Source organism: Desulfovibrio fairfieldensis, assembly GCF_001553605.1.
GTDB lineage: Bacteria > Desulfobacterota > Desulfovibrionia > Desulfovibrionales > Desulfovibrionaceae > Desulfovibrio > Desulfovibrio fairfieldensis.
The window spans coordinates 277,074-334,744 of sequence record NZ_CP014229.1 but is presented as its reverse complement, the minus strand read 5'-3'; the positions used below and the strand labels follow the sequence as shown (position 1 = coordinate 334,744).

Genomic DNA, 57,671 nt, shown 5'->3' with positions numbered 1-57,671 from the left:
GGCCTATCCCGGCAGCGGCATCGACTATGTGCTGGACGCCATTGACGCCATTTACGAGGCGCGCGAGGGCGGCGGCAATATCCGCCGGGTCAATGTCAATCTCGCCCCGCTTTCGGTGGAGGACTTCCGCCGTCTCAAGGAACGGCATATCGGAACCTTCCAGCTTTTCCAGGAGACCTATCACCGGCCCACCTACGAAAGCGTGCACCTGGCGGGCCCCAAGCGCGACCTGGACTGGCGGGCCTCTTCCTTTGACCGCGCCATGCTGGCGGGCATCGACGACGTGGGCATGGGGCTGCTCTACGGTCTCTATGACTGGCGTTACGAAACCCTGGCTCTGATGATGCACATCGCCCATCTGGAAGAGCGCTTCGGTGTGGGCTGCCATACCATCAGCGTGCCGCGCATCGAGCCCGCCGTCGGTTCCGACCTTGCGTCCCGGCCGCCGCATGCCGTCAGCGATGAGGATTTCCTGAAGCTGGTGGCGATTCTGCGCCTGGCGGTTCCCTATACGGGCCTGATCATGTCCACGCGCGAAAATGCCGCCATACGCGGCCTCACCTTGGAACTCGGCGTTTCGCAGATCTCGGCGGGCAGCCGCACCAATCCCGGCGGCTACAAGGAAGACAGTCAATTTGAGGCGGCCCAGTTTCAGCTCGGCGACCACAGAAGCCTGGCCGAGGTGGTGAAGGATCTCGGGGACCACGGTTTCATCCCCTCCTTCTGCACGGGCTGTTACCGCCTGGGGCGCACGGGCAAGGATTTCATGGATCTCGCCAAACCCGGCCTCATCAAGGCCAAGTGCGCGCCCAACGCCCTCTCCACCTTTGAGGAATATCTGCTGGACTACGCGGGGGAGGAAGAGCGCCTGGCCGGTGAATGCGCCATTGCCGCCTCTCTCGACGGCATGGAGGAGCGCACCCGCCGCGTCTCGGAAAAGCTGCTTTCCAAGGTGCGTTCCGGCCAGCGGGACGTCTACTGCTGAGCATGGACAAGGATGCGTCTGTGCGCCGCGAGGACATTCTCAAGCTCCTGTTTGCAACGCCCTATGCCGAATTGCGGCGCCGCGCCGCGCGGATAACGGCACGGGAAAAAGGCTCGCATGTTTTCGTGCGCGGACTTGTGGAGTTCTCCAACGTCTGCCGTCGCAATTGCCGCTACTGCGGCCTGCGGGCGGCCAACAGGCAACTCGTGCGCTATACGCTTTCCAAAGACGAAATAATGGAGACCGCAACCGAAGCCGTGACCGCGGGCGCGGACACCATTGTGCTGCAAGCGGGCGAATATGCGGTGCCGCCGCAATGGCTGGCCGGGGTGGTGGACGCCATACGCCGCGACCTGCGCGTGCCGGTGACCCTCAGCGTGGGGGAACAGCCCCGGACGGCCTGCGCCCTGTGGAAGGAAGCCGGTGCCGCGCGCTTTCTGCTCAAGCATGAGACCGCCGACCCACGGCTGTATGCGCGCCTGCATCCGGGCCACACGCTGGCGGAACGCCTCGCAAGCCTGCGTATGCTGCGGGAGCTGGGCTATGAAACGGGTTCGGGTTTCATGGTGGGCCTGCCGGGGCAAAAGCCCGAATCCCTGGCCGACGACATTCTGCTGGCGCGGAAGTTGCGCGTGTCCATGTGCGGGGTCGGGCCGTTCATCCCCCAGGCGGATACGCCTTTGGGCACCCGGCCCGGAGGCACGGCGGCACTGACCCTGCGGGTCATGGCCGTGCTGCGCATCGCGCTGCCCTGGGCCAACATTCCCGCCACCACGGCCCTGGCTACGGTGGATACGGTCGCGGGCCAGAAGGAAGGCCTGCTGGCCGGGGGCAATGTGCTCATGCCCGGCTTCACGCCGCCGGGATACCGTGAACACTACCGCATTTACGATAATAAAAACCGCGTGGATACGGCAGCCGCACGCATGGCCGTCGAGGCCGCCGGGCGCACGCATACGCTCGCATCGCCGCCGGAAAGCGAGGAACACCCGGCGGCCGCCGGAAGAAGCATGAACTGTTCATCGCCGCCCGTGCGGGCGCGACTGACGGATGGAGTCTGATTCACCTGTTACCGCCAGGAGGTTGGAATGCCGCGTATCGTCATGGAGCATATCCAGTATGAGCCCAATGTGCCGCCACAGGGGGCCGACGGCGACAAGATGTTTTTTGTGCAGATTGATGCGGAAAAATGCATCGGCTGCGACACCTGTCAGGAATATTGCCCCTCAGGGGCGATCTACGGGGAAACCGGCGCGGCGCACAAGGTCGCCTACCCCGAAGCCTGCATCAACTGCGGGCAGTGCCTGACCCATTGTCCGGAATTCGCCGTTTATGAAGTGCAGACCTGGGTGCCGGAACTGCAAAAGAAGCTTCAGGACAAGAGCGTCAAGTGCATTGCCATGCCCGCTCCGTCGGTGCGCTACGCCTTGGGCGAGGCTTTCGGGCTCGCGCCCGGCAGCGTGACCACCGGCAAGATGCTCTCGGCCCTCAAAGCCCTGGGATTCGCCCATTGCTGGGACACTGAATTCACCGCCGACGTGACCATCTGGGAAGAAGCCTCGGAATTTGTACAACGCCTGGGCGAAAAAAAACATCTGCCCCAATTCACCTCCTGCTGTCCGGGCTGGCAGAAGCATGCGGAAACCTTTCACCCCGACCTGCTGCCGCACTTTTCCTCCTGCAAATCGCCCGTGGGCATGAACGGCAGGCTGGCCAAAACCTACGGCGCGGAAAAGCTGAACTATGCTCCCGAACAGATCTACACCGTGTCCATCATGCCCTGCATTGCCAAAAAATATGAAGGCCTGCGTCCCGAGCTGGCCGCCGACGGCCTGCGCGACATCGACGCCACGCTGACCACCCGCGAACTGGCCTACATGATCCGGCAGGCGGGCATAGACTTCAGCAAGCTGCCTGAGGGGCAGCGCGACAGCCTGATGGGAGAATCCTCCGGCGGCGCTACTATTTTCGGGGTGTCCGGGGGCGTCATGGAAGCGGCTTTGCGCTTCGCCTACCAGGCGGTGACCGGCCAGCGTCCGGAATCCTGGGATTTTAAACAGGTGCGCGGCCTCAAGGGGATGAAGGAATACACGGTGACCATCAACGGCATTGAGCTGCGTCTGGCCGTTGTGCATGGGGCCAAACGCTTTGACGCGGTCTGTGAGGAAGTCCGCGCCGGGAAGTCCCCGTATCATTTCATCGAGTTCATGGCCTGTCCCGGCGGCTGCGTCTGCGGCGGCGGCCAGCCCTTGATGCCGACCCTGCTGGAATACGCGGAGCGCAAGGCCTCCAGCCTGTACGGCAGTCTCAAAAAACGCCTTGCCGATATGAACGCCAACGCCTAAGGGGGCCATATGTCCATACTGACGAGCACAAGACGGGGATTTTTAAAAGGCGCGTGCATTCTCTCCGGCGGCCTCTTGCTGGGCGTGCGCATGGTCAACAAGGCCTATGCGGGAGCCAGGGAAATCAAGGACTACATGCGCGACCGCGTCAACGCCGTGTACGGCGCCGACAAGACCTTTCCCAAGCGGGCCTCCCAGGACAACGCACAGGTCAAGGCCCTTTATGATTCCTGGCTCGGCAAGCCGCTGGGCCATAAATCGGAAGAACTGCTTCACACCAAATGGTTCGACAAATCGGAAGGCCTCAAGAAGCTTACGGCTTCAGGCGCGTATCCCAATCCTCGCCACAAGGATTTCGCGGGCAACGCCTATCCGTATGAATAAGCGCCGGGCTCTTCCGCCCAAGGGCTGATACGCACAGCCCCACCCAGACCCCGGCCGGCGCGGTTTTGCCCAATCGCGCCGGCCGTCCCGATTTTCCCGGTCGCTGCGCCGCCGCGCAACCGGCCCCTTTTCGCAAGGAGTCCACCCATGACCGAAGCGCCCAAGGGCCTTCGCCTGCACATCGCGCTTTTCGGACGCCGCAATGCGGGCAAGTCCTCATTGCTCAACGCACTGTCCGGGCAGCCGGTGTCCATTGTTTCGGATACGCCCGGCACAACGACAGACCCTGTTGAAAAAACGCTGGAAATGGCCCCGCTGGGGCCGGTGGTCTTTCTGGACACCGCCGGTCTGGACGACGACGGCGAATTGGGCAGATTGCGCGCGGAGCGCAGCCTGGAGATCATGCGCCGGACCGACGTGGCCCTGCTGGTGACGGACGGGCGGATCTGGGGGCGAACCGAGGCGGCTGCGGCCGCCCGGCTGCGTTCCCTGGAGATTCCCTTTGTGGTGGTGCGGAACAAGGCGGACGCCGATTCCGGCGCGAAGGAAACAACGGATGCCCCCGACAGGCCGGAAGGCCTGGACGCCGCCGTGCCCGTCATACGCGCCTCGGCCCGCAGCGGTCTCGGCCTGGGCGAGATACGCGCGGCCATCGAACGCATCGCGCCGGAAAGCGCCCTGCGCCAGCCCCCGCTGCTCAGCGATCTGCTGCCGGAACAGGGCGTTCTGCTGCTCGTCGTGCCGCTTGATACGGGCGCGCCTCGGGGGCGGCTCATTCTGCCCCAGGTGCAGGCCATTCGCGACAGCCTGGACGGACGCAAGATCTGCCTGGCGACGACGGACAAAGACCTGCCCGCAGCGCTGCGGCGCCTTAAAGAAGCCCCGGATCTTGTGGTCTGCGATTCCCAGGTGGTCCATACGGTGGACCGGGAGACGCCTTCGGACATCCCCATGACCACCTTTTCCGTGCTCATGGCCCGTTTCAAGGGGGATCTGCCCGCTCTGGCCCGTGGGGCCGCCGCACTCGGACGGCTTCACCCCGGTGACAGCGTGCTGATTCAGGAGGCCTGCTCCCACCATCCGCAGCACGACGATATAGGTCGCGTCAAGCTGCCGCGCCTGTTGCGCGGGCTGGCCGGGGGCGAGCTGCATTTCAGGATGGCCGCGGGCAAGGAATTTCCGGACTCCGCCGGAGACTGCGCGGCCGTCGTGCACTGCGGCGGCTGCGTCATCACGCGCGGGCAGATGCTGGCCCGGCTGCGCGCCGCGACCGAGGCGGGCTGCCCCATGACCAATTACGGCCTGGCCATTTCCCTGGCGCAAGGCGTGCTGGCCAGAGTGCTTTCCCCCTTTCCGGACGCCTTGCGCGCTTACCGGAAGGCCCGCGCGCAAGCCTGACTCAATCGTCGAAGCCGTGGGGATGCGCGCGATGCCATTCCCAGGCCGAGGCGATGATGCCCTCGATGTCCACCCTGGGCTCCCAGCCCAGTATCTCCCGCGCGCGCTGCGCCGAGGCCACCAGCCGGGCCGGATCGCCCGCCCGGCGCGCCCCCGCGCGCACCGGAACAGCGTGGCCCGTGACCCGCCGCGCGGCCTCAATCATCTCCCGCACGGAAAAGCCCCGGCCGTTGCCCAGATTGCAGATGACGCTCTCGCCGCCGCGCCGCAGGTAATCCAGGGCGCGCATATGGGCGTCGGCCAGGTCCATGACGTCCAGGTAGTCCCGAATGCAGGTGCCGTCGGGCGTGGGATAGTCCTCGCCGAACACCGTGATATGTTCGCGCAGGCCCAGGGGCACCTGGAGGATCAGGGGAATGAGATGGCTTTCCGGCCGGTGGTCCTCGCCGATGGCTCCGCCGGGCAGCGCCCCGGCCACATTGAAATAGCGCAGTATCACGGAGCGCATGCCGTGCGCCAACCCCACCCAGCGCATGATGTTTTCCATCATCAGCTTGCTTTCGCCGTAGGGGTTGGCGGGCCGGGTGGGGTCGCTCTCCTCGATGGGCACGCGCCGCGGCTCGCCGTAGACCGCCGCCGTGGAGGAAAAGACGATCTTGTCCACGCCATGCCGCCGCATGGCTTCCAGCAGCATCTGCATGCCGTGGACATTGTTGTTGAAATAGGCCAGCGGCTTTTCCATGCTCTCGCCCACCAGAGAACTGGCCGCGAAGTGGAGCACCGCGTCGATGCGGTTTTCGCTGAAGACCCTGTCCAGAGCCTCGGGATCGCGAATGTCGCCTTCATGAAGGCGCACGCCCGCAGGCACGGCCCGGCGATGGCCGGTCAGGAAATTGTCGATGACCACGGCTTCCTCGCCGCGGGCCAGCAGGGCGCGTACATTATGCGAACCGATGTACCCGGCTCCGCCGCAGACCAGAATCGCCATGCTTCTTCTCCCTCTTTATCAGGCTCGCGTCAGTTGCCGCGCGCTGTCGTCAAACAATCCACCCCATAAAAATCCCGCTGAAGGCCGCTGCGGGCCCTCGCTCATGCGCGCGTCCGCCGCGCCGTGCGGGACCCGCTGCAATTTTGGCCCGTAACGTCGTCTTTGGCAAGACGGAGCGTGAGATGGAACACGGCGTGTCGAAACAAGGGGGGCGGCCCACAGTGTAAACGCCGCTATCGGCGTGACCACAGGCCGCGTCAAAGACAGGCGGATATGACGCCAATGAAAAATCCGCTGTGTTTTTGGGATGGCAGGCAACCGGAATCCGCGCCCCTGTAGCACCGTCCGGCCCTATGCTTCGGAGACGTCCCCGCCGTTTTCAACATCCGGCGCGGCGTCGATATTCGTATTGACCACGCTGGCTCCGGCCGGAGGCGGCAGCGCGCCCGCCTCGCGCATCTCCGCATAGAAGACGCAGCCGTTTTTGCCCATATGCTTGGCCTGGTAGGTGGCCTCGTCGGCATGCTGGTAGAGCTCCGCAAAGCTGCGTCCGTCGCAGGGGGCGCAGGCCACGCCCATGCTGGCGGTCAGCACGCAACGGCTTTCGCCCTCGCCCCATTCCGTGTGCAGCTCGCCGCCCAGTTTGGCGGCCCGCTCACGGATCCGGAGCATGCTCAGCCGCTCGGTACAGAAGACCAGAAATTCGTCGCCGCCGATGCGCCCCACAATATCCGCGGAGCGGAAATTCTGGCGGATGATCCGGGCCATGGCGCAGATGGCCTGATCGCCCACGGCGTGGCCCAGACGGTCGTTGATGTTCTTAAAGTTGTCGAAATCGATCATGAACAGCGCATAGCCGCCCGCCCCGTCCAGGTTGTGCCGGTCAAGGAAACGGGCGATGGCCTGTTCCGTCGCCAGCTTGTTGTACATGCCGGTGGCGCTGTCGCGCGCGGCCTGATTGCGCAGGGTGAGCTCCAGGTTCTTCTGGTTGTCGATGTCCGTGATGATTCCGATGACATAGATGGGCCAGCCGCTGTCGTCCATGATGTTGGAGGCTTCGATCCTGTACCAGCGGTACAGGCCGTCCACATCGCACAGGCGCATTTCCGCCACGCGCTTTGTCTGCTGCAGGGCGTCCTGAAAGTCCCGCAGCGCGTCCCGGTCGTCCGGATGCACCGGAATCTGGCTGCCGTCCGGGTCCGGTTCCAGAATATTGAAGGCCGAGCCGAACAACTGCATCCAACGCGTGCTGCAATAAAAATCGCCGTTGAGCAGGTCCTGTTCAAAAATAATGATATCGTGCTGCTCAAGAATGAAATGGTAGCGTTCATCGGAAATGCGCTGGGCCTGCTGCATTTCCTTGCTGTGTGTGATGTCGAAGACAATGCTTGCGATATAGGGCTGCCGCCGTTCGTCGTAGGTCAGGGTGCCCTTGTTGTAGAGCCAGACCAGATTGCCGTTTTTGGCCCGGGTGCGGTATTCCACATCAATGGCTTTGCTCTTTTCCAGTTGCCGGGAAATGGTCAGCAGAACCTCGTCGCGGTCTTCCTCGTAAATGGTGTTGGCAAAAGTGTTTTCGTAAATGCGCTCGAACTCTTCCCGGCTGTACCCCAGCAGATCCAGATAATTCTGGCTGAGAAACAGAAAGCTGCCGTCCACACCGCTGAACTTCTGTATTCCGCCGGAGATATTGGCGATAATGGCGCTGTATTCTTCCTGCTGGCTGCGTATCTTGCGGTGGGAGCGGCGCTGGCTGTACAAAAGATAGAGCAGCAGCAAAACGGTGATGACCGTCACGCGCAGCATCAGCGTGCGGGTAACGGCATTCTGCTGGTCGATACGTTCATTCAGAACGCTTTGCGGCAGAATGGAAACCAGTTGCCAGTCGTTTTGCGTCAGAGGCACGCGGTTCATGTAAAAGGAATAGCCGGCACCTTTGAAGTGCAGCACCTTGTCGCCGCTCTGACGCATGCCCTTGAAAAAATCCCGCACCTGGGAGGCCGTATGCGGCGGTTGCGTCTGCTTGAAGTGCCTGATCAGGACGTCCAGATCCCGCCCTTGCGGCAACGCGCCGAAAAGCACGCGATCCTGGCTGTCGAAAACCAGGTTGGAGGTCCGGCCGTCAAAGGCCCTGGTTTCTATGCTGGCCCGCAAGGCGTCAATATTGATGCCCGCCACCAGCACGGCCAGGACCTTGTCCTCGCGCGTTACAGGCACGGCCAGGGCAAGCACCCGGCTGTGGTCGTCAGTGGAAACAATGCCGGAGGAGATGCTCGCCTCGCCGCGCAGGGCACGCTGGAAATAGGCGTCCGCGCTGAGGTCGAGCTCTTTGCCCAAGGCGGAAAATCCTCTGCCGTCCGGCGACAGAATGCCGAAATTACGGATGCTCGGCTCCAGCATCAGGCCGAAATTCCTGGCATTTTCCTGGGTGACAGGATTTTCGCGGGAAGAAAGCAGACGGGCCGTTCCCTCCAGATCGCGGAAGCGTTCCCTGAGCTGGCGCTGAAAGTTCTCCGCCGCGTAGTGTGTGGATTCCTGCAGGCGCTGGGTCAGATTGGAGGTAATGTCCTGTTTGGTGCTGGCGTTGTAGTCCCGGATGGAATAAAGCAAGCCCCCGAGCAGCGCGGCGAGGAAGAGCGCGGAAACTATGGCGGTGGACAATTTGGACATGTGATCATCCGTTGCAGACATTGCCATCCGGTAATCTTCCGCTGCGGTGCGGCACCCGCAAACGACGTGCCGGTCTTCCCGGACGCGGCCGGCATTCCCGCCCTTACAACAGGAGGGCTCCGGCACGGGCATTTTTGCGGGCAGGCTGAGATTGTGGCCGAAAGCATAGACGCATTATTATCAAAAGGGAAGCTGCCGGAACCGGGGTAAATATAAAAAAAGTGCCCCATGCGGGGCACTTACGACATACGGTCAGAACGCGGCCGGAATTCAGCTCAATTTGGAGAGCAGGGTCTCCTTGATGGAGTCGATGCTGCCTTCGCCGTTGAGTTCAATGTATTTGGTCTTGCCCTCGTCGGCCAGCTTCTTGAAGAAGTAGGCGGCGGCCAGGGTGCCGTCGGTGGTATTGTAATAAATGTCGTGGCGCTTGTTGATGGCGTTCTCGTCCTGGTCGTCGCTGCGCGCGGAAAGTTCGGCCCCGCAGACGCGGCATTTGTCGCCGTCGGGCTTGATGGCGTCAATGAAGATATTGTTGGGGTGATTGTTGTTTTCCTTGCAGAGGCGGCGGCCCATGATCCGGTTTTTCGCCACTTCGCGCGGCAGCAGAATTTCCACCACGTAGTCGAGCTTGAGGCCTTCTTTCCGCAGGGCTTCCCAGAGCTTCTGGGCCTGGACCATATTGCGGGGGAAGCCGTCCAGCAGCCAGCCGTCCTTGCCCTTGGTCTTCAGGGTTTCCAGCACCATGGGAATGGTGATGTCGTCGGGCACCAGGTCGCCGCGGTCAATATAGGCCTTGGCTTTTTTGCCCAGTTCCGTGCCGCCGCCGATATGTTCGCGGAAGATGGCGCCGGATTCGATGTGGGCAAGATTGTACTTTTGTTTGATCAGATTGCCCTGGGTGCCCTTGCCGCTGCCGTTGGGTCCGAAAATCAGGATATTCACCGTTGCTCTCCTTGACGGAACCGGATGTTGATTTGTGCAAAAAAGAACACGCTCTTTGCGGTTCTAGCCTGGAAAAACCACTCTGTCAACGGGGGCGGCGAAGAACAGGCGGCTCGTGGGAGCGGCGGGAAAGAGAGACGCGCCGGTGCGGGCACGGCCAAAGGCGGATCATACCGTACTTTCCGTTTTTTTACGCAGGGTCGCCATAAGGCCCCGCAGCGCGGGGATGTTCCGGGGCAGATTGCCGCCCCAGACCGCTTCCGGGAGGATGTTATGGAAAGCTCCTTGCCCACGTTCCGGCTGTGCAGGCCAGCAGCTTATGCAAGGAAGGATACGGCCAAGGCGTTTCCTGTAGAAATAGGCAAAAAGATGCGAGTATCATAGCTGGTTCAGGAGCATGGGCACGCGTATTGTCCAGCCATAGATTTTGAACCACAAGAAATGCGGATGCGCATCAGGACGTTGCTCAGAGGTGGCGTGTCTCAAAAGAATATTGGCATGATGATTCGCGCGAATCCGGCCATGCTTATTGGGATTATAAGCGGCAAGATGAAAACTTGCAGGTAAAAGGAGAATTATAATGAGCGATACAAAGGAAAAGCCGGTTCAGGAAATAAGCCGCCGTGGAATCTTGCAGGCCGCCGCGGTATTGGTTGCCGCCCCTGTTTTGATGGGAGGATTTTCGGGCGTGGGTATGGCTGCGGAAAGAAGTTCCATGATTTCTCGCGCATCTGGAAGGAAAAGTTCCCTTGATCTGCCGCTGTTGACGAAAAAGCGCACTCTTGGGAACGGGAAGTTCAGCATGGAAGTGTCCGCTCTGGGGTTCGGCGTGATGGGCGCGAACTACAATCGCGGCACTTCCCCCGACAGAAAGAAGGTGATTGAGGTGATACGCCAGGCCGCCGAGCACGGCGTCACCCTTTTTGATACCGCTCAGGTCTACGGGCCGCTGACCAATGAGGAACTCGCCGGAGAGGCCCTGGCCCCATACAGGGACAAGGTCGCCGTCACGACCAAGTTCGGTCACAGCATCGTCAATGGAGTCTATCAGACCGGCAAGTTGAACAGCCGTCCGGAAAATATTCGCAGGGTCGCGGAAGGATCGCTGAAGAGACTGAAGGTCGATGCCATCGAACTTTTCTATCAGCATCGTTTTGACCCCGAAGTGCCCATCGAAGATGTGGCCGGAACCGTCAAGGAGCTCATTCGTGAAGGCAAGGTGAAACGCTTCGGCCTGTGCGAAGTGGGGCCGGAAACCATCCGCCGCGCTCACGCCGAGCAACCCGTCACCGCCGTCCAGAGCGAATACCACCTGATGTGGCGCGAACCGGAAAAGGATATTTTCCCTGTACTTGAGGAACTCGGCATCGGCTTTGTGCCCTACAGCCCGCTCAATCGGGGCTTCCTTGGCGGGGACATGACCGCATACACCCGATTCGATTCCGGCAACGACAATCGCAACACCTTGCCCCGGTTCGCGCCTGAAGCTCTGGGAAAAAATCTGATGTTTGTGGAAGTTCTCAACCGCTTTGGCCGTCCCAGAGGCATCACCGGCGCGCAGGCCGCTTTAGGCTGGATGTTGCAGAAGGGAGACGGGATCGTTCCCATTCCGGGCACGACCAAACTGTCCCACCTGGAAGAAAATATCCGGGCGGCCAATCTGGCGGTGAGCCCGGAAGAATGGAAGGAACTTGAAGATGCGCTTTCCAGGGTGGAGATCGTGGGCGACCGCTACCCGGCGGAACAGCAAAGACAGGTTCAAAAAAGTTAGTAACGTTCGCCGATTCCGGCGGACACACAATAATGAGCAGGGGTGTGTCCGCCGGGCGAATTCCGAGCCATGGAAAAGGATAATCGACATGAAACAGGAAATGATGAAAGCTGGAGTGCTGACCGGGCCGCAGCGGATTGAAATCAGGCGGGTGCCCGTTCCGGAAATGGCTCCGGGCATGTTGAAGATACGGATTTCCGCCTGCGGGGTGTGCGGCAGCGACATCCACATGTGGAAGGCCGGAAAAGGCTGGAGCCCGGAACCCCTCGACAATTTCCATATGGGACATGAATTTTGCGGCGTGGTGGTCGATCCCGGCGACAGCGGTTTTCAAATCGGCGACCGCGTGACGTTCTGGGCCAACCTGTACTGTGGCAAATGCGATATGTGCCGGGCGGGCAAGGAACATCTTTGCCGGGATGTGCACGGCACGAATTACATCGGTTTCGTATGCAACGGCGGCTATGCGGAATACTTTGTCGGCAAGGCCGGGAATGCCTACAAGCTGCCGGATACGGTGTCGGACGTCGCCGCCGGGCTGATTGACCCTCTGATGGTTGCTTATCATGCGGTCAGGCAGTCCAGTCTGAAACTGCACGACAAGGTGCTGGTGGTCGGCAGCGGCATTATCGCGCAGCTTATCGGCGGACTGGCCAAGAAGGCGGGAGCCTCCGCTCTGGCCATGTCCAGGATTGATGAGAGGCAAACGGGCAAGGCACGGGAAATAGGCGATTTCGACGCTTATTTTGACGGGAACGATCCCGATCGTGCCGCAAAGATGCAGGAGGCTTCCGAAGGCGGCTTCGATGTTGTTTTCGAGGCTGTCGGCGCGGGAGAATCCCTTGCCGCCTGCATGGACGGCGTGAAACCCGGCGGCGAAATAGTGATGATCGGCAACTCGATGACGCCTACGGTTCCTTTTGAACTGAACCGCGCCGTGCTGCATGAAGTCCGCCTGACCGGGAGCGTTTCCTGCACCCGAAAGGAATTTACGGAAACCATTGACCTCATCGCCAAAGGCATCATCGACGCTGAAAAGTATGTGACCGGCATTCTGCCGCTGGATCAGCTTCAGCACGCTTTCGAGAAACAGATTTCCCCGGCCGAATCCGTTTTGAAGACCGTCATCAGGCTGTAAAAGCCGCTGCTACGCTTGCGCATGAGGCCCTCGGCGTTGCGTTTTGAAATCGCTTTCGTCGGATGCGGGAACCACCTCCGCTTATTCACAGTGTGGAAACGACGCGGCGACGATTCAGATCCCTGAGCGGCGGTTCACCAAAAACTCTTTTATATTCCCGGTTGAATTGCGTCATGCTTTCGTAACCTACAGCGAAAGCCGCGCTGGAAGCGCGTTCGTTCTCCACCAACATGAGACGTTGAGCTTCATACAAGCGCAGTTGTTTCTGATATTGTAAGGGACTGAGTCCCGTAAGCAGCTTGAAATGCCGGTGCAGATTCGCCGTTGACATGCTGACCTGTCGTGCCAGCGATTCCACACGCATCGGAATTTTATAATTTTCTCGTATCCAGGTTATGGCTTGAGCAACCTGATTATTCTGCGTGCCCGGTGTGTTCAATTGCCGCAAGATGTTGCCATGCGGGCTTATAAGCAGGAGATAATGGAGTTCACGCAGCATCATCGGGGCACGAATCGATATTTGTTCAGGTTTTTCAAGAAGATCTACAAGGCGGAGAAACATTTCCAAAATATCTGAACCGGCATCGGCAATGGAAACACTGGTGCAATCTTCAGAAGTTTCTGGAAAATTGTGTTTCATCTCCAATGTCAAGGATGAAAGCAAATGTCTGTCTAAATAGAGATAGAGGAAGAGAAAGGGTGTCTCATGCGTGGGGTTGATAACATAGGAAGAGATAGGCATATCTATCCCGGCCACAATGCACTGGTTTTCCGTATAGACAAATTCCCGGCCGCCCATAAGGGAATGTTTGGTTCCCTGGACCACAAGCCCCACTAGCGGCTTTTCAAAACATTGCTCCGGCGTCCCCACATCCTCACGGCGAACCAGATTGAAACCTTCGATGGCAGTTGGATAGATGCAGGGGGAATCCAGATACCGCAACAGTTTTTGTTTCAGTTCCACATTCAATTGAGCTATCCGTTGCGAATCCTCTGCCATGACATTGCACCTTTTTTATTAAGAAGACTCTTTACATAATGGAAAAGGCAAAAATATAACTGTCTTATATTGTTAAATAAATTCAATATATTCTAAATAGACCTCGAAAGATGCTAAAACCATGTCAGTTATGTCAGATAAAAGGTAACGATTTTCCCCCTGCGTTGCTAAACCGCCAAACAGGGCATGTCGCGCCTGCAAATATCGCCTAACGGCGAAGTGAACTCGCCTTGCAAGGCGTCGCGATACGGATTTTCCGCGAAAGCCCACGCCGTGCGCCTGGATATTTTCAAGAGCAAACTACTCTAAAAAATTTTATCGGAACAACTTCCAGGTTCCCTCCACAATGCCGCCCAGCACGTCCACAAAGCCCGAGGTGATGCCGCCGATGGTGTTCAGGATCAGCTTGCCCGCGCCGATGGAAGTTTTGCTGTCGTGCAGGCTGCCGTAGAGGCGCAGGGGAAAATCGGGCAGATTTTTCATATTCACGGTAAAATTGCAGTCCAGGGTTTCCTTGTTGAGATCTATCCAGCCGCCGCCGTGAACCTTGAGTCCCGGTCCCTGCAGGCTGAAGTCGCCGCTGTGGACCACCCCGGACGCGATATCGCCCGAGGCCGAGGCCAGATCAAAACGCGTGGGCTTGCCCTTGAGTCGGCCGTCAGTGCCGCGTTTCTGGTAGGAACCGTCGCGCACGCTAAAACGCCAGAGGCCGTTCAGGGCGGCGGGCAGCTGGCCCGGTCCGGTCAGGGCGCCCCGGACCTCGGAACTGATGCTGCCCCGGCCTCCCAGGGCCGCGCTGCCGCCCCTGTCCCGGCTGGCGGCGGTCAGGTCGAAGTCCGTCACGGAGAGGGAACTCTCAAAACGCAGACCCTTTGTGAAGTCGATGGCGGCTTGGCTTTGCAGGGGCGCGCCGTAAAAACGGCCAGTGTTGGGCCCGCAGCTCAACCGCCCGTTTTCCAGGCTGAGCGGCAGCTTGAGATCCTGCACCTTGAAACGCCAGCCGGACAGTTCCTTGACGCGCAGTTCGCCTTTGGCGTTGAAGGCCCGCAGGAAGCGGAAGTCCCATTTGCCGCCCGCCGCCCTGGGCGCGGCCTTTTTGGCGGAAGCGTCCCTTTTGTCGTCCAGGTAGCGATTCAGGTCTAACTTGTCCACGCTGAGATTGAAATCCAGAACCGGCTGCGACTTGCGCATGGAGGCGCTCAGCGAGCCGCTGACCGTGCTCTGGTCCACGCGGGCGCGGATGTTGCTGAGAGAGAGCGTCTCCGAAGTGCCCTTGAAATCCGTCTCCAGAGAGAGCGTGTTCAGGTCGGGCGGCAGCTTGGCCGCCGTGCTGAAAGCCTGCCGCAGGGTACGGCCCAGGTCCCGGCTGAACGCGGAAACCGAGCCCTGCCAGGCAAGGCCGCCCTTGCCGCTGTTGACCTGGGCCTGGCCCCGCAGCTCCACGCCCAGCGCATTGGCATGGGCCTTGCCGACAGCGAGCTGGTTGCGCGCGCCCTGGCAGGAAAATTCGCCGCTCAAGTCCGCCTGCAGGCCCTCGGGCAGAGCGCTGAGCGCCGGACTCAGGCGCAGCGCCAGGCTGCCGGGCAGGTTCTGAAAGTCCAGATTGCCGTTGCCGCCGCCGTCGCCGCTGAACCAAAGTCGACCGTTCAGATCCGCCCGGCCGTTCAGGTCCACGCTGTCCAGCGCGCCGCTCCACTGGCCGTCCAGGCCCAGACGGCCCTTTTCCCAGGCGGCGGAACGGGCCTTGAGTTCCACATCCATGCCCGTGAAGGCCAGGCTTCCGGACGCGCCGGGCAGGCGCAGGGCCCCCTGCTCGCCGCGCGCGCTCACCGTACCCCGCAGTTTGCCCAGAAAGACGTCCAGTTCTCGGCCCTGACTCATGATGTCCACATCGGCCCGCAGGCGGCCGCTTTTGATGGGCAGCACGGGCATCGCCTTGCCCAGGGGAGCGCCGTTCACGTCGCGGAAGCGCATCTTGATGGCATAGGGAAGCTCGGGACCGCCGCCCAGAATGCACTCTCCGCGCACGCTGCCGCCGTAGAGCCGCCCCTCCGCCGTGAGCAGGGTGTCTTCCAGGCCGTTTTTGTCCATCTTGCCGGGGCTGATGACCACCTTGGCGTCCTCAATGAGCAGAGGGCCGTAATCCACTTTCGCGGCGGCCAGCCGGATGTCGTAGTCCACGCCGGTTTCGCCGGGTTTGAGAGGCTCGCCGGGCAGAGGCGTCAACGAATCGTGAAAAAAACGGGGCCCCAGGGGCGGCTTGCCCACGGACTCGGGAATCGCCAGTCCCAGGTTGAGGCGCTCGGCCCTGAGATCCAGAGCCACCTCCGGCTTGACCCAGCTGGCAACCCCGCCCGAACCGGTAAAACGCGCCCCGGCGCAGCGCACCGCAATGCGCGGCACCGTCAGGCCCAGGCCGTCCAGATGAAAATCCAGGCTGCCGTCGGTAAGGTTGTCCAGGGCCAGTTGCAGGCCGGGCGCGAGATTGCGGGCAAAGCCCAGCCACTGGGTCAGGCTCGCGCGGTGCAGCAGCAGGCGCCCGTCCAGGCTGAAGCCCTGTTCCTTGTTTTGCAGCGCGCCGGGCAGGCGCAAGGTCCCGCTGAGCTCCCCGCTGTCCGGCCCGAGCTCCAGCCGGAGTCGCTCCAGGTTGACAATCGGCTCGCTGCCGCGCATGGCCGCCGTGCCCGCCACGGAGAACGGCAGCGACTCCCGGTCCTTGGCCAGTTCCCCGCGCAGATCCGCGCGCGCCGTCCAGCCCGTGGCCCCGCCCTGCAGATCCAGGGCCATGTTGAAGCGCTCAAGAAAAGGCGGCCAGCGCAGCGAGCCGCTGAGCCGCAGCTTGGGCGTGGCCGTGAGCGGCGTCCGCAGGTCGCTTTCCCCCTCGGCCAGAAAATTGTCCAGACGGATCAGGGGCGCTCCCTGCCGCCGCAGCAGAACCGCGCCCAGATGCACCCTGCCGCTGACAGCGGCCGGGGCTTCCGTGTCCAGGCGGCATTGCAGGCCGCTCAATTGCAGGTGCGCGCCGTCTGTGCCGATGAGCTCGGCTTCTCCCTGGACAATGGTCATGCGGCAGCCGTCGGGCAAATCGGGCAGGCCGCCGCCGTTCCCGCGCAGGCGGGCCGCCAGCGCGTCCATGTCCCCCAGGGGCAGGGGCAGCGCGCCGCCCAGCTTGGGCCGCAGCAGGGAAATGTTGCGCGGCACGAATTCCCCGCGCAGCAGAGCCAGAAAATCAGGCCGCAGCGTGGCATAGGCCACGGAGAAATGCAGGTCCTTTCCCCGCACCGAGGCGTTGCTCACCGCGATGGAAGGCACGGGCAAAAGCACCACGTCCACGGCTTCCACACAGAAGATCAGGCCCGTGCGCGCGGAAATCCCGTCCAGATAGTGGCGGGTGAGAGCCTCGGGATTACGCTGCAAAAGATAGAAGGCCGTCGCCAGCAGAACCGACAGCACAAGCAGCAGCGCCAGGAAAATGCGCAGAAGAAGACGTAAGCGGCGGGCAGTCAAAAACATGGTTGTTATTCCACGCCTTGACGCCATGGGGCGTCGGGGCTAGTTAGGAAAACGCGGTTAATGGCCTTGTTGTTCCCATTAACCGGCGTTTCCTCAGGAAAAAGTATTTTATCTTGCCGTATTTGGCAACAGTCCGGCGGTCGCGCCGCCAGTCCGTTCCGGGGGGCTATGCAACGTCTGTTATGGATCGGCAGCCCTTTTTTCTGCCAGTCTCTGCGCTCCTGCGGCTGGCAGGATGTGGCCCTGCACAATTTTGAAGACGCCCGCGTATTCTGCTGGGAAGAACTGGTGCGCCTGGCCGGGTTCATCCCGGACGTATTGGTGGTGGCCGACAAAAGCCGCCCGCCCTTTGTGCTGGGCATGGAGAGCTTTCCCTGTTTGACGGTTTTTTACAGCGTGGATTCGCACATCCACAGCTGGCAGCCCCTGTACGCCCAGGGCTTCGACGCCTGCCTGGTTTCCCTGCGCGACGATCTGGAGCTTTTTTCCGGCCCCTTTCTGCCGCCCGAGCGCGTCTGGTGGTCGCCGCCCTTCGCACAGGACGACGACCAGCCCCGCCCCGGCACGCCCAAGCTCTGGGACTGCCTGTTCGTGGGCACGGTCAACGAAAACACGCCCCGGCGCGCCGCCTTTCTGCGGGAACTGGCGAGTCGCCTGCCGGGCCTGCGCCAGACGCGCGGCAACTACCGCGAGCTCTTTCCGCAGGGACGCGTGCTGCTCAACCATTGCGAGCACGGGGACCTGAATTTCCGGGTCTTTGAAGCCATGGGCTGCGGCGGCTGCCTGGTGACGCCGCGCGTGGGCCACGGCCTGGCCAAACTTTTCGTGGACGGCGAACATCTGGTGGGCTACACGCCGGACGATGCGGGAGACGCGCTGTTCCGCATCGAACTTCTGCTCAAGAATCCCGAGCTGGTGACCTATATCGGGGAAACCGCCCTGGCCGAGACTGACGCCAGGCACCGGGCCAGGCACCGGGCACAGGCCTTCACGGACCATCTCTGCGATCTCTGGATGCAGGATGCCGCCGCGCTGATCGCCGCGCGCCAAGCCAGAGCCGAGGCCATCCGCGAGGAATGCCTGAAAATGCCCTATCTGCTCTGGGCCGAGGAGCTGGCGGAACCTGATCTCAAGGCCGCCTATCTGGCCGCGGCCAGAGGAAATTACGGGCTGGCGGGATTAGAGCATTTTCACAATAAGCGAAAATCTCAAGCGTAATTTGTTCTGGCGGATCACATACATCCGGCGGAACGATTCAGCGGCGGCCCGCAGGGTCGGCGCCCGCGTCCGCAAGCGGATCAAAATGCAGGTCCAGGGCCGGATCAGGGGCGGGATTGCCCTCACGGCCGAACCGATCAGTCCGGGGGGCGGACGGGGCCGGGTCCTCAAAGCTCAGATGCAGCAGGGGATCGCGGGCCGGAAGGGTTTCGGCGGGCCGGGGTTCGGAACCGGCGCTGCCGTCCAAAGCGTCCAGGCGCGATTCCATGGCCCGTAACAGGACGCGCATCTGGGCGTGTTCGTCACGCAGAACCTGGCAGAGGCGTTCCTGGCTGCGCAGCATATAGAACAGCACGGCCAGCATGCCCAGAAAGCAGAGAAAGATGAACAACATGATGGAAAACATGGCGGGCCTCACAAAAGCGCTGTGCGCGCCGGGCGGGCCGGAAAAGCCCGTCCGCGTCGCGCCTTCCCGCTTATATACGTTAGCCCCGGCTTGGGCAAGGAGGATTTATGGCCGCTCCGCGTCTTGAGCCGCATCTGGTCATGGCCGACCAGAGCGGCAACATCTATGACGATCCGCAATTGCTGATGGTCTGTCGCCGGGGTGCCCAGTGGGGCCTGCCGCGTCCCGACGAACTCATGCCCCTGCCCGAGGAAAGCGAGCTTTTTCTTCTGCCGGGCCGCCGGGCCGTGGGCCTGAATCCGGAAAGCGGCGAAACCGAGGTTCTGGACCAGCTGGCAGTAGCCGCCTTTGCCGCGCCCGCGCACACCCTTTCGGCCCACCCGGCCTATGAAAGCGAAACCGACGCGCCCCTGCTGCCCCTCTTCGCTTACGGCGCGGTGGGCTTCGCGCACGGCCGCTTTTACGTCTGCGCCCGCAAGGTGGACCAAGACCCGCGCCAGCGGTTCCAGCGCATCCCGCGCGGCCGTATTGAGCAGAACGTGCGGCGCCTGTTGCGCGAGCACCCGGACAATCGCCTGATCCGCCATATTCTGGACAATTGCGTGCTGCGCTACGACTGTCCGGCGGCGCGCAACTTCGCTCTGGGCCGCTATGAAGCGCCGCTGCCCACCTCGCGCGCCTGCAACGCGCGTTGCGTGGGCTGCATCTCGGCCCAGGACAAGGATTCGCCCGTGGCCGTGACGCCCCAGTGCCGTCTGGCCTTCACTCCCGAAGCCGCCGAAATCGTGGAGGTCATGCGCCTGCACCAGAGCCGGGAGACGGCCACGCCCATCTATTCCTTCGGCCAGGGCTGTGAGGGCGACCCCCTGACCAATGCGGGCCTGCTGGTGGAAAGCGTGCGCCTGTTCCGCACCGGCGGCGGCCGGGGTACGGTCAACTGCAATACCAATGCCTCCAATCCCGGGGCTGTGGCCCGTCTGGCCGAGGCCGGGCTGACCAGTATGCGGGTGAGCTGCAACAGCGCCCGCGAGGCGCTCTACCAGCGTTACTACCGGCCCGCCGATTACAGCTTCGCCGACGTGCGCGCTTCCATCCGCGAGGCGCGGCAACGCGGCATCTTCGTCTCGCTCAACCTGCTGTTCTTCCCCGGCGTCACGGATACCGAAGAGGAACTGGAGGCCCTGGCCCGCCTGGCGGGCGAAAACGGCGTGAGCATGATCCAGTGGCGCAATCTGAACATCGACCCGGAATGGTATTTCCGGCTGATGAGCGGCCGGGAGGGAAGCACCTCCCCCGCGGTTCCGGACGCAGCGCTGGACACGGCGCCGAGCATGGGCCTGACCGTGTTCATGAAGCGGCTCAAAAAGCTCTGTCCCTGGCTGCGCTACGGCTACTTCAATCCCTATCTGGGCGACAGAGCGGAAATCACGGCCCCCCTGCCCGGCGCATGGCGCATGCCCGAGCCCGAGGCCAGGAGCGCCCTCGGCGCCGCGGGGGCCGAGGAATAGGCGCTCCGGCAGGGAAGCATGGCCTCTATCACATACCGATATACGGCTTCCGGCGAGGTTGAATTTGTGACTTCCCGGAATGCCGCGCAAAGGTATCCCTGGCATCTGCATGCGGCGCATTGGGTAAGCGGCGTCGTGCTGTCCGGCGGCCTTGTGCTGGAAACCCGCGCCGAGGCGCGTTACCTGCGGACCGGCGGTTATTTCAGGATTCCCCGACTGTGCGCCCACAGGCTGTTTCTCGAACCCGGAACAACTCTGCTGGCGGCCTGTCTGCCGACGAATTCCTCCATCCTCCCGTATGACGCCCGGCTTGCCGGGCTGGTACGCAAAGCCTGCGCGCCTCTCGCTCTGGGCGCGCGAGCAGAGCACCTGGCCCGACATCTCCTCCACGCGCAACCGCCGGAAGAAAGCACTGCGGAACCACCGATACAAACCGTATGCCGCCTGCTGCTGGACGACCCCGCCACGCCCTGGCCCCTCAAGCGGCTGGCCGCCCTGGCGGGTTACAGCCCCTGGCATTTTCTCCGTCGTTTCCGCCGGGAGACCGGCCTGACGCCCCACGCCTTTCATCTGCTCTGCCGCCTGCGCCTGGCGCGCGCCCTGTTGCGGGCGGATACGGCAGCGGCCGAGGCCGCCGTATCCGCCGGTTTTACGGACCAGAGCCATCTGCACAAGCTGTTCAAGCGGCAGCACGGCATGACGCCGGGGCAGTTCCGGCGGGCAAGCCTCAGGCTGGAAGCGTGATGAATTTGGCGAACAACCAGAGGCCGTTTTCGCCCGCGCGGACTTCATGCGGCGTCTTGGCGGGCAGGATCGCCATGCTGCCCGGCAGATAGGCGATCTCTCCCTCCGGCGTCAGGCACACGCCGCTTCCCCCGACAACTTCATGCAGTTCCAGGCTCGTGCCGTGGGCGTGCCTGCCGATCCCGCGCCGGGCTTCAATCCTGACCAGGTGGCAGCTCAGCAAGCCCTCCGTCAGCTCAGGCATGACCAGATTTTTCAGAAACACGCCGGGAAAATCCTTATGCTCCTTCCAGGGTTCCACCGCGAGCGCCGGTAGCCGACCGGCAACAGTCAAACGCCCCTTGGCAAAGCAGTCAAACAGCTCCTTTTGCATCTCATCCTCCTTGATTGGCTTTGCCCCTTCCATAGGACGAAACGCGGGCCTTTTATTGTAAAAATTTGCCGTACTCCGTGCTGCCCCCCCGGCAAGAGATGCGCAATTTCCACTTGACGAAACAGGGCTGGGTGGCTATTTCCTTTTTGAACAAATTGAAAAAGAATTTCAATTTTATTCCAATACGTCCGAGCCAGAAGGAGAAGGCCATGAGCAAAATTTTGATCGTTTACGGTTCCAGCACCGGCAATACCGAGAGCATCGCCCACAAGCTGGAGCAGCAGCTTGCCGCCGCCGGGCAAGAAGTGACGGTGCTCAACGCCGCCGATGCCTCGGCCGAACACCTGGCCGACGGTTATGACGCCGTATTGTTCGGCGCTTCGGCCTGGGGCGAGGAAGAGGTGGAATTGCAGGATGATTTCGCGCCGCTGTTTGAAGAATTCGACGTCATGGACCTCAAGGGGCGCAAACTGGCCGCCTTTGCCTCGGGCGACCGGGATTACGAACACTTCTGCGGCGCCGTGGACGTTATCGAAGCTCGCGGCAAGGAACTGGGCGCGGAAATCATGACCGACGGCCTGCGCCTGGAAGGCGACGGCGGTTCGGCGTCCGATGAAATCGAATCTTTTGTCCAGGCCGTGCTGAAGAAGCTGTAATCCTCCTCATACAGCCCTCCTGAACGCGAACGCCGGTCAGAAACCGGCCAAGCAGCTGCCATGAGAAAGGCCCGGAACCATCGGGGTTCCGGGCCGCTTGCTTGTCAGGGCGTGGGCGCTTCTCCCATATTGCGGGGCCAAGCCGAGCCGTTTCAGCAGCGCCGGAAGAATTTCCGATCCGGTTTGCCCACGGCGACGACTGTCGGAAATGGCGGCTTGGCGGGCTCCCATCCTCCGGGCCGGTTCCGCTTGTCCCGCGCAGCCGGTGACGTTCAGGATTCGGACACAAGCATCAGAAAAGGCGGCGTCCATTGTCGCACTCCTTGCTAAAGCAATGGGAGAGGGACGCTCGTCTGTTTTGGGCCAAAACGAAAAACCTCTTGAAGCTGGAGCTTCAAGAGGTTTTTCTGTTGCCGTTCCGGAGCTGTTTGGGGAGTGCCCGGAAATATGCCTGCCTGTGGGACGCATATAAACCGAATCCTCCGCAGACCGTAAGTACGATGGCCGGAGACTTCGGGTGGAGAGAGGCAGCCATTCTTCCGAACGACAGGTGGAAAGTATGTTTTCGCATGAGCGGCGGGAGGGAAAAAGACATTTAAAAACCTAAAGCAAATTGAGTTCATGCCGATATGAGCGGTAATTGGCGTTAACCTGTCACTTTTATTCCAGTGGATGACAGCAGTAAGCATACAAAAACATACAGAATGATGTATTCCAATAATATTTCCTAATAATAAAAATTTAGCAAGCCTATATTTTATTTTATAAAGACATTATTCTTCATATCTTACATTCTGAATTATGCTTTTTATAACCAAATACACATATCATTATAAAAAGAGGGCAACTGCTTTTATAAATTTCTGAGGAGAAAAAAATGAAGCACAACTTGTAAATATGGCATGTGCCTGTTTCAAACGGCACCGGGAGGCTTCAGGTCAAGGCCGCTATATGTTCTGGAGCTCCTTCTCAATTTCATGTGAAACAAATGGCATCATGGAGAAGAATGTCAGAAACTACTGTCAAAGGTTGCTAGGTGAATTATGAAATTGCAGACAAAATTGATTCTTGGCTTTTCATTAGTTCTTTTTATGACTCTGGCGCTGGGAGGAGCCTCTTATTACCTGACGGATGAGATGAGCCGGTTTTCCGGCCAGGCAGCGCATATCGAGAACAGTAAAACAGCCCTGCTGAACACACAGGCCGCCTATCTGCGTTATATCGTTTATGGGAGCGACAGCTTTGCCCAGCGTGCCCGGGAACAACTGGCGGAAGCCAAAAAGCAGTTCGAATTGTGTCTCCCCATGGTTGCGAGCCCCGAAAACAGGCAGAAAATGTCGGGTTGCATCAAGCAATTGGAGGCCATTCTGCCGGTTTTACAGAAATGTATTGACGACCAGAAAAAAGCATACGTCTGCTGACTCAAGCCGATGAAGCCCGCGTGGGTCTGACAAAGGCCTTTGATGCCATGGAGGCCATGATTCGCGAGGTAATGCTCGCTCAGGGCGTTGACGCGACCAGCATCGACAACCAGACAAAGGTGTTGGAACTGCGCATCGAATTCAACCGATTGCGGACCGAGCTTCGCAGCCTCTCCCTCAGGTCCACGCAAGAGGAGCTTAACTCCGTTTCGACCGCCCTGAAAAACATGCGGGATGCCATGGCCGAACAGGCGAACCGGTTTCGGACGCCCAGCAATAAGGCAGCGATGGCGGCCATCATAAGGGAGATGGACAAATACCTTCCCAGCGCGCAGGCCTCTATAGAGTTCACGCACCAGATGGGAGTGGACTTGCGCTCCCTGGCCGTGCTGTTCCGCAACGTTGACCAAAGCGCGACGGAGCTGTCCACCTTCGGCGTTTCTCAGGTGCAGGAAAGCAATCGCGACGCCAATTTCGTCATCCTCGGCTTCTGCGGGGCGGCATTGCTCTGCGGCATCTTCATCACCGTCTTCCTCACCCGTAACGTGAACGCGCAACTGGGCAAAGACCCCGGCCAACTGAGCGTCATTGCCCACCGCGTGGTGGGCGGCGACTACAATGTGGACGACGGCGGCAAGAAGCAGGGCGTATACGGGGCCATTGTGAAGATGGTGGGCGCTCTGGAAAGGAACATCAAGAAGGCCGAGCTTGAATCCAAAAACGCCGAGGAAGCCATGAAAAAGGCTGAAGCGGCCGGCCAGGAGGCCAAAGCCAAGGCTGAAGCCCTGCTGAACGTCGCGGGCAGGCTGGAGGAAGTGGGCAGTGTGGTTTCTTCGGCGTCCACGCAGCTTTCCGCCCAGATCGAACAGTCCGACCGGGGCGCGGGCGAAGCGGCCCAGCGTCTTTCCGAGGCCGCCACAGCCATGAACGAAATGAACGCCACCGTGCAGGAAGTGGCCAGAAACGCCTCAGCCGCTTCCGCCGCTTCAGCCGACACCAAGGACAAGGCCACCGCCGGCGCGCAGGTGGTGGAACGCTCCTTGCGACGCATAGAGTCCGTGCATCAGGTTTCGCTGGAACTCAAGGACGACATGACCCAGCTCAATGAGCACGCCCAGGACATCACCCGGATCATGGGCGTGATCTCGGACATCGCGGACCAGACCAACCTTCTGGCCCTGAACGCCGCCATTGAGGCCGCCCGCGCGGGCGAGGCCGGGCGCGGTTTCGCCGTGGTGGCCGACGAAGTGCGCAAACTGGCCGAAAAGACCATGGCCTCCACCAATGACGTGGGCAACGCCATCAAGGCCATTCAGGAAAGCACGGCCAAGAGCACGGCTTCGGTGGACAATGCCGTGGCCCAGATCGAGGAAGCCACGGGCCTGGCCAATGAATCAGGCCGCGCGCTGGAAGAGATCGTGACCACAGCGGAAACCACGGCCGATCAGGTCAACGCCATTGCCACGGCCAGCGAGGAACAATCCGCCGCCAGCGAGGAGATCAACCACTCCATCCTCCTGTGCAACGACATGAGCAGACAGATCGCCGACGCCATGGCCGAGGCTGCCAAGGCCGTGTCCGGTCTGGCCCGGGAGGCTCAGGAGCTTTCGGAACTGATTCATGAAATGAAAGAGGGGTAACCCAACAAGATTGTTACAGCGCTGTTACAGCCGGACCTGGTCATCATCCCTCTATGCCGATCCGGTTGTGACAGATGCGTCCCGCTATCCGCCCAGATACGCCTCGCGCACGCTGGCGTCGGCCAGCAGGTTTTCCGCGCGGTCTTCCATGACCACTTTGCCCACTTCCAGCACGTAGCCGCGCGCGGCCAGCTTCAGGGCGGCGCGGGCGTTCTGCTCCACCAGCAGCACGGTGACGCCGCGCTCGTTGATGGTCCGCACGGTTTCGAAAATGGAGCGTACCAGCAGCGGAGCCAGCCCCAGAGACGGCTCGTCCAGCAGAAGCAGGCGCGGTTCGGCCATCAGGGCCCGGCCGATGGCCAGCATCTGCTGCTCGCCGCCGGAAAGCGTGCCCGCCAGTTGCTCCTTGCGCTCCAGCAGACGCGGGAAAAGATCAAAAATCCATTCCAGGGTGCGTTCGCTGCGGGCCTTGTCCCGGATGCAGAATGCGCCCAGGCGCAGATTCTCCAGCACGCTCATGGCCCCGAAGACCCGGCGGCCCTCCGGGGACTGGGCTATGCCCAAGCCCACCACCTCATGACTGGGCAGGCGCAGCAGGGGCTTGCCCTCAAAGAGAATCTCGCCTTCACAGGGACGCACCAGACCGCTGATGGACAGCAGGGTGGTGCTTTTGCCCGCGCCGTTGGCCCCGAGGATGGTGACGATCTCGCCCTCCTCCACGCGCAGATTGATGCCGTGCAGCACTTCCACACTGCCGTAGCGCACCCGGATGTCTGAAAGGGTCAGCAGAGACATATTCACCACTTCTCGTCGTCGGCGCCCAGATAGGCTTCAATCACCGCCGGATGGCGGCGCATGGCCTCGGGCGCGCCCTCGGCGATCAAGGTGCCGTGCTCCAGCACCACCAGTTTTTCACAGATCCGCATGACCAGGCGCATGTCGTGCTCAATAAGCAGCACGGTGATCCCCCGCTCCCGGATGGCGCCGATGATGTCCACCAGAGCTGCGGTTTCCTGGTCGTTCATGCCCCCGGCGGGTTCGTCCAGGATCAGCAGGCGCGGGTCCGAAGCCAGAGCGCGCGCGATTTCCAGCAGTCGTTGATTGCCGTAGGACAGGCCTCCGGCGGCTTCCGCGCGGCGGTCGGCCAGGCCCACGAAGCGCAATTCCTCCATGCAGCGGGCCACGGCGGCCTTTTCCTCGCGGCGCTGGCCCGGCGTGTGCAGCATGCAGGCGAACAGACCGGCCTTCATCCGGCAATGCCGTCCGGCCAGCACGTTTTCCAGCACGGGCAGCTTTCCGAACAGGCGGATGCTCTGAAAGGTACGCGCAATGCCCAGTTCCACCACCCGGTGGGGCTTCAGGCCGGTAATGGGCTCGCCGTCAAAAAAGATCCGGCCCCGCTCCGGCGTGTAATTGCCGGTAATGCAGTTGAAAACCGTGGTCTTGCCCGCGCCGTTGGGCCCGATCAGGCCCACGATGCTGCCCGCATCCACCGAAAAGGAAAGATCGTTGACCGCAATGAGCCCGCCGAAAATCTTGGTCACTTCCTGCAGGGAAAGCAGCTTCATGCGGGCCTCCCCTGTGCCGGGGCGGGCTCAGGCCCGCGCGCGGCATCCTCCGGGAGGCGCGGCGGAAGGCCCGGCGGCACATCCGGCGGCAGGACTGGAATGTCCGGGGGCACGGCGTAGCGGCGCGGACCGGGCGGCAGCAGGCCCTGCGGCCGCCAGATCATCATCACCATCATGGCCAGACCGAAGATCAGCATGCGCGCGGCGGAAAACTCGCGCAGCACTTCCGGCAGGCCGATGAACAGAAAAGCGCTGACCAGCACGCCCAATTGGCTGCCGCCGGAAAGGATGACCACCGCGAAAATGATCACCGATTCCATGAAGTTGAAGGATTCCGGCGCGATGGTGACCATTTTCGCGGCGTAGACCGTGCCCGCCATGCCCGCCCAGAAGGCCCCCAGCACAAAGGCCAGCAGCTTGTAACGGGTGACGTTGACCCCGCAGCCCTCGGCCGCGACGTCGTCTTCCTTGATGTAATTCAGCGCCCGGCCGAAACGCGAGCGCCAGAGCCCGTAAAAGAGCAGCAGGCTCACGCCCACCATGCCCCAGACCAGATAATAGAACTGCACGCTTTTGACGATCTTGTAGCCGAAGAAACGCGGGCGGCTGATGCCGAAAATGCCGTTAGAGCCGCCGGTCAGGCCGAAGACGTCGTTGATCAGGGCGATGCGCACAATCTCCACAATGCCGATGGTTACGATCAGCAGATAGTCGCCGCGCAGATGGATGATGGGCCGGGCCACCAGCAGGGCGAAAAGAGCCGCGGCCGCGCCCGCCAGGGGCATGGTCCAGAAGATGGGCCAGTGGCAGAGGGTGTTCAGGATGGCCGTCACATACGCGCCCACGGCGTAAAAGGCCGCGTGCCCCATGTGAAAGATGCCCGCCTGGCCCAGAATCACGTTCAGCGAAAGGGCCAGCAGGGCGTAGAGGCCGATCATCACGCAGACGTCCAACCAGTAGGGATTGCAGACCAGGGGCAGCCCGCAGAGCAACGCGCCCATCAAGATGTACAGGGGCATGCGCTTCATAGCTTGTCCGCCGTGCGTTCGCCCAAGATGCCCGTGGGCCGGATGATCAGAATCAGGATCAGCACCAGAAAGGCGATGGCGTCTTTCCAGGCGATGGCAATGTACCCGGCGGCCAGGGCCTCGATGACGCCCAGCAGCAGGCCGCCGATCATGGCGCCGGGAATGTTGCCGATGCCGCCCAGGATGGCGGCGGTAAAGGCCTTGAGCCCGTAGGACCAGCCCATGGTGAAGTCGATCTGGCCGTAGTAGATGCCGACCATCAGACCGGCCGCGCCGCCCAGGCCCGGCCCGATCAGAAAGACCAGGGAAATGATCCTGTCCACGTTGATGCCCATGAGCCGGGCCGCGCCCGGATCAATGGCCACGGCGCGGATGGCCGCGCCCGTGCGGGTGCGCTGGATGAAGGCCGAAAGCCCGAGCATCAGCAGCACGCTGGCCGCGATGACCAGCAGGCGCACGCCCGGCACGGCGACGCCGAAGAGATGCACCGTGAAGTCCGGGCGCAGAAAATCAGGGTAGACGTAAACGCGCGCGCCGTAGATCAGCATGACCGCGTTCTGGAAAAAGATGGACGCGCCCAAGGCCGAAACCACGGCCGAGAGACGACCGGCATTGCGCAGGGGGCGGTAGGCCGCGCGCTCCAGCAGAAAGCCGAGCAGCGCCACCAGCAGGCCCACCATGATGAAGACCGCCAGCACGGCCAGGGGCAGAGGCAGCATGCCGGAGAGATTACAGCTCACCAGAAGGGTCAGGCCCAGATAGGCGCCGATGGTGAACAGATCGCCGTGCGCGAAGTTGATGAGCTTGAGCACGCCGTAGACCATGGTGTAGCCCAGGGCCACCAGCGCGTAAATGCCGCCCACGGCAAGACCGTTCAGAAGCTGTTGAAAAAATTGTTCCATATTTCCCGGCGCTCGGAGCAAATCAAGCCGCTGGCGGAGCATGCTGAAAACGCCCCGGAAGCTTGCGGCTAAAAAGATGGATTTTGTTCCCTGGCAAGGAAAAAACCGGACGCGGGCCAGGGATAGTACTCTTTATGTACAGCCCTGGGCCGCGTCCGGTTTTTTGACGCAGCCCAGGGGGCAAAAGACGCTTTTTAGCCGCAACTTACTTGGGTTGCAGAACAAAAGCCCCTTTCCCATCAACAACATAGGTGCGGTAGAACTCGCCCACGCGGTCGCCCTTGGCGTCGAAGCCCAGGGCTCCGGACAGGCCGGGCATGTCCTTGAGCTGCTTGAGCCAGGCGGCCATCTGCTCGGGTTCGGTCTTGCCCGCGGCCAGCGCGGCCTCAATGACCTTGAAGGCGTCCCCGGCCAGCACGGCCCAGACCGACACGGGCACGCTGTTGTACTTGGCCTTGTAGGCGGTCAGGAAATTGCGGGCTTCCGGCATGTCCATATCCTGGGGCAGGGGCGGGCTGATGAAGAAGTAGCCGGCCGCGGCCTCGGGACCGGCGATCTTGACCAGATCCTGATGGTTGGCAGCGTCGCCGCCCATCATGGGCACGTTCCAGCCCATTTCCCTTTTCTGGCGCAGCAGCATGCCGGTTTCAGGATAATACCCGGTGAAAAAGACCAGATCCGGACCGGCGGCCTTGAGTTTGGTCAGAATGGCGGTGTAGTCCCGCTCGCCGGGGGTCAGGGCGTCGTAGAAGAGCACCTTCACACCGGCTTTTTCCAGGGCGGTGCGGGTTTCCTCGGCCAGACCCTTGGCGTAGGAAGAATTGTCGTGCAGCAGGGCCACGGCCTTGTAGCCGCCCTTGACTATGGCCGCGGCGGCGGATTTGCCCTGGGCGTCGTCACGCGGGCAGGTGCGGAAAAAGAGAGGCAGGCCCTTTTCGGTCAGGCGCACGCTGGTGGAACCTGTGCCGATCTGCACCAGCCCGGCTTCGTCCAGAATATTCTGACTGGCCTCGGTCACGGCCGAGCCGTAGGTGCCGATGACCGCCACAACTCCGGCCGAGGCCAGCTTTTGCGCGGCCAAGGCCGCCGTGCGGGGATCCCCGGCGTCGTCTTCCACCACCAGTTTGATTTTCTGACCGTTGACGCCGCCCTTGCTGTTGGCTTCATCCACCAGCAGGCTGACGATGTTTTTCATGTCCTGGCCTTCAGAAGCCCATTTCCCCGTGAGCGGGCACATCAGCCCCACCTTGAGGTCGGCGGCCAGGGCCGCCGCGGGCAGAAGCAGAGCAAGAGCCAGCGCGCCCAGCCAAAGATGCAGTCCTTTCATGAAATACCCCCATCCCGGTATGCGAAGTTTCAGCGAGCAAATAGCTTACTCCAAAATGCGAGAAAGCAAAAGCCCCCGCGCGGACCTTTGCGGCGCGGGGCCGGAAGCGGCCCACCGGCCGGCGATGCGCGCCGCCCGAACAGGCGTTGTTTTGCAAAAGTCATACAATTCTTTCCACTGTAACACAGCCGTAAAACTCGACAGCTAAAAAAATTTCCTATAGAATGTGATATATAAAGCCAGCGGAACAAGAAAGGGGGCAACAGGTTTTCTGCAAACGCGTTTTTCCCGCCTTTGTTCCGCCGCCGGCCGGATCTGTCCGAACCGAATCCACGGGTCTCGCGCTGCCTTTCGCACCTAACCTCTCTGATCTCCAGCAGCACCGCCCGGCCATCATTCTAACCCTATACGCCAAGGAGGCCGTATGAGGTTCAGTTTTGACAAGGCCGCCTGCCAGAACACCCGCAGAGCATTGCGCAAGGAATGGCTGCTGACCAACGGGCTGGGCGACTATGCCGGCAGCAGCATCCTGTGTTGCAATACGCGCAAATACCACGGGTTGCTCACGGTCAACACGCCGCTGGGACGGCATGTGCTGCTCTCCGCCCTGGAGGAATCGGTCATGGGCGGCGGCAAGGAGTTCTTTCTCTCCACCCGCCAGCATCCCAGGACCCTCTACCCGCACGGGCACGAATATCTGGAAAGTTTCCGCCTGGACCAGTGGCCCGAATTCACCTACCGGGTGGGCGACGTGCGCCTGCGCCGGGAAATGTTTCTGATCCACGGAACAAGCCGCCTGCTGCTGCGCTGGTCCATCCAGGGCCTTTCCAAGCTGCCCCCGCTGACCCTGCGGATCAAGCCCCTGCTGGCCTACAGGCACTTCCATGCCCTGACCAGGGCCAATTCCCATCTGCGCGTGCGCACCCAAGACGTGCCGCGGGGCTTCAGCATCACGCCCTATGAAGGCCTGCCCACCCTGTATATGCAGGTGCGTGGTCCTTTCACCTTCCTGCCCTCGCCGGACTGGTTCCACAATGTGGAATACATGCAGGAACGCGAACGCGGCTTCCCCGACAGCGAGGACCTGTTCCAGCCCGGCATTCTGGATATTCCCCTGCCGCCCCTGCCCGAGGGAGGCAGCGTCTACATGGCCGTGGGCACCGAGCCGGTCGCGGAAGACGGGGAGGATCTGGAGGCGATCTGGGAAGCCGAAAGCCGGGCCAGGACCAAAGCCCACCACAACGGCGGCGGCCTCATCGGCCACCTGGCCCAGATGGGGCGGCAGTTCTGCATTGAAACGCCCTCGGGCCGTCCGGCGGTGCTGGCCGGGTACCACTGGTTCGACGCCTGGGGCCGCGACACCCTGATTTCCCTGCCCGGTCTGGCTTTTTACGGCGACCGCACGGAATTCGGCCTGCGCGTGCTGGAGCAGGTGGCCGGCAGCCTGAAAAACGGCCTTACGCCCAACTGCTTTGCCGAGGACGGCAACCACGCCTACAACTCGGCGGACGCCTCCCTCTGGTACGCCTTTGCCGTGCAGTGCTACCTCCAGGAAAATCCCGAGGGCCTGAACTGGGTGCGCGAGCATGCCTGGCCCGCGCTCAAGGCCATTGTGAGCGGCTACCGCCAGGGTCCGGGCATGGACATCTTTGTGGACGAGAACGGCCTGCTGCACGCGGGCAACGCCCACACCCAGCTGACCTGGATGGACGCCCAGGCCGACGGCCGCCCGGTGACCCCGCGCCACGGCTGCCCGGTGGAGCTGAACGCCCTCTGGTACAACACCCTGGCCTTTGTGGATTATCTGGCGGGCGTCTTCCGCGAGCCCGACTGGGAGGACGCCAAGGGCCTGCGCGCGTTGCGCACAAGCTTTTTCGAGCACTTCTGGGTCACGCGCGGCGGCGGCTATCTGGGCGACGTCTGGCGCGACGGCATGTTGGACCAGAGCGTGCGGCCCAACCAGATTTTGGCCGTCTCCCTGCCCTATCCCGTGCTGGAAGAGCAGCACCAGCCCCAGGTGGTGGAATGCGTGCGCAACAAACTGCTCACGCCCTTCGGCCTGCGCACCCTTTCGCCCGACGATCCGGGCTACCGGGGCCGGTACGAGGGCGGACCGGCCAGCCGCGACGCGGCCTACCATCAGGGCACGGTCTGGCCCTGGTTGCTGGGGCATTACACCGACGCCCTGCTGCGGGTGGCCTGGGATGTGGACGGCGCGGTCCAGGCCCTGCTGGACCGGGTGACCCCGTTGTTCTGCGACCACCTCACGGACGCGGGCCTGGCAAGCATTTCCGAAATTTTCGACGCCTCCCCGCCCTACCGGCCCAACGGCTGCATTGCCCAGGCCTGGAGCGTGGCGGAGTGCCTGCGCATGCTGATCCGGCTCAAGCGGGCCGCACCCGGCGTATACAAGGCCTGGGAAAAACTGGCGGCCTACCGTCTGGCAAATCCCATTTCCGGGGATACGGCCGGCGTCTGCCGGGTAAGCATGACCCTTGCCGACGATGGCGAACCCATAAACAAAACGGAGTCCCGGCGGGGCTGAGCGGCCCCGCGCTCCTGGAAATATCGGAACGTGCTGATTTATGAAAATGTTTGCTCTCTGCCGGGGAAGCGAATTCCGGGCGAAACAACGTGTATCAAGACATACATGAGTTTCGCACGGGGGAACCTGACGCAGGCAGAAAACAAAAAAACGTTAATCAGGGCTTCCAAAGAGGAATCACCAATGCGAGTGCTTATGTTCGGCTGGGAATTTCCGCCGCATATCAGCGGCGGCCTGGGCACGGCCTGCTACGGCATGACCCAGGCTCTGGCCAAAAAAGGCGCACAGATAATCTTTGTGTTGCCGCGTGTCGGCGCGGGCGGGCAGAACGGTTTCCTGCGGCTGGAGTCGGCCTCGGGCACGCCCATCAGCGAAGAGGCGGCGGAGCGCATGACCCGTGCCGGACAGGACGTCTGGCAGGACAACATCCGTTTCATGGCCGTGTCCAGCCCGCTTACCCCATATATCACCCCGCAGGGCTACGCCGAATCCCTGAACTGGCTGACCCGCACGCCCGGCGGCACGGATCTGCGCACTTGGTCCGGCGCGCCCTTCACCTTTCAGCTCAAGGGCGGCTACGGCCCGGACCTGATGAGCGAAGTACGCCGCTTCAGCCGTCTGGCCGCGACCATCGCCATGCGCGAAAGCTACGACGTGATCCACGTCCATGACTGGATGACCTATCCCGCGGGCATGCTGGCCCAAACCCTGACCGGCAAACCCCTGGTGGCCCACATTCACGCCACGGAATACGACCGCAGCGGCGAAAACATCAATGAGCAGGTGGCGGCCATCGAGCGCGCGGGCCTGCTGGCCGCCGACCTGGTGGTGGCCGTGAGCCGCCTGACCCGCAAGACCGTCATCGAACGCTACGGCGTGCCACCGGAAAAGGTAGTGGTGGTCTACAACGCCGTGGCCCGGCATGAAGTGGAACGCCGCTACGAAATTCCGCCGCGCATCCGCCATGAAAAACGGGTGCTCTTTCTGGGTCGGGTCACGTTCCAGAAGGGGCCGGAATACTTCATGGAGGCGGCCCGCCTGGTGCTGCAAAAAATTCCCAACGCGCGCTTTTTCATGGCCGGCAGCGGCGACATGCTGCCTCAGCTCATCCGCCGCGCGGGACAGTTGCGCATCGGACACCGTTTCCACTTCGCCGGTTTTCTGCGCGGCGAACAAGTGGACCGCATGTTCGCCTTGAGCGATCTCTACGTCATGCCCTCGGTGTCCGAGCCCTTCGGCATCACGCCGCTGGAGGCCATGCTTTACGACGTGCCCGTGCTGCTCTCGCGCCAGTCCGGCGTGTCCGAGGTGCTGGAGCACGCGCTCAAGGCCGATTTCTGGGACACCCGCGACATGGCCGACAAAATCTGCGCGGTTCTGCGTTACCCCTGCCTGGCTGCGGAATTGGTAAAAAACTGCCGGGAAGAAATGAAATCCATCCGCTGGGAAAATGCCGCGGATCAACTGATGGCCGTTTACCGCAACGTATCCGGAGGTAACTGATGCCAGCGCTCTGCCTTTGCTATGAAGTTCACGAACCGTACCGGCTCTGCCGTTACACGGTTTTTGATATGGGACAAAACTCACTTTACGAGGACGACGACCACAACTGCGACGCCCTGCTGCTCACGGCCCGCACCTGCTATCTGCCCATGAACGACCTGCTGCTCAAGCTGATCCGCCGTCACGGCAAGGCCTTCAAGGTGGCTTTTTCCATCTCGGGCACGGCCCTGGACCAGTTCGAGCAGTACGCGCCCGAGGTGGTGGAGAGCTTCCAGGCCCTGGCCGATACCGGCAACGTGGAATTTGTGGCCGAAACAGCGCCCCACTCCCTGGCCTTTCTCTACTCCCGGGATGAATTCGACATCCAGGTCAGGGAACAGTGCGAGCGGATCAAGCGGCTTTTCGGCAAAAAGCCCACGACCTTCCGCAATACGGAGTTCGTCTACAACAACGACCTGCCCGTGGCTCTGGAAAAGTTGGGTTTCAAGGCCGTGCTGGCCGAGGGCGCGGACCATGTGCTGGGCTGGCGCAGCCCCAATTATGTCTACAGACCGATTTCCACGCCCCGGATGCGTCTTTTGCTGCGCAACTCGTCCCTGTCCACGGACATCGGCCTGCGCTTCAATGATCAGGGCTGGGACCAGTGGCCGCTCACGGCGGAAAAGTACGCCTCCTGGTGCCACAGCTTTGCCGCTTCGTCCGAAATCATCAACATCTTCAACGATTACCATTCCTTCGGCCTGCGCAATCCCCGGGAGTCGGGCATTTTCGACTTTATGGAAGCCCTGCCCGCCGCCCTGCTGGCCCACAAGGATTTCCACTTCGTGACGCCCGCCGAAGCGGCCAGGAAAATCGACGCCGTGGGCGAGGTGGACGTGCCCGAATTCATGTCCTGGGACGACGAGGGGCGCGACCTCACGGCCTGGCTGGGCAACGACATGCAGAAGGACGCCATCCACACGCTCTATGCCCTGGCCCCGCGCGTGCGTAAGGTGGGGGCGCCGGATCTCGCGCGCGACTTTGAGCGCTTGCAAACGTCGGATCATTTCCATTATATCTCAACAAAATGGTTCGCCGACTTCCTGTCCGACCGGCCCAATCCCTTCGACAGTCCGTATGACGCCTACATTACCTATATGAATGTGCTGGCCGACTTTGAGATGCGCCTGACCGCGATGGAAGAAGCGGCGACCGAAGCCGGAAAAACAACAAGAAAAACACCCCGGACAACGGCAACGGGAACCGCCGGAAAAAAGAGGGCCGCTCCCGCCGCCAAGGCCGGAGGCGCAAAGAAAAAAACATCCGCCTGAAAAGGTTGCCCCTTCCGGGAACTGTCGCCCTCCGCCGTTTTTGAGACGGACGGAGGGCAATGGCCCGTGACGCGGCGCTTTATATGCGGGCGGGCCCACAAGGAGTCTCTATGGATTTCAATAACGCCCCTGTCACGCTGTTTGAAGTAAGCTGGGAAGTTTGCAACAAGGTGGGGGGCATTTATTCCGTGGTCAGCAGCAAGGCGCTGCAGGCCGTGGAAACTTTCGGCGAGGATTACTTCCTGCTGGGCCCTTCCCTGCAACAGAACGCCGGTTTTGAAGAAACAGACGAACATATCTGGGATTCGCTGCGCCTGGCCTTGAGCACCAGGGATCTCAAGTGTCGCCTGGGCCGCTGGAACATACCGGGACGGCCCAAGGCCATTCTGGTGGATTTTTCCCAGCGTTACTCCAGCAACCAGCTGTTGTACGAAATGTGGAAAAATTACGGTGTGGATTCCCTTTCCGGCGGCTGGGACTACATTGAGCCGGTCATGTTCGCCACGGCCTGCGGCGAGGTGATCGCGGCCATCCATGAAAGCCTGGTGCAGCCCCTGGGCGGGCGTTCCGTGGCCCTCTTCCACGAATGGATGAGCGGCGCGGGCCTGCTGACCCTGAAGAAACTGGCTCCGGCCGTGGGCACGGTCTTCACCACCCACGCCACCATGCTGGGCCGCGCTCTGGCCGGAACCGGCCGCGACATTTACAGCAATCTGCGCAGCATCAATCCCGCCACCGAGGCCGCCGCGCAGAACATCACGGCCAAATGGTCCCTGGAAAGCGCCTCAGCGCGCGAGGCCGACGCCTTCACCACGGTCAGCCCGATTACCGGCGAGGAATCCACGGTCTTTCTGGGCCGCCAGCCCGACGTCATCACGGTCAACGGCCTGGATCTGCGAGTGATCCCCGACTTTTCGGAAGAGCGCGAAAAACCGCTGGCCACCCGGGCCAGAATCCTGGAGGACGCCGACCGTTTCCTGCGCTGCAAGCTGCCGGAAAATACCCGCATCTTCGCCATTTCCGGCCGCTACGAGATGCACAACAAGGGCATCGACATTTTTCTGGAGGCCTTGGCCCGCGCGGATCAGAACCTGGCGGGCACGGACGCCTCCATCCTGGTTCTCTGTCTGGTCATGGGCGGCCACACGGGCATCAACCCGGCGGCCGTCTCCGGCGATCCCAGCGCCACGGACAACGGCCAGCCCTTCATCTGCACCCACTACGCCTGGAACGCCCCGCAGGACCCCATCATCAACGCCTGCCGCCGCCTGGGCCTGAACAATGCCTGCGACAAACGCGTCAAGGTCATCTTTGTGCCCGCCATGCTGGACGGCAACGACGGCTTCTTCAACATGCCCTACGAGGACGTCATTTCGGCCTGCGACGTGGGCTTTTTCCCCTCCTGGTACGAGCCCTGGGGCTACACTCCGCAGGAATGCGCGGCCTGGGCCGTGCCCACCCTGACCACGGACCTCTCCGGTTTCGGCATGTGGGCGCGCCAGTTCGCCCAGAAGGAAACCGAAGCGCGCCCCGGCGTGCACGTGATGCCCCGGCGCGGCACCAACTTTGAACAGGGCGCGGCGGCCCTGCACGAGCGTGTGCTCCAGGCCGCGGCCGCGCCCCGGGAAAATCTGGCCGTCTGGCGCAAAAACGCCCGCGCCCTGGCCGAGCAGACTTCCTGGCGCTATTTCTTCACCCACTATATCGAGGCCTTCCAGCTTGCGCTGGAAAAGGCCGACACGCGCATCGACCGCTCCGGCAACGGCCGGGAAAGCCTGAACCGCATTCTCACGGCCTCGTCTTCGGCCACCCCCTTTCTGCGGCCCATCATGGCCGTGGCCGAAGTGCCCAAGGCCCTGGCGCGCCTGCGCGACCTTTCCACCAATCTCTGGTGGTGCTGGCACGACAAGGCCAAAGCCCTGTTCATGGCCATCAATCCCCAGCTCTGGAGCGAATGCCGCAACCCCATCCGGGTGCTGGAAGAGGCCGATCCGGAACGCCTCAACTACCTCATTTACAATGAGGAATACATGCGCCTCTACGACGAGGTGTTGGCCGAATTCGACGCCTACATGGCCGAGCCCCTGCGCGTGCTCAGCGAGCATGTGACGCCGGAACACCCTGTCGCCTATTTTTCCACGGAATACGGCATCAATGAGTCCGTGCCCATTTATTCCGGGGGCCTGGGCGTGTTGTCCGGCGACCATCTCAAATCCGCCTCGGACATGGCCGTGCCCCTTTTCGGCATCGGCCTGCTCTACAAAAACGGCTACTTCAAGCAGGAAATCGACGCCGACGGCCGCCAGGTAGCCCAGTATCCCATGAACAACTTCGCGCAGCTGCCGGTCAAACTGGTCTACGACGACAGCGGGGAACCCGTCTTTGTGCAGCTGGAGCTGCCCGGGCGGATTCTCTTCGCCCGGGTCTGGAAAATGCAGGTGGGACGCGTGGCCCTCTATCTCATGGACACGGATACCCGCCGCAACACCGAGGAAGACCGCAAGATCACGGACCGCCTTTACGAGGCCAACCGCGAGATCCGCCTGCTTCAGGAAATGCTCCTGGGCATCGGCGGCATGCGCTTGATCCGCACTCTGGGCCTTGCTCCCCACGTGTATCACATGAACGAGGGACACTCGGCCTTCATGGTCATCGAACGCCTGCAGGAATGCATGATCATGGGCATGAGCTATGCGGAGGCCACGGTGCGGGTGCGCTCCAATACCGTGTTCACCACGCACACGCCGGTGGCTGCGGGCAACGAGGCCTTTTCCCTGGACCTTATGGGCCGCTATTTCGGCGGCGTCGCCTCCAAGCTCGGCCTTTCCTGGCAGCAGTTCGCCCAGCTCGGCCAGATGGAGGGCGGCAACAGCCAGTCCTTTGAAATGACCGTGCTGGCCCTGCGCCTTTCCTCCAAGGCCAACGGCGTGAGCCGCCTGCACGGCGAAGTTTCGCGCCATATGTGGAACAAGCTCTGGAAAAGCCTGCCCCTGGCCGAAACCCCCATCGACTACGTGACCAACGGCGTGCACACGCCCTCCTATGTGGGCATGCACATGCACGAGATCCTCAACCAGTATCTGGGGCCGGACTGGCTCCAGGCCGGGCCGGATTCCCCGATCTGGAACAAGGTGGACGAGATTCCGGACGACGCCTACTGGTCGGCCCGCATGACCCAGAAGGAAGACCTGCTGGACGCCCTGCGCGCGGGCATTCCGGCCTTTGCGCAGAAGTTCAAGCTCGACCGGGGCCAGCGCAAGAGCATGGAAAACCTGCTCAAGCCGCATACCTTGCTCATCGGCTTCGCCCGGCGCTTCGCGCCCTACAAACGGGCCACCCTGCTCTTTGCCGACCCGGACCGGCTGGCGCGCATCCTGAACAATCCCGAACGGCCCGTATGCCTGGTCTTCGCGGGCAAGGCCCACCCGGCGGACGAGGCGGGCATAAACCTGATTCAGGAAGTGCTGCGCATGAGCCGCGATGAGCGCTTTTTGGGCAAGATCTTCTTTATGGAGGATTACAGCCTGGCGGTTTCCCGCCTGCTGGCCCAGGGCTGCGACATCTGGCTGAACACGCCGCGCCGTCCGCACGAGGCCTCGGGCACCAGCGGCATGAAGCTGCCGGTCAATGGCGGCATCAACTTGAGCATTTCCGACGGCTGGTGGTGCGAGGGCTACAACCGCCAGAACGGCTGGACCATCGGGCCGGTGGTCACCACCGAACTGTCCAGCGACGAACAGAACGACTATGCCGACGCCGACGCCCTGTACACCCTGTTGGAAAACGCCGTGCTGCCGCTCTACTTCGACGTGAACAACGCCGGTCTGCCCGCCAACTGGATCGCCATGTCCAAGCGCTCGCTGAAAAGCCTTACGGCCATGTACAGCAGCAACCGCATGCTCAACGACTATATCCGGCTGGCCTATATGCCGGGCGCCAAACGCCGCGACATGCTGGCCGAGGACGACTGGGCGCTCTGCCGCGATCTGGCGGTCTGGCAGCAGGACCTGCCCGCGCGCTTCGGCACGGTGAAGATGGAGGAAATCATCATCAGCGGCGCGGACGGCAACACCATGACCTGCGGCGAGCCCGTCAGCGTGCGCCTGCACATGCATCTGGGCCAGATGAAGCCCGAGGAAATACTGGTGCAACTGGTCATCGGCCGCGCCTACGCCAACGGCAACTTCCGCAACAAGCCCGAGGTGCTGCGCCTTGAGCCCCGCGCCGCGGACCACGGCGAGGACGGCATGAACTATTCCGCCACCTACATTCCCACCCACAACGGACATTACCGCTACGGCATCCGGGTCATGCCCGTGCACAAGGGTCAGGCTTCGCCCCTGGAAACCGGGCTGGTGCTCTGGGGCTGAGCCGGGATACCTCCAAAAAGCAAGGGGGCGCGCCGCATGGCGTGCCCCCTTTTCCTTTACAGTATACAGACCTCCCCGTCCTCGGGAATGCGCACCCGCTCCGAGAGCCCCCTGGCTTTCACAAATTCCCGCAGTCCGGCGCGGCCCAACCGGGCATGATTGACCGCATCCAGATGGCCGGTGATGATCGTAGCCTGAGGGGCGGCCATGGCCGCTTCGTACAGGCCGTCCGCGTCCATGAGGATGGGCGTCCCGTCATGAAAACGGGCATCGGCGGCGTTAAGCACGACAACATCGGGCTGATAGCGGTCCAGAGCGGCTCGCACGCCCGCATACCAGAGGGTATCCCCGGCCGCGTACAGGGTTTTCTCGCCCGGAGCGGCAAAAACCACGCCGCAGGCCTCGGCTGGAATACCCCGCTCCCGGTAGTTGCGCGCCGCGGCTTCGCCCTGGCCGTGCAGGGCATCCGTTCTGTACAGCGTGATCTCCCCGAAACCGACGCCCGTTTCCGTAAGAGCCGCGACAGCGGTGAAGCCCAGAGCCCGCATGTCCGAAGCCTCTTTTTCGCTCTGGACAAAGACGGGGATGTCCCTGGCAACGGCCTTGCGGGCCGCTTCGTCAAAATGATCGAAGTGGTGCATATGGGTGACCACGACCGCGTCCACAGCCACGATGGCCTCAATGGGCAGCGGCAGGGGCACAAGGGGATTAGGACTTTCATTGTGGGGCGACGGCACGGGTGGAAGCGCGCCCCGGTCCGCCAGAAAGGGATCCAGCAGAAACTTCTTTCCGGCAAAGGTAATAATGCTTGTGGCGTTGCGGACCTGTTGAAAAATCATGCTCTCATCCTCGCTTTTTCATGGCTCATGAACACAATTGCCTTCCGTTTGATTGCGGATAGTTTTAGAACCATACGTATATTTAGAGCAAGAACGCACTTTTTTGGTATATAGTACCTGAAAGGATACTGAAGATGGCGCAAGACGACGCGGACAGCCACGGCAGCGGGAAAAAACCGGGAACGCCGGTTCCGGTGGAACGGCACTGTCCGGTGGAAGCCACCGTGGATATCATCGGCGGGAAGTATAAATCCCTGGTTCTCTACAAGCTCATTACCGGGACGTTGCGCTTTTCACAGTTGCGCAGGGCAATACCGTGCGCAACGCCCAAAATGCTGACCCAGCAACTGCGCGAACTGGAAAGGGACGGTCTGGTGCGACGGGAAGTCTTTCCCGTCGTCCCGCCCAGGGTGGAATATTCGCTGACGGATTTCGGCAGGAGCATGGAACCGGTTCTGAAGGCCATGTCCGCCTGGGGCAAGGGCTACCTGCTGAAGCAGGAGGCGGAGGGCAAAAGCCCACAGGAAAAGAGCGTCTGAGATCGGCCGCGACAAGCGGCGTCAGGCAATGCGAAAGGGGGGAGCGCCGTTGGCGCTCCCCCCTTGTCATCCGGCTGAAAAATCGGACGGAACGGTCCGGCCGCTCAGCTCTTCTTCATGTTTTCAATCAATCCGCTCAGGGCCCGCGTCTGTTCCGCCAGGTCCGTCACAGCGCCGGCGGCCGCTTGCATGGCTTGGGCGGTGTCGCCTGCGATGGCGTTGACATGGCTGATAGAGCGGCTGATTTCCTCACTGGAGGCGGACTGCTGCTCCGAGGCCGTGGCAATGGTCCGCACCTGGTCGGCCGTGGAATCGGCCATCTCCACGATCTGCTGCAGGGCTTCGCCGGACTTGCCCGCGAACTCCGTGGCCTCGTCGATGATCCGCACGGCAATATCCACCTGTTCCGCGCTCTGACCGGCGCTCTGCTGGATGGCCTTGATGGCGTTGCCCACATCCGTGGTGGAGGCCATGGTCTTTTCAGCCAGCTTGCGCACCTCGTCCGCCACCACGGCGAAGCCGCGCCCGGCATCGCCCGCGCGGGCCGCTTCAATGGCCGCGTTCAGGGCCAGCAGATTGGTCTGGTCCGCAATATCTGAAATCACGCCCATGATCCGGTCAATGGACCGGGCCTGTTCCGCAAGGGCGCGCATGTCGTCCTTGAGCTTCAGGGACTGCTCCCCCACCCGGTGGATGCTGCCCACGGCCCGCGAAACCACTTCCGCTCCGGCCTCGGCCTTCTGCCGGGTGGCCGCGGAGACTTCCGAGGCGGTGCCCGCGTTCCGGGCCACTTCGGTCACAGTAGCGTTCATTTCCTCCATGGCGGTGACGGTTTCCGTCACCCGGGAGGCCTGTTCCGCCGCGCCGCGCTCGGATCGTTCAATCTGGGCGGAGAGCCCGGCAACCACCGAGCCCACCACGCCCACCACGCCTTCCAGCTGCCCGGCGGCGGCCAGCATGCCCTCACGCCGGGCATTTTCGGCCTTATGGCGGGCCTCTTCCGCCATTTGCACGGCTTCCTGGGCCCTGGCGGTTTCCGTTTTGGCCAGATCCGACTGTTCGCGGGCCTCGGCGAGGCGCTGCTTGAGCGTCGCCACCATGTCGCTCAGAACCTCCTGCAATTGGAACAACTCGCCGTAATAGTCTTTGGGGTCAAGCCGCGCGTCCAGATTGCCAGCCGAAATCTCCCTGGAGGTCTCGACGATGCGCGCCAGGGGCCTGCTGACCGAACGGGCGACCCAGACCGCCCCGGCCAGGGCCAGCAGGGCCAGGGTCAGGGTAATCAGGGCCACAGCCCGCACAGTGGCGTTGCTGCGGGCGTAGATGGCCGCATCGCTCTGCACGGAGACCAGCTTCCAGCCGAAAGAGTTGGTGATAACGTTGGCTTGGATGGCCTCGCCGTCCACGGTCAGGCGCACCACGCCCTTGTCGGTGCCAAAGACCCGCAGCATGCCCGCATCATTGACGTCTTTGCCCAGCACCTTGCCCACCAAAGCCGGATGCGCGGGTTCGCACAGGATCTTGCCGGTGTTTTCGATAAGCACGAAATATCCGTTGTCGCCCTTGCTCAGTTCCGCAAACTTGTCCGCAAGCAGCTTCAAGGTCACATCTATGCCCAGCACGCCCGCCAGCCTGCCCTGCGCATCCTTTATCTTGTGCGTAATGGCGAAAACCGTTTCCCCGGACATGGAGGTATAGGCTCCGGCCAGCCCCACGTCCTCGGCGGCTCCGGCGCGCGCCACATACCAGGGGCGCTTGCTCATGTCGAAATGGGCGGGAAACTTCAGGCCGTCCAGGGTCGTGACCAGACTGCCGTCGGCAAAACCGGCGTACACTTCCACATAGCTGTCGTAATCCTTGTCAAGGCGCGACAGCGGTTCCATCAGGTGCCGCGCCTCCGGGCTCAGATCCGCCACACGAAAAACGGTTTCAACATCCTTTTCCACGTAACGGGGAAAAATGCCCCCGGCCCCGGCAAATTCGGCATCCTTGGCGGCTATGGCCGCATTATTGATGGCCGTCTTCAGAAACTCCTCGATATAATCGTTCATCAGGCGCAATTCCACGCTGGAGGAGGAAATGTAATAACTTTCCGCGTCGTCGCGCATCTGTACGGCCACATAGCTGATAACCCCGCCGGCAATGAGCAGGATGGTCCCAATAAAAGCCAACAAAAATCGTGTTCTGATTGTCATACGACTCCCCCGTGTGTGATTTTAGATGCTCCAACTTCCCACGGGATAGTCTATTCCCTCCTCATTTTCTCGATCAGTCCGGACAGGGCCCGCGTCTGTTCCGCCAGCTCGGTCACGGCTTCGGAGGCCGCTTGCATGGCCTGGGCGGTATCGCCTGCAATGGCGTTGACCTGAATGATGGAACGGTTGATTTCCTCGCTGGAGGCGGACTGCTGCTCCGAGGCCGTGGCAATGGCCCGCACCTGGTCGGCTGTGGAATCAGCCATCTCCACGATCCGCTGCAGGGCTTCGCCGGACTTGCCCGCGAACTCCGTGGCCTCGTCGATGATCCGCACGGCGATATCCACCTGTTCCGCACTCTGACCGGCGCTCTGCTGAATGGCCTTGATGGCGTCGCCCACATCCGTGGTGGAGGCCATGGTTTTTTCGGCCAGCTTGCGCACCTCGTCGGCCACCACGGCGAAGCCGCGCCCGGCATCACCCGCGCGGGCCGCTTCAATGGCCGCGTTCAGGGCCAGAAGGTTGGTCTGGTCCGCAATGTCCGAAATCACGCCCATGATCCGGTCAATGGACCGGGCCTGTTCCGCAAGGGCGCGCATGTCGTCCTTGAGCTTCAGGGATTGTTCACCCACCCGGTGGATGCTGTCCACGGCCCGCGAAACCACTTCCGCCCCGGCCTCGGCCTTCTGCCGGGTGGCCGCGGAGGCTTCCGAGGCGGCCCCCGCGTTTTGGGCCACTTCGGCCACGGTGGTGTTCATTTCCTCCATGGCCGTGACGGTTTCCGTGACCCTGGAGGCCTGTTCCGCCGCGCCGCGCTGGGATTGTTCAATCTGGGCGGAGAGCCCGGCGGCCACCGAGCCGACCACGCCCACCACGCCCTCCAGCTGTCCGGCGGCTGCCAGCATGCCTTCGCGCCGGGCATTTTCGGCCTTATGGCGGGCCTCTTCCGCCATTTGCACGGCTTCCTGGGCCCTGGCGGTTTCTTTTTGGGCCAGCTCCGACTGTTCGCGGGCCTCGGCGATGCGGGCCTTGAGCGTACCCACCATGGTGTGCAGAGACCCGGCCAGCCTGCCGGTTTCATCCCGCGCCCGCACCGAGAGAGGCGCGTCCAGATCGCCGCCGGCCACGGTTTCGGCAAAGGCGGTGATGCGCTTGACGGGCGAGGCCAGCATCCTGCCTATGACAAAGGCCACCAGCGCAAAGACCAGGGTGATGCCCAGGGCCGCCAGCAGAGCGTTGCGCAGGGCTTCCCGCCGCGCCTGCACGACCGTGTCCAGCGGCTGCCCGGTGAACCACATGCCCACCGGCTTGCCCGCCATGTTCAGAATGGGCCAGTAGACGACACTATACGGCCTGCCCAGCAACTGCAGCTCGCCGGAGACGGTCTCGCCGCGTTGCAGCACGGCTTCGGAGACGGCGGTATTTTGCAGTTTGGTGCCGATCAGCCGCTTGCCGTCCCGGATCAGCGTGGTCATGGCGCGGATGTCGCCTTTGAAAATGGTCGCTTCCAGGCCGGTTTCCTTTTTCAGCCTGTCCACATAGGCTTCACTGGCCAGGGAAATGCCGATACCCACGGTGCCCACTACCTTGCCCTCGTGGACCAGGGGCGCACCGGCGCGCAGGGTGAAGGGCACCACAGTGCCCGCCACGATGCCCACCACGGACTCGCCTTTGCGGCCCGCGGCCACGGTTTCCTGATTGTTGACGTCATCGCCGTATTTCGGGGAATGGCCCCGACCGACCACAATGCCTTTTTCATCGGTGATGGTGATGAATTCTGATCCGGCCATGTCCATCAGTTCTTTGCCGAGCGCGGCGGCAGCGGCATGATCACGCCGCGCCACGGCCTCAACCAGGGCGGGATTCCCGGCGATGAGCCGGGCTTCTTGCAGAAATTTTTCGCTGCTGGCGTTGTAGGTGGCGTCCGTGGTCGCCTTGGCCAGTTGCGTGGTGGCGTCGATGCTGGCATCCAGGGGAGGCTCCAGAAGGCGCATGGTCGTCAGAAGAACGGCCGTGCAGGACAGGGCCACGGCCACAACCACGAGCGTGATGATTTTCCCCGCAATAGGCAAACGCATGCTTCTCCTCCACTTCTGAAAAACCCGGACCAAGGGGCGACCCAGTCCAGCGCATAGGGCGCGTTTTTCCGGCACGCGACCAGCTGACCGCATGTTCGGAGAGCTTCTTCTTATATCGGCAGATTTCCCCGATTGGCTTACAGGTATGAATCATCTTTCTCAAGATAATTGCAGACGTAATCGGCCACGCCCTCTTCCAGGGAAGTGAAACCCAGAGGACAGTCCACGCGGGCCAGCCAGTCCATTTCAGCGCGGGTGTAATTCTGGTACTTGCCGCGCAGTGTTTCCGGCATATCCACATAGTCGATGCGGCACTCCCGCCCCAGCGCGGCAAATACCGCCCGGCCCAGGTCGTTGAAGCCGCGGGCCGCGCCCGTGCCCACATTATGGATGCCGCTGACGTCCTTGCGCTCCAGCAGCCAGGCCAGCAGGGCCGTGCAGTCCTTGACGTAGACGAAGTCGCGCTTCTGCTCGCCGTCGGCCAGGCCCGGCACGTCGGATTTAAACAGGGCCAGCCGCCCGTGCTCCCGGATCTGGCGGTGGGCCTTGACCACCACGCTTTGCATGGAGCCCTTGTGGTATTCGTTGGGGCCGTAAACATTGAAGAATTTCAGGCTGACCACCTCGCCGTGCAATTTCTCCCGCAACAGCCAGAGGTCGAAGAGCTGCTTGGAGTAGCCGTACATGTTCAGAGGCGCGAGGCGGGGGATCAGGGCCGGATCGTCGCTGAACCCCAGACTGCCGTCGCCGTAAGTGGCCGCGGAGCTGGCGTTGATGAAGCGCGCGCCCTTGTCCAGGGCGTAGCGGCAGAGATCGCGGCTGTAGTGGAAATTGTTTTCCATCAGAAAGTCCGCGTCGCGCTCGGTGGTGGAGGAACAGGCCCCCAGATGGACCACGGCCGTGATCTTCCAGGGCAAGGCGTCTCGCCGCATCAGCTCGTAAAAGCGGTCGCGGTGCAGATAGTCCACATAGCGGCGTTTGACCAGATTGCGCCATTTCTCGCTGCTGGCCAGATTGTCCACCACCACGATTTCGTCCAGATCCATGCGGTTCAACTGCCAGAGCAGGGCGCTGCCGATAAAGCCCGCGCCGCCGGTGATCACGTACATAAGAGCCTCCGTGCGCCATGCTAGCCCAAAGCCCGCACGAGCCGCAAGCGGCCCGCCGCGCAGGGTCATTCTGTTCTCCGTCCGTTGTTTTATTCCGCCCTCCGGGCATTATGGCTTTTGCTTCGTTCGCGCCGCGCAATGCCATCCGCTGACGGTCGTTGAGAAGGGGATGTTCAGTCGTTGGACGTTGACACGCGGCGATTTCGGGGCGCAGCAAGCCAAGCGGGCAAGACCCGTGGTACGCCGCGTCAACGTGTTGCGACAATTACGCGGGGGCAGGGCTTGCGCGCAAGCCGTTGCCGCGCCAGCGGCTTGCTTGAGCCGTTCACGGCGAAGCCGTGTTACGGATCAAGACAGCACCGCTACGGATAGCGACAGCGATTTCCCTAGATCGCGTTTTGCGTAACTAAGTGCTGTCGTTATCCGTAGCTTCCTGCGTCGCGACGGCTAAATCCAGGGGCCTGGGGGGGGGCCGCGTAAGCCCCCAAGCCCCCGCCCGCGCCGGAGGCGGCGGCCCAAACGCCGGGAGGCGTAAAGCCACTGTGCCCGCAGGGCTCGGAATACCCCGTCCATATGACAAGCCCACTATCTTTGAAGGTAACCTATCTCAATACAAAATCACTCCGTTTACGGAAGGAGAACAGAATGCCCCCGCCCGTCGCGCGCCGGACTGGACACGGCGGCCCAAGTTTGCCATCATATATGGATTGCCATTACAAGGGGTAGCGTATGGAAGTGTGCATCGCCAATATGCACGGCAAAGCGGTCATGCTGGAGCTGCGGGAAGGCGTGGTCTTTCTCGACAATGAGCCCCAGCCCATCAAGAACGTCACCGAAGAGGAACTGGCGGCCTTCAGCGAGGCCGTCCGGGCCATTCCCTACAGCACGGATCCGGGCTACGAGGCCCTGGTCAACGCTAAGCGCGCGGCTTTCATCGTCAATCTGCTGGGCAGGGCCGTGGGCGACGAGTGCATCTCCCAACTGACCCATATTCTGGATCATGTGCATTACGACGTGCTGGAATACCTTGGGGAAAACGGGGACAGCGATGCTTGAAATCCATAATCTGCACGTTTCGATCAAAGGCACGCCCGTGCTCAAGGGCATCGACCTGAGCATCGAGCCCGGCGAAACCTTTATTCTTTTCGGGCCCAACGGTTCGGGCAAGACCACCCTGCTGATGACCCTGATGGGCGTTTCCGGCTACGAGGTCACCGAGGGCCGGATCATCTTCAAGGGACAGGACATTACCCACGCGCCCATGTACGAGCGGGCCCGCCTGGGCATCGGCATGTCCTTCCAGCGCCCGCCCACCATCCACGGCCTGCCCACGGGCAAGCTGGTGGAGCTCTGCGGCCGGGGACGCGAGATGGACATCCCGGCCATGGCCCGCAAGGTGCACTTCGACCAATTTCTGGACCGCGACGTCAACGCGGGCTTTTCCGGCGGCGAGATCAAGCGCTCGGAACTTTTGCAGCTCATGGCCCAGCGGCCGGACCTGCTGCTCTTCGACGAGCCGGAATCCGGCGTGGACCTGGAAAACATGGCCCTGGTGGGCAACACCGTGCGCCATCTGCTGGACGGCATACCCGACGCCTGCAGCGCCACCCTGCGCGAGCGGGAGCGCAGGCGTTCCACCAGCGGGCTGATCATCACCCACACCGGCCACATTCTGGAATACGTCAACGCGCACCGGGGCCAGGTCATGTACCACGGCAAGCTCTGCTGCGAGGCCCGGCCGCGCGAAATTCTCGACCACATCGCCAACCACGGCTATCAGGAATGCCTGCGATGTCTGGCAGGCGACATGTACGGCAAAATCGCGGAGGCGCCCCTCGTATGAGTACCGTGGATCTCTCCCGCTTTTCCTTCAGCGGCGGTGAAAACGCCGCTCCCATCGACGATCTGACCCGTCTGCCGGCCGAGGACCGCGAACGTCTGGTGCTGGCGGGCATCGACGTCAACGACCGCCAGGTCAGCGGCGCGTTCATGCAGCTCAACCACGCGGGCGTGCACTGTGAGACGCGCCGGGACGGCCTGGAGCTCATGGACATCCGCGCGGCCCTCAAGAAGTTCGACGGGCTGCCGCGCTATTACTGGCAGATGCTCGACCCGGACAAGGACGACTTCACCCGCATGGCCCGCGAGCACCTGAACGGCGGCTATTTCGTGCGGGCGCGCAAGGGCGCCAAAATCAGCGAGCCCGTGCAGTCCTGCATGTTCATCAAGGGACACGGCGCGGGCCAGAGCATCCACAACATCGTGGTGGTGGAGGAAGGCGCGGAACTGCACATTCTGGGCGGCTGCGCCACGGCCCACGAGGCGCGCGACGCCGCCCACCTGGGCATTACGGAATATTATGTGGAAAAAGGCGGCAAGCTGACCTTCACCATGATCCACAACTGGGGCGACAGCACCACGGTGCGGCCCCGCTCCGCCGGGCGGGTGGAAGCCGGAGGCGAGTTTCAGAACAATTACATCCTGCTCAAGCCCGTGGGCGATCTGCAGATGTACCCGCTCATGGAACTGACCGGAAACAATGCGGTGGCCCGCTTCAATTCGGTCATCGTGGCCCCGGCCGGCTCGTACGTGGACTGCGGCAACCGCATTGAACTCAACGCCCCGGACACGCGCGGCGAGGTCATCTCGCGTGTGCTGACCACGGGCGGCACGGTGATCAACCGGGGCTACATCGGCGCGGCGGCGGCCCCGGCAAAAGGGCATCTGGAATGCAAGGGCCTGATCATGGGCGGCGGGCGCATCCATGCCATCCCGGAGCTGAACAGCAATCAGGACGGCGTGGAATTGTCGCACGAGGCCGCCGTAGGCAAGATCGCCCAGGAGGAAATCGAATACCTCATGGCGCGCGGCCTGGACGAGGATGAAGCGGCCTCCACCATTGTGCGCGGTTTCCTCAATGTGGAAATCATGGGCCTGCCCGCGCCGCTGAAAAAGGCCATGGACGAACAGATCGCCCTGCTGGAAACCGGCCACGCCATGTAGCGGCACGACGCGGAGGCGGGCGCGTCTCCCGCCCGATCCGCCCAATCCGCCTTGACCGGCGCGGTTGCTTCCGGCTATACGAAAGCTCTCGGGCCTATAGCTCAGTTGGTAGAGCCTCCGGCTCATAACCGGCAGGTCCCAGGTTCAAGTCCTGGTGGGCCCACCAATGCAAGTTCCGCCAAAGTCCGCCGAGGTTCGCAAGACCCCGGCGGGTTTTGCTTTTATGGGGAATCACACTCCGCTGGAGTTCGCCAATGTCCGTTGACATCCGTTCTTTTCTTGGGGTAACTTTTAGGGGTAACTGGCTTACCTCAAAAACTGTTACCCCAAGAGCCACCCATGCCCCTTTCTGACACGGCCCTGCGCAACGCCAAGCCCCAAGATAAACCATACAAACTGTATGACGCCGGGGGACTATTTATCATTGTTACCCCAGGCGGGGGTAAGTGGTGGCGGCTCAAGTACCGGCTTGGGGGTAAGGAAAAATTGCTCTCGCTTGGGACTTACCCCGACACGGGGTTGAAAGAAGCGCGCGTCAAACGTGATGAGGCTAGAAAACTCATTGCCCAGGGCATTGACCCCAGCGCCCAGCGCCAAGCCATCAAGGCCAGCTTCACAAGCGCGGAGGCTGATTCCTTTGAAATCGTGACGCGGGAATGGTTTGGCAAGCATGTGGTAAATCTCGCGCCCAGCTATGCCAAAAAAGTACGATCTCTCTTTGAGCGCCAGATTTTCCCCGTGGTAGGGGCAAAGCCCATTGCGGAGGTCGAACCTACGGACATCTTGAATGCTGCCCGGCGGATTGAGCAGACCGGAGCTATTGAGACGGCCCACCGCCTGATTCAGATTTGCGGTCAGGTCTTTCGCTATGCCATTGCTACAGGGCGGACCAAGTACGATGTTTCAACCGGACTTCACGCCGCCCTGCCCAAGGTCAACGTCAAGCACATGGCCGCCCTCACGGACAAAAAGCGCATCGGCCAACTTCTGCGAGCCATAGACGCCTATGGAGGCTTCTTTCCTATGCGCTGCGCCCTCCGCCTTGCCCCCCTGCTCTTTGTGCGCCCTGGCGAGCTGCAGAAAGCCGAATGGGCGGAATTCGACCTCACGGCAAAAGAATGGCGGCTCCCGGCCAGCAAGATGAAGATGCGCCAGCGCCATATTGTCCCGCTCTCGCGGCAAGCCCTGAGCATATTAGCGGAGCTACAGCCCTATACCGGCAATGGGCGCTTTCTCTTCCCCTCCATTCGTACAGACACGAAACCCATCTCCATTGAATCCATGTTGGTGGCGATCCGCAGCATGGGCTTCACCAAGGACGAAATGACCATGCACGGCTTCCGGGGCATGGCGTCTACCCTGCTCAATGAGATGGGTTATAACCGTGACTGGATCGAGCGCCAGCTTGCCCACGGGGAACGCGACCATGTGCGGGCCGCTTACAATTACGCTGAGCATTTGCCGGAGCGCCGCCGCATGATGGATGAATGGGCCAACTATCTGGACGGCTTACGCGGGCAATCTGACCCGCAATCCGCGGACAGGGGCAAGCCTACCGCTTGACCGGGCAGGAAGGGAGAGACACGCTGCCCCGGCAGTAGATGGATGCCAGACAGAAGGAAAATTTCAAATTTCCCCGGCTAGACATGGCGTCATGAACCATGCCGAAAAGATGCCCTTTCCATCCTGCCGGGGAGTTAACGAAAGGGCAACCAGCAAGAAAGGAGGCTGGCATGAAAGGGTTTGGCGTTAAGGAGTTATTAGAGATTAAAGAACCAATGATTTCTGCTGATAATGTTTTGAAACGATGGCCGGGTATCCTTGAGAGTGAACTTGCGAACATGATTGATCGCTCTAGTGATTTATTCGAATGTCTTCCTATAGCATATCATGTGCACAAAGTTCTCGATGATGGACAGGGTGGAATAATAACAGAATGCATCCCCTGCGAAGAAAATGGTAATTACTATGTGGATTATCAAGGTAATGACGCATATTATGACTTTACAGGAATCGCTTTCATATTAAGTGAAATTTCAAAATACGAAAATGACCATCCTAAAGTACTATATCAAGTTGTTACAAATCCAGATGAAGCTTGGGGTTCTTCCAAACAGGCTGACGAATATCTACCCATTGAAGAGGTCCGAAAGTCTTTACAGTTAAGTCCATATCAATTCGTTTGTTTTCTGAATGACGATTCGAACCCTAATAGGCTCATAACTTCATGGGAAGAAAGCTTTATGGCGCGGCTAATGGACGGAGGGTATAGGGGAGGAAATGTCCCCTTTTTTTCAACCGAAGATCTTTCGAATGCAGACTTGCGAGTTCACCGCTTAGACTGGGAGGAATTCCAACAGCGGGGAATGCAAGAAAAAAGAAATATTACTATCAAAGATGTTCCTGTTTCAACAGCGGCTGTGTGTACTCCTAACCCTGAGTTTCAGCTTGCCGAGGCCCAAAAGCAGATTGAAAGCCTTCACCAGTGGAACAAGCGCCTGAACGATCAGAACCAGGAACTGCGGACAGAGCTTGCCGCCGCCTCTCAACCACAAGAGGTTGTCACTGTAGATGCTGCCCTTTGGGAAAACTCATTCCGCGCGGCCTGTTCAGTACTGGTTAAAATTGTCGGCAATAATGAAACGGGCATCACCAGATCCACCCTTGAGAATCGAATGAAAGATGTCGCATCAGGGGGAAGAACTCACACCAAGGCCGATAGAATCGCGTGGGAATCTTTGCCCGACAAACACAAGAGCGGACCGGGAAGGCCGAAAAAATAGCCCTCTGAAAACAATGAACATGAATAAAAACAAGGTGTTCATGGTTTTCAGAGGACGGATATGGAGAAGTGACGGTTACAGACTAAAAAATATCAACCATTTCAAGGTGTTCATAGTTTCCGGGGAAACTGTTTAGGGTTTCCCCTCTTTTTTTGCACTTTCAGCCGTGTATCCTTCCTTCAAAGCTCGCGAACGTTTTTAACTCGCAATAGCACTTTGGAGGATATATGTCACAGCGCATCCCTACTTTGCCGGTAACAGGTTTTCTCCGTCTGAACGATGTCTTGAAGTTCATCCCTATAAAAAAAACGCGGTGGTACAAAGGCGTAAAATCAGGAGAGTTCCCTCGCCCCATAGCCTTTAGCCCTCGCGTCAAGGTGTACCGTGTTGAAGACATCCGTGCTCTGATTGAGCAGTTCGGTTCTCAATCCACTGAGGGTGCGGAGTAATGCCTTCCCCTCAGAAAAAACGAAGCCGCCCGGCTGGGGAACCGGGCGGTGATGGAAATGGGAAAGGTTGTTGGCTTGACACTTTTATATCCCACGAACTTTGCCCTCTGCAAGCGAATTGTCGCGCCTGCCCCTATTGCCGCCTCGCCTGCCCCCTGCGCTTGGAAGCCGGAGGCGACGCAGCATGAGCCAAGCCGCCGTCCTCACTCCCGCCGACACCGTCGCCCAGATTGAGCAGGCCCGCGCCGACTTTCTCGCCGCCTGCCCGGCGGACCCGGCAAGGGAAGAGTCCGCTTCTCCTGTTCAACCGCGCCCGTTGCAACTGGACATCTCCAAGTACAGCGGAGAGCGGTACTTTTCGGAATTTCCGCCCGCCTTCGACTGGCTTCTGAAAGGCAGCCTGCGTTGCAAGACCTTGGGAGCTATGATCGGAGCGCCGGGGTCCGGTAAGTCCACCGCCGCCATTCAGCTTGCCATTGCCGTGGCTGCTGGCCTGCCTTGGCTTGGAGCGTGGGAACCGGCGCATGAGGGCCGTGCCCTCTACATCTCGGCGGAGGACGACGAACTGACCTTACACCGCCGCGTTCACCATACTCTGAAAACGCTGCCGGAACAGGCCCAAGTTCAGGCGATGAAAAATATCTTCGCTGTGCCTGTGACCGGTGACGTGGCCTTGTGCCGAGGGATGGGCGGCGACGTAATCAAGACTGATGCTCTGACCGACTTGCGCGCCATCCTGAAAGAGTTTCGCCCCACGCTGCTGATCCTTGACACCCTGGCCCGCTTCCTAGCCGTGGCCGAGAATGACAATCCGGCCATGACCGCCGCTTGTGCGCTCCTGGAAGAAGTTTGCCGAGATTTTGACTGCGCCACCGTCCTCTTGCACCACACCGCAAAAGTGACGGGTGCGCTGGCCTCCGACGACTTGTCCTTGAATACCGCCCTTGAACAGACCGCCAGCCGTGGCGCTTCCGCACTTGCGGGCTGCGTCCGCTGGCAGGTCAATCTTGCCCCTCTGGCCTCCAAGCTGGCCGTCAAGATTATTGGCGAAGATGCAGTGGGCCGGGCTGACGGGGCCTTTCTGGCCGTGCGCGTGAGCAAGAAAAACTGCGGTGCGCCGGAACCTAAATATTTTCTTTCCCGCTGTGAGCATGGCCTGTTGCGCCGAGTTGAACCCGTCGCCCAAGAGCAGGAGGCACAGAGCCGGGAGGCGGACGCCGCCGCCCTGGTGGCAGAGGTGAAGCGCCGGGCAGAAGAAGGGCTGGAGCCTTTAGCATCTAGCCGTGGTGGGGTCGATGCCTTTGGCTGGGGTGTAGAGCGTCACAAAAAAGCGAAGTTCTATGCCTTGGAATCAGGGGGGATTGTGGAGGCCAAAAAAGACAAGGGCAACGGCACGGTGCTGATGCCGCGAGCTTGTTCTAGAGCTTGTTCCAATGCCCCTTTTACCGCTTGTTCCGACGAACCAGAACAAGGCTTTTTAGTAAATAATTTAAAATAGTTATGAGCTTGTTCCGGTGGCGCTTGTTCCGAGACTTAGAACAAGCTCGTAACCTGTTGAAATAATGAGCTTGTTCCGTTGTTCCGCTTGTTCTTTCTAAAGAAAGACCTTCCAGGGGCCTTTCTGGTCCCCTGGAACAAGGTCTTTAGAAAAGCCGGAACAAGGGAAAACAGGAAATAAAACAATGAGCAATATTCTGGACTTTCTCTCTTGCCAGGAGGCTTTCAAAGCCAAAGGCCCGCACGAGTGGGCCGGACCCTGTCCCGACTGCGGGGGCCGCGACCGCTTTCTTGTCTGGCCGGACCGTCCGCGTGGCGGCGCATTCCTGTGCCGTGGCTGCGGAGCCAAGGGCGACGGCATTCAATTCCTACGGCAGTTCTACGGCATGAGCTACCCGGACGCCTGTAGGGCGCTGAGCCTGACGCCAAGGGACAGCCATGCCTCTTATCCTGCCAAGCCGAACCCCCGGCACACGCCCGGCACAGCGCGCCCCGTGACTGTGCCGATGCCCAAGCCCGCCCAACTTCCCCCGGTCCCGTGGATGGAGCGCGCCGCCGTATTCTTGGTCAACTGCCAGCGGGGCCTTGAGACTGACGCGGAGACGGTGCTTGCCGTCACAGGACGCTATCTGACTCCCGACACCGCCCGCGCCTGCGGTCTGGGCTGGAACCCCCGCGATAGATACGAACCCCGCGCCGCGTGGAATCTGCCCACCCAACAGGGCCGGGACAAGCTCTTGCTGCCGCGCGGCTTGGTGATCGCCACCCGCCGCCGGGCCGGGATCATGGCCCTGACCGTTCGCTGTCCCGATGACCGCCCGGAAGGCCGCCCCAAATACTGGCAAGTTGCCGGGTCCAGCAATGTGCCCTTTGTGGCCGGGCGTGCTGGCCTACCCGTGCTGCTGGTGGAATCCTCCCTGGACGCCGCGCTTGTCCATCAGGAGTCCGGGGACTTGTGCGCCGCCGTGGCGCTCATGGGCGATTTGAAGGGCGCGGATACAGCCACCGACGCTTTTGTCAGGGCTGCGCCGTTGGTGATTGCCTGTCCCGACAATGACGCCGGGGGCCGGATCGCCTGGCAGAGATGGAAGCAGGCCTTCCCTTCTGCCGTGTGTTGTCCCGCCGTGTCCGCCAAAGACCCGACCGAGATGCACGCCGCCGCACTCCGGCTTGAAGCTGTGCCCACTGTCCGTGAGTGGGTCACATCCGTTCTTTCCCTTGCCGAAAATTCGCGCCTAGATGGCCGCAAAAACGTCGAAAACGAGCAAGACGACACACCGTCCATATCAACCTCAAACAGCGCGCAGGAGGCCGCGTAATGCGAATTATTCAAGATAGCCGCGAGCAAGCGCCCTATGCCTTCGCCGGGCCACGCTATGAGGGCGTGGAGGTTGAGGCGGGTACTCTGACCGTGGGAGATTACAGTCTTGCCGGATTGGCTGACCGTGTGGCGGTGGAGCGCAAGGAGCTTACCGACTTAGTGCAATGCCTGGGCCGGGAGCGTGAACGCTTTGAACGGGAATTGCAGCGGGGCGCGGCCCTGGACGCCTTCGTTGTGGTGGTTGAGGCGAGTTGGGCCGATCTGGCCGGGGGCCAGTACCGGAGCCGTCTGAATCCGCATGCGGCATGCCAGAGCGTGGCCGCCTTCATGGGGCGGTATCGTGTGCCCTTCCTCTTTGCTGGAAGCCGGACCGCCGCCGAATATGTGACCTGGAGCTTTCTTCGGCAGTATTTGGAATCAGCCCGCCGCCGCTGGCGCTCTATCGTCAAGGCTCACGGCAACGATAAGGAGACGGCAGCATGACCAAGACCTCATCTAAACCGGCTGAATCCCGGCTGGAATCGGACCGCCGCCCTGACGGAAAATTTGCCCCCGGCAACTGTGCGAATCCGAAAGGCCGCATTCCCGGCAGCCGTAACAAGGCCACCTTGGCCGCCCAGGCATTGCTCGACGGAGAAGTGGAAAACCTGACCCGGAAGGCCGTCGAACTGGCGCTGGGAGGTGACACAACCGCTTTGCGCTTGTGCTTGGAGCGCATTCTCCCCGCACGGAAGGAAGCGGCGCTGATCCCTATTAACCTTCCCCAAGTCGAGGGTGCCGCGGACCTCCCGCAGCTCACCGCAGCTATCCTTGATTCCGTGGCAGCCGGGCGGATTACTCCGGGCGAGGGACAGGCCCTTGCGGCGCTGGCCAACGCCCACGCCAAGACTCTTGAAATTGCGGAATTGGAGCAACGTATAACCGCCCTGGAGAAAAGGTAATGAACAGTCTGGAAAGACGCGTAACAAAATTGGAGGGACAAGGAGCAATGCAGAAAAATTCAACGGAAATGAGCGGCACGGTACAAGCGTTTTTAAACATAATCCGTGAACGGTGCGGCCAACCCCCGGAGTATGATCCCCGCGATTCAGCGGGCATCGACACCTTCGGCGAGATGGGGCGCAGGCTGATTGATAAAGGCGTCACTCCCGCTGTGGCCCTCCACCTGGAAAAACTGCAAGCGGGACTCCATGCGTAACAGCCCCTTGGAAAAGTTTTGTGGCTTGAAGAAACAGTACCTGAACAACAACTATTAACTCACGGAGTAAACTAATGGACACTATGAAAAATCGCGTAATTCTTGCGTTGCTCGATGAAATAAAAGCGCTGCTTCTGGATGAATCACAAGAGGTCCAGACAGTAGAGGATGTTTCCGCGCTCAGCCGTCTAGAGGAACAACTGCGTGGCCAAGACGCGAACGTTGAGAATGAAGACATTATCATAGTCAAGTTTGGTGGTGCTAACAGCCCACAACTCAATCGTTATAAAATGGCGCTGGCCGACTGGGAAGCCCATATCAAAACGGCCAGGGGGTAAAGCATGTATCCTCTTGTCGTGTACAATCCGATGGCAAAACAGGCTGCGGTCAACACGCCTTCTCCACGGCTGCAAAGCGGCAATCTGAATCTGGCCGGTTCAGCCCAAGCCACGGGCACCCAAGGGCTGCTCAAAGCCGGGGAACAGCTCACGGGGGTCATGGCGAAGGAATACGCCAGCTATGAAACCACCCGTGTGACTCAGTCCTTGCTGGAATACCAGAATGCGCTTTCCACAGAACGCAGCAGCTACATGGAACAGAACAAGGGCGAAAACGCCATAGGAGCCGGTGAGCATTTCGCGCAGTTCGCCAGAGAAACGGCATATCCTTTGGCTGATCAGTTCTCGGGCCGCTTCCGGAACATGTTTCTGCAAAACGCTGTCACATACGGGTTGCATTTCAGAGAACAGGGCGAAGCCTACGGCGCACAGCAGAAAACGGCATGGCAGAAGAGCCAGGCAGAAAGTCTGTTGTCCCAAACGCTGGGCAATATCGCCAACAATCCCGGCGACGTGGAATACGTGGACAGGCAGGCAACGCAGATCAAAGCACTCTATGCCGAAATGTTTCCCGGCCTGGACCGTCGCGCGATGGAAACGGAACTCACGCAGAAGATGGCTGGCGCCGCCATCGACGGTTTTCTGGCGAAGGGCAATCTCGGCCACGCC

Annotated in this window: 46 protein-coding genes, 1 tRNA gene and 1 pseudogene (2 of these 48 cut by a window edge); 32 read left to right on the top strand and 16 right to left on the bottom strand. The window is 61.3% G+C overall.

Features of this window, described 5'->3' with window-relative positions:
- The 5 genes from hydG to hydF form a co-directional block, all read left to right on the top strand.
- Positions 1-985: the 3' portion of a [FeFe] hydrogenase H-cluster radical SAM maturase HydG gene (gene hydG / locus AXF13_RS01445; RefSeq protein WP_062251375.1), read on the top strand. 425 nt of this gene lie to the left of the window's left edge; only the last 985 of its 1,410 coding nucleotides appear in the window; its start codon lies beyond the left edge, outside the window; its stop codon occupies positions 983-985.
- Positions 986-1,005: 20 nt separating this feature from the next.
- Positions 1,006-2,046 (top strand): [FeFe] hydrogenase H-cluster radical SAM maturase HydE, encoded by a 1,041-nt coding sequence (gene hydE, locus AXF13_RS01440; protein WP_223299951.1) that lies wholly within the window; start codon positions 1,006-1,008, stop codon positions 2,044-2,046.
- A 27-nt stretch (positions 2,047-2,073) separates the two neighbouring features.
- On the top strand, positions 2,074-3,330 hold the full coding sequence (locus AXF13_RS01435) for a [FeFe] hydrogenase, group A (protein ID WP_062251373.1): 1,257 nt from the start codon (positions 2,074-2,076) through the stop codon (positions 3,328-3,330).
- A gap of 9 nt (positions 3,331-3,339) precedes the next feature.
- A complete protein-coding gene (locus AXF13_RS01430) occupies positions 3,340-3,714 on the top strand; it encodes an iron hydrogenase small subunit (protein ID WP_008685257.1) in 375 nt (124 codons plus the stop codon).
- A 147-nt stretch (positions 3,715-3,861) separates the two neighbouring features.
- On the top strand, positions 3,862-5,112 hold the full coding sequence (hydF, locus tag AXF13_RS01425) for a [FeFe] hydrogenase H-cluster maturation GTPase HydF (protein WP_062251372.1): 1,251 nt from the start codon (positions 3,862-3,864) through the stop codon (positions 5,110-5,112).
- A 1-nt stretch (position 5,113) separates the two neighbouring features.
- On the opposite strand, the gene galE is transcribed toward hydF, so the two are convergent.
- The 3 genes from galE to AXF13_RS01410 form a co-directional block, all read right to left on the bottom strand.
- Positions 5,114-6,100, bottom strand: a complete 987-nt coding sequence (galE, locus tag AXF13_RS01420; protein ID WP_062251371.1) for a UDP-glucose 4-epimerase GalE — start codon at positions 6,098-6,100, stop codon at positions 5,114-5,116.
- 351 nt (positions 6,101-6,451) lie between these two features.
- On the bottom strand, positions 6,452-8,770 hold the full coding sequence (locus AXF13_RS01415; protein ID WP_062251370.1) for a sensor domain-containing diguanylate cyclase: 2,319 nt from the start codon (positions 8,768-8,770) through the stop codon (positions 6,452-6,454).
- Positions 8,771-9,040: 270 nt separating this feature from the next.
- Entirely contained in the window at positions 9,041-9,712 is a 672-nt protein-coding gene (locus AXF13_RS01410) for an adenylate kinase (RefSeq protein WP_008685253.1), read from the bottom strand.
- Positions 9,713-10,292: 580 nt separating this feature from the next.
- Here AXF13_RS01410 and AXF13_RS01400 point away from each other — a divergent pair.
- Both AXF13_RS01400 and AXF13_RS01395 read left to right on the top strand, forming a co-directional pair.
- Positions 10,293-11,483 (top strand): aldo/keto reductase, encoded by a 1,191-nt coding sequence (locus AXF13_RS01400; RefSeq protein WP_062251368.1) that lies wholly within the window; start codon positions 10,293-10,295, stop codon positions 11,481-11,483.
- Positions 11,410-12,621: a zinc-dependent alcohol dehydrogenase gene (locus AXF13_RS01395; protein WP_223300005.1), complete on the top strand. Its 1,212-nt coding sequence runs from the start codon at positions 11,410-11,412 to the stop codon at positions 12,619-12,621. Before AXF13_RS01400 ends, AXF13_RS01395 begins: the two co-directional genes overlap by 74 nt.
- An 85-nt stretch (positions 12,622-12,706) precedes the next feature.
- Here AXF13_RS01395 and AXF13_RS01390 read toward each other — a convergent pair whose 3' ends face one another.
- Entirely contained in the window at positions 12,707-13,621 is a 915-nt protein-coding gene (locus tag AXF13_RS01390) for an AraC family transcriptional regulator (RefSeq protein ID WP_062251367.1), read from the bottom strand.
- A gap of 315 nt (positions 13,622-13,936) precedes the next feature.
- Positions 13,937-17,134 (bottom strand): AsmA family protein, encoded by a 3,198-nt coding sequence (locus AXF13_RS01385; RefSeq protein WP_062251366.1) that lies wholly within the window; start codon positions 17,132-17,134, stop codon positions 13,937-13,939.
- A 168-nt stretch (positions 17,135-17,302) separates the two neighbouring features.
- On the opposite strand from AXF13_RS01385, the gene AXF13_RS01380 reads away from it, so the two are divergent.
- A complete protein-coding gene (locus AXF13_RS01380; protein WP_062251365.1) occupies positions 17,303-18,352 on the top strand; it encodes a glycosyltransferase in 1,050 nt (349 codons plus the stop codon).
- Positions 18,353-18,389: 37 nt separating this feature from the next.
- On the opposite strand, the gene AXF13_RS01375 is transcribed toward AXF13_RS01380, so the two are convergent.
- Positions 18,390-18,758 carry a hypothetical protein gene (locus AXF13_RS01375; RefSeq protein ID WP_062251364.1) on the bottom strand — a complete coding sequence of 123 codons (369 nt, stop codon included), beginning with the start codon at positions 18,756-18,758 and terminating at the stop codon, positions 18,390-18,392.
- Between the two features lie 107 nt (positions 18,759-18,865).
- Here AXF13_RS01375 and AXF13_RS01370 point away from each other — a divergent pair, with 107 nt between their 5' ends.
- A complete protein-coding gene (locus AXF13_RS01370; RefSeq protein WP_062251363.1) occupies positions 18,866-20,266 on the top strand; it encodes a radical SAM family protein in 1,401 nt (466 codons plus the stop codon).
- Positions 20,267-20,284: 18 nt separating this feature from the next.
- On the top strand, positions 20,285-21,010 hold the full coding sequence (locus AXF13_RS01365) for a helix-turn-helix transcriptional regulator (RefSeq protein WP_062251362.1): 726 nt from the start codon (positions 20,285-20,287) through the stop codon (positions 21,008-21,010).
- Here the strand turns inward: AXF13_RS01365 and AXF13_RS01360 are convergent.
- Positions 20,994-21,383 (bottom strand): cupin domain-containing protein, encoded by a 390-nt coding sequence (locus AXF13_RS01360; RefSeq protein WP_062251361.1) that lies wholly within the window; start codon positions 21,381-21,383, stop codon positions 20,994-20,996. The genes AXF13_RS01365 and AXF13_RS01360 overlap by 17 nt on opposite strands.
- A gap of 209 nt (positions 21,384-21,592) precedes the next feature.
- Between AXF13_RS01360 and AXF13_RS01355 the strand changes: the two genes are divergently transcribed.
- From AXF13_RS01355 to AXF13_RS17195, 3 genes and pseudogenes are all read left to right on the top strand, one after another.
- Complete coding sequence (locus AXF13_RS01355) at positions 21,593-22,039, top strand: flavodoxin (protein WP_062251360.1); 447 nt, start codon at positions 21,593-21,595, stop codon at positions 22,037-22,039.
- Between the two features lie 1,043 nt (positions 22,040-23,082).
- Positions 23,083-23,460, top strand: a complete 378-nt coding sequence (locus tag AXF13_RS01340) for a CHASE3 domain-containing protein (RefSeq protein ID WP_150116048.1) — start codon at positions 23,083-23,085, stop codon at positions 23,458-23,460.
- Positions 23,461-23,999: 539 nt separating this feature from the next.
- Positions 24,000-25,100, top strand: a pseudogene (locus tag AXF13_RS17195) (methyl-accepting chemotaxis protein); the annotation flags it as partial.
- Between the two features lie 84 nt (positions 25,101-25,184).
- Here AXF13_RS17195 and AXF13_RS01330 read toward each other — a convergent pair.
- The 5 genes from AXF13_RS01330 to AXF13_RS01310 all read right to left on the bottom strand — a co-directional run bounded on the left by AXF13_RS01330 (position 25,185) and on the right by AXF13_RS01310 (position 29,925).
- Positions 25,185-25,895 (bottom strand): ABC transporter ATP-binding protein, encoded by a 711-nt coding sequence (locus AXF13_RS01330; RefSeq protein WP_008685241.1) that lies wholly within the window; start codon positions 25,893-25,895, stop codon positions 25,185-25,187.
- Between the two features lie 2 nt (positions 25,896-25,897).
- A complete protein-coding gene (locus AXF13_RS01325; RefSeq protein WP_062251356.1) occupies positions 25,898-26,668 on the bottom strand; it encodes an ABC transporter ATP-binding protein in 771 nt (256 codons plus the stop codon).
- Positions 26,665-27,696 carry a branched-chain amino acid ABC transporter permease gene (locus AXF13_RS01320; protein ID WP_062251355.1) on the bottom strand — a complete coding sequence of 344 codons (1,032 nt, stop codon included), beginning with the start codon at positions 27,694-27,696 and terminating at the stop codon, positions 26,665-26,667. Before AXF13_RS01320 ends, AXF13_RS01325 begins: the two co-directional genes overlap by 4 nt.
- Positions 27,693-28,598 (bottom strand): branched-chain amino acid ABC transporter permease, encoded by a 906-nt coding sequence (locus tag AXF13_RS01315; protein WP_062251354.1) that lies wholly within the window; start codon positions 28,596-28,598, stop codon positions 27,693-27,695. The genes AXF13_RS01320 and AXF13_RS01315 overlap by 4 nt, the downstream gene beginning before the upstream one ends.
- Before the next feature lie 205 nt (positions 28,599-28,803).
- Positions 28,804-29,925: a branched-chain amino acid ABC transporter substrate-binding protein gene (locus AXF13_RS01310; RefSeq protein ID WP_062251353.1), complete on the bottom strand. Its 1,122-nt coding sequence runs from the start codon at positions 29,923-29,925 to the stop codon at positions 28,804-28,806.
- Positions 29,926-30,349: 424 nt separating this feature from the next.
- On the opposite strand from AXF13_RS01310, the gene AXF13_RS01305 reads away from it, so the two are divergent.
- The 4 genes from AXF13_RS01305 (at position 30,350) to glgP (ending at position 39,653) form a co-directional block, all read left to right on the top strand.
- A complete protein-coding gene (locus tag AXF13_RS01305; RefSeq protein ID WP_062251352.1) occupies positions 30,350-32,470 on the top strand; it encodes an amylo-alpha-1,6-glucosidase in 2,121 nt (706 codons plus the stop codon).
- A gap of 183 nt (positions 32,471-32,653) precedes the next feature.
- Complete coding sequence (locus AXF13_RS01300) at positions 32,654-33,973, top strand: glycosyltransferase family 4 protein (protein WP_062251351.1); 1,320 nt, start codon at positions 32,654-32,656, stop codon at positions 33,971-33,973.
- Positions 33,973-35,283: a glycoside hydrolase family 57 protein gene (locus tag AXF13_RS01295; protein WP_062251350.1), complete on the top strand. Its 1,311-nt coding sequence runs from the start codon at positions 33,973-33,975 to the stop codon at positions 35,281-35,283. The genes AXF13_RS01300 and AXF13_RS01295 overlap by 1 nt, the downstream gene beginning before the upstream one ends.
- Positions 35,284-35,393: 110 nt before the next feature.
- Complete coding sequence (glgP, locus tag AXF13_RS01290; RefSeq protein WP_062251349.1) at positions 35,394-39,653, top strand: alpha-glucan family phosphorylase; 4,260 nt, start codon at positions 35,394-35,396, stop codon at positions 39,651-39,653.
- A 56-nt stretch (positions 39,654-39,709) separates the two neighbouring features.
- Here the strand turns inward: glgP and AXF13_RS01285 are convergent, their stop codons facing one another.
- Positions 39,710-40,492, bottom strand: a complete 783-nt coding sequence (locus AXF13_RS01285; protein ID WP_062251348.1) for an MBL fold metallo-hydrolase — start codon at positions 40,490-40,492, stop codon at positions 39,710-39,712.
- Between the two features lie 134 nt (positions 40,493-40,626).
- Here AXF13_RS01285 and AXF13_RS01280 point away from each other — a divergent pair, with 134 nt between their 5' ends.
- Complete coding sequence (locus AXF13_RS01280) at positions 40,627-41,031, top strand: winged helix-turn-helix transcriptional regulator (protein ID WP_223299949.1); 405 nt, start codon at positions 40,627-40,629, stop codon at positions 41,029-41,031.
- A 104-nt stretch (positions 41,032-41,135) separates the two neighbouring features.
- On the opposite strand, the gene AXF13_RS01275 is transcribed toward AXF13_RS01280, so the two are convergent.
- The 3 genes from AXF13_RS01275 to rfaD all read right to left on the bottom strand — a co-directional run bounded on the left by AXF13_RS01275 (position 41,136) and on the right by rfaD (position 46,413).
- Positions 41,136-43,226, bottom strand: a complete 2,091-nt coding sequence (locus AXF13_RS01275; RefSeq protein WP_062251347.1) for a methyl-accepting chemotaxis protein — start codon at positions 43,224-43,226, stop codon at positions 41,136-41,138.
- A gap of 50 nt (positions 43,227-43,276) precedes the next feature.
- Positions 43,277-45,304 carry a methyl-accepting chemotaxis protein gene (locus AXF13_RS01270; RefSeq protein WP_062251346.1) on the bottom strand — a complete coding sequence of 676 codons (2,028 nt, stop codon included), beginning with the start codon at positions 45,302-45,304 and terminating at the stop codon, positions 43,277-43,279.
- 137 nt (positions 45,305-45,441) lie between these two features.
- On the bottom strand, positions 45,442-46,413 hold the full coding sequence (gene rfaD, locus AXF13_RS01265; protein WP_062251345.1) for an ADP-glyceromanno-heptose 6-epimerase: 972 nt from the start codon (positions 46,411-46,413) through the stop codon (positions 45,442-45,444).
- A gap of 729 nt (positions 46,414-47,142) precedes the next feature.
- On the opposite strand from rfaD, the gene AXF13_RS01260 reads away from it, so the two are divergent.
- The 14 genes from AXF13_RS01260 to AXF13_RS01195 all read left to right on the top strand — a co-directional run.
- Positions 47,143-47,469 carry a hypothetical protein gene (locus AXF13_RS01260; RefSeq protein ID WP_008685213.1) on the top strand — a complete coding sequence of 109 codons (327 nt, stop codon included), beginning with the start codon at positions 47,143-47,145 and terminating at the stop codon, positions 47,467-47,469.
- Positions 47,462-48,256, top strand: coding sequence for an ABC transporter ATP-binding protein (locus AXF13_RS01255; RefSeq protein ID WP_062251344.1), 795 nt, complete (start codon positions 47,462-47,464; stop codon positions 48,254-48,256). The genes AXF13_RS01260 and AXF13_RS01255 overlap by 8 nt, the downstream gene beginning before the upstream one ends.
- Positions 48,253-49,416, top strand: a complete 1,164-nt coding sequence (locus AXF13_RS01250; protein ID WP_062251343.1) for a SufB/SufD family protein — start codon at positions 48,253-48,255, stop codon at positions 49,414-49,416. The genes AXF13_RS01255 and AXF13_RS01250 overlap by 4 nt, the downstream gene beginning before the upstream one ends.
- A 90-nt stretch (positions 49,417-49,506) precedes the next feature.
- Positions 49,507-49,582, top strand: a tRNA-Ile gene (locus AXF13_RS01245).
- A gap of 173 nt (positions 49,583-49,755) precedes the next feature.
- On the top strand, positions 49,756-50,979 hold the full coding sequence (locus AXF13_RS01240) for a tyrosine-type recombinase/integrase (protein ID WP_062251342.1): 1,224 nt from the start codon (positions 49,756-49,758) through the stop codon (positions 50,977-50,979).
- Between the two features lie 170 nt (positions 50,980-51,149).
- Positions 51,150-52,199 carry a hypothetical protein gene (locus tag AXF13_RS16365; RefSeq protein ID WP_150116047.1) on the top strand — a complete coding sequence of 350 codons (1,050 nt, stop codon included), beginning with the start codon at positions 51,150-51,152 and terminating at the stop codon, positions 52,197-52,199.
- Between the two features lie 227 nt (positions 52,200-52,426).
- Positions 52,427-52,648 carry a helix-turn-helix transcriptional regulator gene (locus AXF13_RS01230; protein WP_062251340.1) on the top strand — a complete coding sequence of 74 codons (222 nt, stop codon included), beginning with the start codon at positions 52,427-52,429 and terminating at the stop codon, positions 52,646-52,648.
- A 184-nt stretch (positions 52,649-52,832) separates the two neighbouring features.
- A complete protein-coding gene (locus AXF13_RS01225; RefSeq protein WP_062251339.1) occupies positions 52,833-54,146 on the top strand; it encodes an AAA family ATPase in 1,314 nt (437 codons plus the stop codon).
- 184 nt (positions 54,147-54,330) lie between these two features.
- Positions 54,331-55,464, top strand: coding sequence for a primase-helicase zinc-binding domain-containing protein (locus tag AXF13_RS01220; protein WP_062251338.1), 1,134 nt, complete (start codon positions 54,331-54,333; stop codon positions 55,462-55,464).
- Positions 55,464-55,949 carry an ERCC4 domain-containing protein gene (locus AXF13_RS01215; protein ID WP_062251337.1) on the top strand — a complete coding sequence of 162 codons (486 nt, stop codon included), beginning with the start codon at positions 55,464-55,466 and terminating at the stop codon, positions 55,947-55,949. The genes AXF13_RS01220 and AXF13_RS01215 overlap by 1 nt, the downstream gene beginning before the upstream one ends.
- A complete protein-coding gene (locus tag AXF13_RS01210; protein WP_062251336.1) occupies positions 55,946-56,407 on the top strand; it encodes a DUF5681 domain-containing protein in 462 nt (153 codons plus the stop codon). The genes AXF13_RS01215 and AXF13_RS01210 overlap by 4 nt, the downstream gene beginning before the upstream one ends.
- Positions 56,407-56,664, top strand: a complete 258-nt coding sequence (locus tag AXF13_RS01205) for a hypothetical protein (protein ID WP_150116046.1) — start codon at positions 56,407-56,409, stop codon at positions 56,662-56,664. The genes AXF13_RS01210 and AXF13_RS01205 overlap by 1 nt, the downstream gene beginning before the upstream one ends.
- Positions 56,665-56,738: 74 nt before the next feature.
- Positions 56,739-57,002 (top strand): hypothetical protein, encoded by a 264-nt coding sequence (locus AXF13_RS01200; RefSeq protein ID WP_062251334.1) that lies wholly within the window; start codon positions 56,739-56,741, stop codon positions 57,000-57,002.
- A 3-nt stretch (positions 57,003-57,005) separates the two neighbouring features.
- Positions 57,006-57,671: the 5' portion of a hypothetical protein gene (locus AXF13_RS01195; RefSeq protein ID WP_062251333.1), read on the top strand. It continues 1,035 nt past the right edge of the window; the window shows 666 of its 1,701 coding nt (coding positions 1-666); its start codon is at positions 57,006-57,008; its stop codon lies beyond the right edge, outside the window.

Coding starts and splice junctions, on each gene's coding strand:
- AXF13_RS01240 (WP_062251342.1), top strand. CDS start 49,756: ATGCCCCTTTCTGACACGGCCCTGCGCAACGCCAAGCCCCAAGATAAA.
- galE (WP_062251371.1), bottom strand. CDS start 6,100: ATGGCGATTCTGGTCTGCGGCGGAGCCGGGTACATCGGTTCGCATAAT.
- AXF13_RS01400 (WP_062251368.1), top strand. CDS start 10,293: ATGAGCGATACAAAGGAAAAGCCGGTTCAGGAAATAAGCCGCCGTGGA.
- AXF13_RS01430 (WP_008685257.1), top strand. CDS start 3,340: ATGTCCATACTGACGAGCACAAGACGGGGATTTTTAAAAGGCGCGTGC.
- AXF13_RS01370 (WP_062251363.1), top strand. CDS start 18,866: ATGGCCGCTCCGCGTCTTGAGCCGCATCTGGTCATGGCCGACCAGAGC.
- AXF13_RS01300 (WP_062251351.1), top strand. CDS start 32,654: ATGCGAGTGCTTATGTTCGGCTGGGAATTTCCGCCGCATATCAGCGGC.
- AXF13_RS01285 (WP_062251348.1), bottom strand. CDS start 40,492: ATGATTTTTCAACAGGTCCGCAACGCCACAAGCATTATTACCTTTGCC.
- AXF13_RS01295 (WP_062251350.1), top strand. CDS start 33,973: ATGCCAGCGCTCTGCCTTTGCTATGAAGTTCACGAACCGTACCGGCTC.
- AXF13_RS01365 (WP_062251362.1), top strand. CDS start 20,285: ATGGCCTCTATCACATACCGATATACGGCTTCCGGCGAGGTTGAATTT.
- AXF13_RS01320 (WP_062251355.1), bottom strand. CDS start 27,696: ATGAAGCGCATGCCCCTGTACATCTTGATGGGCGCGTTGCTCTGCGGG.
- AXF13_RS01315 (WP_062251354.1), bottom strand. CDS start 28,598: ATGGAACAATTTTTTCAACAGCTTCTGAACGGTCTTGCCGTGGGCGGC.
- AXF13_RS01220 (WP_062251338.1), top strand. CDS start 54,331: ATGAGCAATATTCTGGACTTTCTCTCTTGCCAGGAGGCTTTCAAAGCC.
- AXF13_RS01330 (WP_008685241.1), bottom strand. CDS start 25,895: ATGTCTCTGCTGACCCTTTCAGACATCCGGGTGCGCTACGGCAGTGTG.
- glgP (WP_062251349.1), top strand. CDS start 35,394: ATGGATTTCAATAACGCCCCTGTCACGCTGTTTGAAGTAAGCTGGGAA.
- AXF13_RS01210 (WP_062251336.1), top strand. CDS start 55,946: ATGACCAAGACCTCATCTAAACCGGCTGAATCCCGGCTGGAATCGGAC.
- rfaD (WP_062251345.1), bottom strand. CDS start 46,413: ATGTACGTGATCACCGGCGGCGCGGGCTTTATCGGCAGCGCCCTGCTC.
- AXF13_RS01385 (WP_062251366.1), bottom strand. CDS start 17,134: ATGTTTTTGACTGCCCGCCGCTTACGTCTTCTTCTGCGCATTTTCCTG.
- AXF13_RS01355 (WP_062251360.1), top strand. CDS start 21,593: ATGAGCAAAATTTTGATCGTTTACGGTTCCAGCACCGGCAATACCGAG.
- AXF13_RS01435 (WP_062251373.1), top strand. CDS start 2,074: ATGCCGCGTATCGTCATGGAGCATATCCAGTATGAGCCCAATGTGCCG.
- AXF13_RS01225 (WP_062251339.1), top strand. CDS start 52,833: ATGAGCCAAGCCGCCGTCCTCACTCCCGCCGACACCGTCGCCCAGATT.
- AXF13_RS01340 (WP_150116048.1), top strand. CDS start 23,083: ATGAAATTGCAGACAAAATTGATTCTTGGCTTTTCATTAGTTCTTTTT.
- AXF13_RS01395 (WP_223300005.1), top strand. CDS start 11,410: ATGCGCTTTCCAGGGTGGAGATCGTGGGCGACCGCTACCCGGCGGAAC.
- hydF (WP_062251372.1), top strand. CDS start 3,862: ATGACCGAAGCGCCCAAGGGCCTTCGCCTGCACATCGCGCTTTTCGGA.
- AXF13_RS01255 (WP_062251344.1), top strand. CDS start 47,462: ATGCTTGAAATCCATAATCTGCACGTTTCGATCAAAGGCACGCCCGTG.
- AXF13_RS01360 (WP_062251361.1), bottom strand. CDS start 21,383: ATGCAAAAGGAGCTGTTTGACTGCTTTGCCAAGGGGCGTTTGACTGTT.
- AXF13_RS01310 (WP_062251353.1), bottom strand. CDS start 29,925: ATGAAAGGACTGCATCTTTGGCTGGGCGCGCTGGCTCTTGCTCTGCTT.
- AXF13_RS01260 (WP_008685213.1), top strand. CDS start 47,143: ATGGAAGTGTGCATCGCCAATATGCACGGCAAAGCGGTCATGCTGGAG.
- AXF13_RS16365 (WP_150116047.1), top strand. CDS start 51,150: ATGAAAGGGTTTGGCGTTAAGGAGTTATTAGAGATTAAAGAACCAATG.
- AXF13_RS01205 (WP_150116046.1), top strand. CDS start 56,407: ATGAACAGTCTGGAAAGACGCGTAACAAAATTGGAGGGACAAGGAGCA.
- AXF13_RS01250 (WP_062251343.1), top strand. CDS start 48,253: ATGAGTACCGTGGATCTCTCCCGCTTTTCCTTCAGCGGCGGTGAAAAC.
- AXF13_RS01200 (WP_062251334.1), top strand. CDS start 56,739: ATGGACACTATGAAAAATCGCGTAATTCTTGCGTTGCTCGATGAAATA.
- AXF13_RS01230 (WP_062251340.1), top strand. CDS start 52,427: ATGTCACAGCGCATCCCTACTTTGCCGGTAACAGGTTTTCTCCGTCTG.
- AXF13_RS01270 (WP_062251346.1), bottom strand. CDS start 45,304: ATGCGTTTGCCTATTGCGGGGAAAATCATCACGCTCGTGGTTGTGGCC.
- AXF13_RS01275 (WP_062251347.1), bottom strand. CDS start 43,226: ATGACAATCAGAACACGATTTTTGTTGGCTTTTATTGGGACCATCCTG.
- AXF13_RS01380 (WP_062251365.1), top strand. CDS start 17,303: ATGCAACGTCTGTTATGGATCGGCAGCCCTTTTTTCTGCCAGTCTCTG.
- AXF13_RS01280 (WP_223299949.1), top strand. CDS start 40,627: ATGGCGCAAGACGACGCGGACAGCCACGGCAGCGGGAAAAAACCGGGA.
- AXF13_RS01390 (WP_062251367.1), bottom strand. CDS start 13,621: ATGGCAGAGGATTCGCAACGGATAGCTCAATTGAATGTGGAACTGAAA.
- AXF13_RS01215 (WP_062251337.1), top strand. CDS start 55,464: ATGCGAATTATTCAAGATAGCCGCGAGCAAGCGCCCTATGCCTTCGCC.
- AXF13_RS01375 (WP_062251364.1), bottom strand. CDS start 18,758: ATGTTTTCCATCATGTTGTTCATCTTTCTCTGCTTTCTGGGCATGCTG.
- AXF13_RS01325 (WP_062251356.1), bottom strand. CDS start 26,668: ATGAAGCTGCTTTCCCTGCAGGAAGTGACCAAGATTTTCGGCGGGCTC.
- AXF13_RS01415 (WP_062251370.1), bottom strand. CDS start 8,770: ATGTCCAAATTGTCCACCGCCATAGTTTCCGCGCTCTTCCTCGCCGCG.
- AXF13_RS01305 (WP_062251352.1), top strand. CDS start 30,350: ATGAGGTTCAGTTTTGACAAGGCCGCCTGCCAGAACACCCGCAGAGCA.